This window comes from Arthrobacter flavus (assembly GCF_039526005.1).
GTDB lineage: Bacteria > Actinomycetota > Actinomycetes > Actinomycetales > Micrococcaceae > Arthrobacter_D > Arthrobacter_D flavus.
Genome location: NZ_BAAAIJ010000009.1, coordinates 112201 through 163832, shown reverse-complemented (window position 1 = coordinate 163832; position 51632 = coordinate 112201). Strand labels below are relative to the sequence as shown.

The following is a 51632-nucleotide window of genomic DNA, read 5'->3' as shown; positions in this document are numbered from 1 at the left end:
CCACTATTTTCCCAAGTCAGAGCACTCTTTCCCTGCTTAAACACGCCCCGAACCACACATCCGATGAAAACCCGGGGCTAGGGCAGCGGGAGAGGCTTCCAGCAGGCACGTCATCGAGTTCGGCTGCGCCCTGCACCAAGGCTTCATCGGTCATCGCTGACTCCAAGATTGTTCGGATCTGAGGTCGGGTTGATGCTCTCAGCGGCCAGCTCGGTCGCGATGGCGCTCGCGCGTGCAAGGACGTCGAGCTGGGACTTGCTGTACAGCTCCACAGCGGTCTCGCGAAGCGTCTCCTGCGTAACCCGTGCACCCTTAGGAAAGTGCGCCTTCGGGTCGGTTAGCCATCGGTAGTCGATGAGATGTTGAGCGAGTTGAGGCGCAAGCGCCTCGGCAAGTTGTTGTCGGATCGCCTCGTCAGCGTCGAGAGGCAACGTGTCGAATTCGACGCCAGCATCCTCCGCCTCCGCCTCGATCATTGTCCTAAGATCGGCCATGGCTGACTCGTCGTAGAGCTGCGAAACTACGAGCATGAGGGAACGCTCCGGCTTGGAAAGCCGGTCAGCGAGGTGCTCAAAGCCCGACGGCACATCGGTGGCCGTTGTCCCGGCCAGGATCGCCCGAATCTCGGCTCGGGCACGTTTGAGCCGTTCGATGCTCACGGTCAGGTCAGCGTCGACTGCCAGCAGGGCCGACGCCGGTGCTTCCCCTCCGATATCCATTGACTCGATCTGAGCGAGTGGAATACTGAGGTCCCGGAGACGACAGATCTGCAGCAGCCTCACGAGATGGCGGGCACCGTACTGCTTGTACCCATTGGATGTCCGGTTGGGCTCCTCAAGCAGTCCGGACCGGTGGTAATGGCGGACCGTGTTCACCGTTGTGGCGGCGAGGCCTGCCAGCTCGCGTGTACTCCACGCCATACAGGCTCCATTCGTTTGCCAGCGACCGGTAAAGCCGGCTGCTCTTGTCCTGCCAGTAAAAACGATGTGCCGACCACAGGGTCAAGCGCTCGCCGCGGTGTTGAGGCGCCAACAACTAGTGGACCGCGCTACTTGAGAGAGTCGTCGCACGGTTTGCACCTCTGCGCTTATCTTGTCGAAGAAGAACCAAGACCACGATCACTGCGGCTATTCCGATGAACGGAGCAGTCAGCCCGGCGTAGGGAACATTGGACGAGAACGTCGAGAAGTCCCAGAGGCCGTGCAAGATCATCGCCGGCACCAAGGAACCGCTGAAGCGACGTGCCAGGTAATAGACGGATCCCAGACCAAACTGGATGAAGACCTGGAGGATCGCGATCGAGCCAAGACCGAAGAACACATTCGGGAGGTGCAGCAGAGAAAAGAGCAAAGTCGAGATGAACCAGACACCGGTCTCACCAAACCTACTACGCAGGGCCACGAGGAGCTGACCCCGCGCCACCGAGTCAGACTATGGCGCCTCGGGCAACTATGGCGTTCTCGATCAGATCGCCGCCCTGCAATGGATCCGGGACAACATTGCCAGCTTCGGGGGCGACCCGGACCGTGTGACTATCGCAGGAGAGTCCGCAGGAGGCGAGAGTGTATGCATTCTGGGGGCGAGCCCGCTGGCGGAAGGCCTCGTCGATGGCATCATCGGCGGCAGCGGCGCCTGCCTGGGCACCACTGGGAACACAGAAGACGGCGACCAGTTCGATACTCGTGAGGCGGCGGAGGACGCGGGGCAGCGTATGAGCACGGCACTGGGCAACGCGTCCCTGCAGGACATGCGCGAGATGCCCGTCGAGCGAATCCTGGGCGCATCGGACTCACTTGCCGGTCACTGGCGGCCTTCCGTCGACGGGTACGCAATCGAAAAGGCAACCACGGAGATCTACGCCTCGGGACAGCAGCTAAATGTTCCCATTCTCGTGGGAAGCAACGCAGACGAAGCGTCGCTAGCCCTCGCAGACCCGCCACAGGTTAGCGAGTCCGAATATCTGGCGTCCGTCCAACAGACCCACGGCAACCAATCGAAGCGCTTCCTCGAGATTTACCCGGGCGACACCGAGGAACAGGTTCTCGATTCGTCGCTGAGAGCGCAGACCGACAGTGTCATGACCCGCGCGATGCTCCGCTGGACGCAACTGCAGACAAACACCGGCGAGGAAAACGCATACCTATACTTCTTCTCTCACGTACCTCCGGAGGAGGGACTCGAGAAGTTCGGCGCCTACCACGGCGCCGAAGTCGCCTACGCCTACGATAATCTCGGAGCAGACCACGACATCATCTATCAGAAGGCCGACTATCGGCTCCGCGACCAGATGAGCGGGTACTGGCTCAACTTCGTCCGGACTGGCGACCCTAACGGGTATGGACTACCCGCATGGCCGACGGTTGCGGCAGCCCCCGAGGAAGTCATGAAATTCGGGACGGACGGCAGCGCTGTGTCCCCTCGACCACGGCAGGCCGCCATCGACTTCTGGCTCCAATACAGCGGTCCGATCCGCTGATCGCGCCGTAGGGAGTTATCCGGGACATGGTTGAGGCAGTCGGTTGGCTGGCCGTGCACTCATCTCCGGCGAGGGCGGGCAGGTCGAGGATCGACTCAGGACGGCCTGATCGGCTCGTCGGATACAGGCTCAAGATAGAAGCGCGCCCAGGACACGAGACCTTGAGTATCGGTGCACCAAATCACGGGGCCTGCAATTGTGACAGACGTTCCATCGGCAAGGGTGCCAACCATTTCCCATTCCGACCAAACTTCGTCTCCTTTGGTCGCGCAGCGGAGAACTCGCGCCGTCAGATTCGGGAACCGTGTGAGCATCGCCATCCAATTACGGAGCACGGTTGCGCGACCCACGAAGTTCCGGGAGGGGTGATGAGGGTTTTCGGAAACATAGTCGACGGAAAAGCATGCTGCGATGCTTTCGGCGTCATGGGAGTTGATCGCTTCCGCAAGCTTCGTGAGCGCTTGTGAGTCTGTCATTTTTCCAGCTTTCAATTGGGGTGATTCTCATGCGCTGGCCCCAGTAGGGCCGGGGCGGTGTTGCGCAAGACGTGGGATAGCAGAACTGCAGTGTCAGTCGCCGAGCGGCGCAAGCACTCCGGTTGGGGCTGGAGACATTGGGTCGGTGAAGTTGGGGTCTGCCCGATCCCCATAGAGTCCGAGTCTGGCCCAATGCTCGAACGCACTCTCTTCCAGCGGCAGGGGCTTCGCGTCGACAACCTGAGAGGTGGGCCTATCGGCGTTTCCCAGCAGGAAATCGAGCACCGGTCGATCGACGGCCGCGGTGCCGTAGGGGAAGACTCCGTGCACCCCCTCATTGTCCACAGCAATCAAGCTGGTGTTCGGAAGCGTAGTTCCGAGAGCCTGTCCGCTCTCCCATGCGCTGAGCGGATCCAGCTCACTTTGCAGGACAATCGTCTCAGGAAAGTCCCCGTTAGCTTCGGGCATCTCAACGTCTGTGGGCCAGAAAGCGCACTCCGGCGGGGCATCGAGGCGTTTGAGTTGCGCCGTGAACGGCGCCTGCTCAGCCATCTGAGCGTTGTACTCATCCCAGTGCGCCTGACCCTGCGTCCACTCGCCATCGGCGCAGCGGAGGAAGTCATCGGCGCTCGAATAACTGGCCTGCACGAGTCCTCCAGGCTGCGCCGGGACGGGCGCGTAGATGGGGAACTGCGCGATCGCGGCTTCACTTGCTTCATCCGGAAGGCCAAGGCTGTTGATGACCCGGGCGGCCCGATCGATGTGATCGCCCGGACCGTCTGACTCGCCCTCCACGATGAGCTGCTGAACCACGCCGACAACGAATTCAATGGAGACTGGCTTGGCCTGCAAAGTGGCCGCGCCGGTCGAAGCCCAGACAAGGTGCGCAGCATCAGCCATCTCGGGTGAGCCGGTCGCTGCGAAGTAGCGGTCCCAGATGGCCTCGGGTTCATCTCCCAGGGCGAACGAGGTGTCGTTCCGGGCGAGCCAATTCATCGTCAGCAGTCTGAACTGCCGGTCGATGGCAACGTATTGGCCCTTCCAGCTCTTCTCATACGTGGCGCTCGTCCCATCGATTGCCGAGTCGAGCACCATGCGTTCGATGTTGTCAGGGAAGAGTTTTCCAAACCACGATCCGAGCCAGGTCCCGTAGGAATAGCCGAGGTAGGAGACCTTTTCAAGACCCAGCAGATGCCGCATGAAGTCCATGTCATACGCGACTTGTTCCGTCGTCATCGTGGCGAAGTCGGGGTCATCCGAGCATGTTTCGCCGATGGCGCGCGGTTGTGCTGCCGCACCATCGGCGGGGTCGTATTCGTAGTCACAGCTCAAGGTACTCGACCGCCCGAGCCCACGCTGGTCGAAGCTCAAGAAGTTCGTCGATGAACGAAGCTCCGGTACGCGATGCTGAGTCGTCGAGCTGAACGACAACGAAGGAAATGGGCCACCGGGGTGTAGAAAAAGCGTCTCCGCTTCGGGGTCGGACACGTCGAGGTTCTGCGCGAAGGAGATACGCACGTCCCAGGTGTCTGTTGGGTCTGGATCGAGCCAGTCCTTCGGCACCTTGATGGTTGCGCACTTCACGTTCGCTGCCTCATCACCAGGTAACAGTTCCGCTGGGCCGAAGTCGCACGAATCCCACGTCAGCTCCTGATCCACCAGCGATCCGGCGAGCTCAGCTACGTCGGGCATACCGGGCCCGTCAGGTTTCGTTGAGCTCCAAAAGATAGCGGAACCCGCAAGCGCAGCGACTACCAGAATGGCCACACCCGCCATCACGGTTTTGGCCCCACGGCTCGGGAGCGGCGCGCCGGTTGCCTCATTCGCTTCGTCCGGGATATCCGGTTCATTTGTTGTCGAGGACACGATTGTTCTCCTTAGTCTTTGGCCGCCGCAGTGGCTCCCCTGCTAAGTCGACACCGTGTTGCAGGCACACGGTCAAGTGCTGGCCACCCAGCCTCGACTACTCAGCTACAACCAGCCGCGATCGCGGGCTGTCCTCGCGGCGTCGTGTCTGGTCGTGGTCGCGGTCTTCTGCGTGGCATACGAGAGGTAGTTTCGAACGGTGCCTGGTGCGAGGTGCAATCGTCGAGCGATGTCTTTAACCGAGTACCCCTCGCGGGTCTCCCGAAGAACATCGGCCTCGCGTTCGGTCAGCGGCGAGTCATCGACGACCGCGGCCTCGAGGACATCGTGCGCGATCCAGCGCTGACCATCGTTCACCTTGCGGATGACCTCGGCGATCTCTTCCGGATCGGCACCCTTGCTCATGAAACCCCGCACCCCAAGTTTGAGGGCCCGCCGGAGGACACCCTGTCGCGCGTGCCGGGTAAGCATCAGCACGCGTTGGTCGGCACTTTTCAACATGATCGACGCTACTGCCTCTAGGCCGTCCATCCCAGGCATCTCGAGGTCGATGACAAGGACATCTGGATGCAGCTGCAGCGTCGCGGTCACGGCCTCATCGCCGTTCTTTGCCTGCGCGACGACGTCTATGGTCCCGTCGAGCATGAGGAGGGCAGAAAGCGCCGACCGTAACAAGTGCTCATCATCGGCCAGGATGATCGTGATTGGATCCACGGCGGTCATCTCCTACCCTTCGGACCCGCTGCTTCTGATCTGGGGATCGATCCGAACGGATACGATAAACCTACCCGGTGGACGTTCGACCAGCAGCGCGCCGCCCGCGCCTTCTACCCGGTCCCGCAGGTGTGCAAGCCCTCTCAGGGGAGAGCCGCCTGCATCAGTTGTCCCGTCGTTACTGACCTCCACGGACCTCGACGATGCGGAGATCGTGACAGCGGCCGGACGCGCATGGCGCAGTAGGTTGGTGGTGGCTTCCCGCAGCACCTGGGCCAGCAGGGGATGCGGAGCACTCTCTCCGGTGTCGTCGAATGTCACCTCCACGGCCACGCCCGCCGCCTCGACCAGCCGCTTTGCGTTCTCGATTTCAGCCACCAGATTCAACTCATAGCGCGCATACGTCAGTGCCCTCGTCTCCCCGATGGTCTCGTCGACGAGACGGCGGATCTCGCTGAATTCCATTTCGGCTCGGTCGGGAGCAGTACGAACCAGGCGTCGGCCGAGCGCGGCTTTGAACTTGATGACATGCAGCGAATGGCCTTGGATGTCATGGAGGTCACCGGCAAAGCGCATCCGCTCGCGTGCGACCGCGAGCTCTGCCTCCGTCTCCTGCGCGCGTTCGAGCCGCCGCACTACCTGCCAGGCCTGCTCGCTGAGCAGGATTACCGCGACGATAAAGAGCGAGCCGACAGCCGGGAGCGCGAGGTACTCGGCGGCGAGGGTCCAACTCGCAGGGTGAAAGACGAATGAGCTCGCCCCGATCGCCGCGACCGCAACCGTGAACGCCGTGATCCATAGCCGCCGTCTTCGTGTACGCGCGAGCAGGAGCGCGCCGATCAGCGACATCGGCACGAAACCGAGCGGACTCGAGGTTGTCAGCGCCCCGACGATCCACGACGCTATGGTGAACATGAGCGCGAGGATAGCCATGCGGGGGTACCCATCCAAGCTCCACTTGCGCAGCAAAGCGAGGGTGACCAGAAACCCTAGGGCAACGGACAACCCCTCCGACCAGGATGTCGCAGTGAGCACGATACCGATAACGGTCGGGGGCGCAATAGCGGCGACGGCCGTGACCATCGCCACCCGACGCATTCGCGTGATACTGGGAGCCTCCCCTGTCGGCTGGTCGTCGATAACTAGCTCCGGTTCTCGGCTTCCTGCCGCGTGATCTGCCGGCCGACCGGGCGTTTCGCGATCATCGCCGCGATGCCGATCCCCAGCCCTATGTACTGTAGCGCCCAGTTCCGGAGAAGCATCTCCACGATGCTCGCTGGAAGTGTCATGAAGAGACCAAAGTCGAAGTAATGGAAGCCGACGTAGGCAAGAAAGACGGTTGCGCCTAGGACAATGGTTGCGCTCAGCACCAGATCGAGGATTCTCATGAATCCCACTCTCGCGCCAATGGGGCGCCAGCTGTAGTGACGCAGTGTCACATCATCTGATGATGTGACGTCACTGCACGCGCGCTTGGTGTTGGAGTGTGATGGACACATGACATCGTTTCAAGAGACCACCCCGATTCCCACACCCCTGCCACTCCGGCGACGCCCCTTCAAGGTCATTCGCGAAAACAAGCGTGCCTACCTCATCATCAATCTTGTCACCTACGGCCTAGCCACCATCGGGTTCCTCATCGGGCTGGCATTCCCCTCGCTCAATGCGGACAAGGTTGCGGCGCTGGAGGACGACGGCACCGTCGAGCTTGTGAGCTGGCTGATAAACATCCCACCTCTGTTCGCTCTGGTAATCCTCGGAGTCAATGTTTTCCGGCTCAGCCTGCTGACCATCGTGCTCCCGTCGCTTATTGTTCCGTTCGCGGGTCTCGCATTGTTCGGATATTGGGCATTTCAGATCGGCATCACACTTGTGCCGGCTTCCCCAGAGGGATGGGTTGCCCTCATTCCCCATTCCTTGACCTTCGTCATCGAGCTCCAGGCCTACGTGCTCCTTGCACTTGGCGCATACCGCATGGGCAAGAGTTGGCTGTTCCCACGCAGTGTCGGAGCACCGAATCGTCGCAGGGGCTACGTTCAGGGCCTGAAACAGGTCGGCCTACTGGCACTCCCCGCGCTGGTACTGCTCATTGTTGGAGCTGTGTGGGAGGCGTACTCGCTACGCTACTTCGTGCACCCGCTCATCCAGCTGCTTCTGTAGCTGTCCGCGGCCCACCGTAGCGCGCCCGTCGGGATGAAGTGGTTTCCGTCAGCTGGTCAGGTGATTCGGGAGCCGGTTCCCCGGCGCCCGTCCCCTGATCTCCAGGAGTTCCCGCGCGTGGGCCTCGAGCCGGCGGTCCTCCTCCGACTGGGGAATCCACCCCGGAACTGCCACAGCCGTACCGGTTTCATCCCGGGCCACCATCACAGTCAGGCAGTACGTCGTCAGGTGCATCTCATCCTCGGTGGGCCTACCCGACCTGACGTGGACGGCAATATGCATCCCCTTGTTGCCGGTGTAGACCAGCCGGGCCTCCACCTCGACCACGTCACCGATCAGCAACGGACGGTAGAACCGCACCCCGCCGGAGAACACCGCCACGGTGTCTTGGCCGCAGTACCGCGCCGAGCAGACGTAGGCGGCCTCGTCGATCCAGTCCATCACCGTGCCGCCGTGCACCTTCCCGCCCCAGTTCACATCGGTGGGCGCAGCGAGGAACCGGAGGATGACCTTCTCGGCGGTGCCTTCATCGGTGTAGACCTGCCCGCGCATCGCTTCGACGATCTCCTCGCGGACGGCGATCCTGGCTATGGCCGCTTCACGACGGCTGATCTCCTCGGGCGTTGACGGCTCGTAGGGCGGCACCGGGACCGGCTTGCCGTCCTCCCCTACCGCCACAAAGATCACCAGGCACCGACTGCGCATGGTGGCGCCGCTGCCCTTGACGTCGCCCGAAGACACCACCGTCTGGATGTGCAGCGACGACCGACCGGTGTACACGATGGTCGCCTCGACCTCCACCATGTCGCCCACGTTGACCGGGTCAGTGAAGTGGATGTTGCCGACATACGCGGTCACACAATAGCTCTTCGCCCACCCGACAGCCGCCGCATAGGCGGCCTTGTCTACCCACTCCAGCACCGTCCCGGCGTCGACGGATCCGCTGTGCCCGAGATCTGTGGGTGCGGCAAGGAATCGCAAGGTGACGGAATTGGTCTGAGTCATTGAGCCAGTATCGCGCACTGCCCCGTTGCCGACGGTTATGTGTCGGTCACGAAGGCGAGCCGACGCTCCACCGTTTCGGCGATCTCCGCGAGGCGGTGCGCCCGCGCGGACTCCGCCAGGGTAAACGGCTCGTCCGCCCGCCGGAACAAGAGCGGCCCGTGCCAGGCGGTGGGAATCTTCAGGATAGTCCGGTCCGCCGACGACGACGGCGCCACCTCGCAGGGCTGCATCACCTCCGCAGACAGCAACTCGGCCACCACATGCCGCAGCTCGCCAGGGTCACGGGTCAGCTGGGCAGCGAGGGTCAGCGCCTTCGTCTGCCCATCCGCGAGGGCGAGCGCCGTCGTCGGCCAGATACTGGCTGCCCGCCCACCGCCGTCGTGCAGGACCTCCAGAATGTCCTCCTCCCGAAGACCGCCGGGGGCGGACAGCACAAACTCGTCCAGCGTGCCGGACTCAGCGGGATGCACATGGATGCTGAGGATGTTGATGTCGAGCCGGGCCAGCCGCCGGGTGATCCGCTCCAACGCTCCCGGCTCATCCCGCACCAGGACGCGCGCCCGCCACAGGGCTGCCGCTGTTTCGAGCCGGCGGCGACGCCGGATAGCCGGCGCGTGCAGGAAAGAACGCAGCAGCCGGGCCGCTGCCGGGTCGGCCACAAAGATCACCAGGGCCGTGGCAGTCACCGCCAGCACCAGCACCTTGGCCAGGTACGGCAGGTCGGTGTTGACCACCGCGGCGTGCACCAGCAGCTCGATGGGAAGCATCACCGCCACGTTGGCGAGCGTCACCCGGGTCTTTCCCGGTTCGGGAAGTTGACCACACAAATCGCAGATCAGTTCAGCAGTCGCTGCATGGGTGAGATGTCGCTTCATACCTCCAGCATGCAGGCCCGCTGTTTCGCCCGCGTTGCGACGTCGTGACCGTTTATCGTCAAACGCCACGGGGACGATATTCTGGGGATACCACCCGCGCACCACCGAAGCCCCCGACACCGTCGTCCGGGCGGACCGCGCGACTGGGCCAGCACCCGGAACCCGGGTTAGCCCGACAAGGCGACTGGCCAGACACAGCGCTGGAACACCCAGCGACAGGAAGGGACAGATAGTGCACCGCGACCCATCGGAATGCCTTGACACATGGATGAGCCGCGAGGCTCTTGCGGAGGGAATGATCCCCGTCATCGGGCGGCTGTACCGCGAGAACAACGTGGTGATCAGCATCCACGGCCGCAGCCTGATCAACAAGTCGGCCATGAACATCCTGAAAGCCCACCGGTTTGCCCGCCGAATCAGCAAGGAAGAACTGTTCCTGGAGGAGACCGCACCGCTGCTGCGCACCCTGGTGGACCTGGACCTCGGTGCCGCGGCCATCGATATCGCCCGGCTCACCCAGAAGTTCAAGGCCGACGGCGGCGGGGCATCCCTGGAGGACTTCCTCCGGGTGGAACTGGCCGACGTCGTCGACAAGCGCGGAGCGGACGAACGCACCAGCACCGACGTCGTGCTCTACGGGTTTGGCCGCATCGGCCGCCTGGTCGCCCGGCTCCTGATTGAAAAGGCTGGCGGTGGCCACGGGCTGCGGCTGCGCGCCATCGTGGTCCGCAAGGGCGCCGACAATGACCTGATGAAGCGGGCGAGCCTGCTCCGCCGCGACTCGGTGCACGGCAGTTTCGAGGGCACCATCCGGATTGACGAGGAAGCCAACACGATCACGGCAAACGGTGTCCACATCCAGGTCATCTACTCGAATGATCCCTCCACCGTCGACTACACCGCCTACGGCATCAACGACGCACTGCTGGTCGACAATACCGGACGCTGGCGCGACGAGGAGGGGCTGTCGAAGCACCTGCAGAGCAAGGGCATCGCCCGCGTGCTCCTCACCGCCCCGGGCAAGGGTGCGCTGAAGAACATTGTGCACGGCATCAACCACAACACGATCCTGCCCACGGACCAGATCGTCACCGCTGCGTCCTGCACCACCAACGCCATCACCCCGGTGCTGAAGGCCATCAATGACCGGTTCGGCGTGGTGCATGGGCATGTGGAGACGGTCCACTCGTTCACCAATGACCAGAACCTGATCGACAACTTCCATCAGGGTGACCGGCGTGGCCGCTCGGCTGCGTTGAATATGGTCATCACCGAGACCGGTGCTGCGAAGGCCGTTGCGAAAGCGCTGCCCGAGCTTGAGGGCAAGCTGACGGGCAGCTCCATCCGCGTGCCCACCCCCGACGTGTCGATCGCCATCCTCAACCTCACCCTGGCCGACGGGACCAGCAAGGACGAGGTCAACACCTACCTTCGGGAGACGTCACTGCACTCCGATCTGCGGAAACAGGTGGACTACATTGACTCGCCCGACGTCGTCTCCACCGACTTTGTCGGCTCACGCCGGGCCGGGATTGTCGACGGGCTGGCGACCATCGCGAACGGCACCAACCTGGTGCTGTACGTCTGGTACGACAACGAATTCGGCTACAGCTGCCAGGTGGTTCGGGTGATGGAGGAGATGGCTGGCGTGCACCCGCCGTCGTTCCCGGCCAAGGAACCCGTCGCGGCGACCGTGCGGTCCTCGGCGGGCTGAAACACGCCGCCCACGCGAAGGCGCCCATCAGGGGCACCCACGAAACCGCCGGTTAGGCACAGAGTTGCCGCTTGCAAGCGGCAACTCTGGACCCGACCGGCGGTTCTGTGGGGCTTCAGACCGAGCGCAGGCGAAGCCAGGCCTCGAAGGTCAATCCGTTGACGGCCGAGTCGCTGGCAAGATTCTCGCCGCTGCTGAAGAACTTCCCAAGAGCACCCGGCAGTGGCAGGGTGATCTGGCGGCCGGTTGCTCCTGTGATGTCGCGGTAGATACGGGCCAGTTCGGCCATTTCCAGCACTTGCGGGCCGCCGACGTTGATGATTTCCCGGGGCATCGGCTGATGTGTTGCTGCGTCGGCCAGTGCACCTGCCACATCCTGCACGGCGATCGGTTGAAACACGGCACCTTTCAGGACCGGCAGGAGTCCCACCTTCCCTCCCGCGTCAAACACGCCGACCACAAGATTGTGGAACTGGGTGGCTCGAACCACCACTGACGGAATCGACGAATTCTGGTAGATCTTCTCCTGTCGCGCCTTGGCCCGATAGTAGGAGAACGCCGCCAGGTCGCAGTTGACGATCGAGAGCACCACGGCCCGCCCGACCCCTGCCTCCCGGGCAGCGCCGAGCAGGTTCAGGGCGCCGTCGTCGAGCGCCCGCTGGCCTTTTCCGACCCGGCCATCCAGGACGTCAATCAGGACATCGGCCCCGACCAGTGCATCCGTCAGGCCCTGCCCGGTGGTCACATCGGCTGCGATGTACTCGGCACCGGCGACCCACCGGGACGAGTGGTGGGCGGGAAGGTGGCGGCTGATCGACCGCGTGTGGTGACCTCGTCTCACGCATTCGTCCACCAGCTGGTGTCCCACCAGACCCGTACCTCCGACTACCACTACTCTCGACATGGCCCCTAGGGTACGCCTGCCCGCTCCGACGGACCAGAGAGACCCAGCTCGATCCTGCACCGTAAATCCGCCGGTAAGGACAAGATCCGCCGATTGGAAGCGGCCCTCCTGACCGTAACCGGCGGTTTTGGGGGATGGAATGCCGGCAGGGGCCGGAGCCCGGGGATTGCCGCGCCAGAGGCTCAGCTGGCTAGAGTCAAGGGATGGAACAACGAAATCTTGGAACGACCGCACGCTCCGTTTCGACCGTAGGACTGGGCACCTGGCAGCTCGGCGCCGACTGGGGAGACGTGGACCCCAACGATGCCAGGGCCATCCTCCATGCCGCCGTCGATTCCGGCATCACCTTCTTTGACACGGCCGACGTGTACGGCGATGGCCGCAGCGAACAGACCATCGGCGCTTTCCTGGCGGATAACCCCGGCCTGGACATCACCGTCGCCACCAAGATGGGCCGCAGGGTGGAGCAGCGGCCTGAGAACTACACACTGGCAAACTTCCGCCAGTGGATCGACCGGTCCCGCACCAACCTGGGCGTGGACACTCTTGACCTGGTCCAGCTGCACTGCCCGCCGTCGTCGGTCTATTCTGACGCCGAGGTCTACGACGCCCTCGATACGCTGGTCAGCGAAGGCGCCATCCGCAATTACGGCGTCAGCGTCGAACGCACTGATGAGGCCCTCGCGGCCCTCAAGCACGGCAACATTGCAACCATCCAGATCATCCTCAACGCCTTCCGCCTCAAACCACTGGACGAGGTGCTGCCCGCGGCCAAGGAGGCTGGCGTCGGCATCATCGTGAGGGTTCCGCTCGCCTCAGGCCTGCTCTCCGGCAAGTACTCGAAGGATACGACGTTCGCCGAGAACGACCACCGGAACTACAACATCAGCGGTTCAGCGTTCGACGTCGGAGAGACCTTCTCGGGCGTGGAATTCAATACCGGGTTGACGGCCGTCAAGGAGTTCGAGGGCCTGATTCCGGCGGGCGTGACCACCGCCCAGGCCGCGATCGCCTGGATTATGGCGCAGGACGGCGTCAGCACCGTGATCCCCGGCGCGCGTACCGTCGAGCAGGCACGGGCCAATGCAGCAGCCGCCAACACCGGGGATCTCGGGGCCCGGCTGAACGACGGAGTCCGTGCTATCTACGACCGCCACTTCCGTGCAACGATCCATCCTCGCTGGTAAGGATCCCCACCGGCTCTGTGGTTGAGGACCCAGTCAACCGACGACGCCGCGGCGGCCCGTTAACGACGGCCCCTGTTTAACGACGACGGCCCCCACACTGCGAGGGTGGGGGCCGCCGTCGTTGCTGCAGCACTACGAACTGCGGGTGGTTACCCGCCGAACAGTGCCGACACGCGGGTCATGGTCTGGAAAATCCCGTAGGCCAAGGGCACGGTCACAAGTGCCCAAACGAACGTAGTGCTTGCTGCCTTCATCTCATGCCTCCATAGCGGGTTCTTTGGTGGACGTCCCGGATTCAGGGGCCGTCTTTGGTTCGTGGAACTTCGAGTCGACCGGCTTGATCATCAGGTTCGCGATGAAACCGATAATCAGCAGACCCACCATGGTGAGCAGTGCCGGCTGGTAGGCGGCTGCGGTGAGCTCGCCCGGTGTGCCCTGAGCGTCGAGGAAACCGTTGATGATCAGTGGTCCGGCGATGCCCGCGGCTGACCACGCAGTCAGCAACCGGCCGTGAATGGCACCGACCTGGTACGTGCCGAAGAGATCGCGCAGGTAGGCAGGAACGGTGGCGAAACCGCCGCCGTAGAAGGAAATGATGAAGAAGGCCAGGAAGACGAAGAGGATCGTGGTGCCTGCGCCAGCGAGTGCCAGCGTGGTGTACAGCAGTGCGCCAACACCCAAATAGATCATGTAGATCCGCTTGCGACCAATGATGTCGGAGGTGGAAGACCAGACGAAGCGACCGGCCATGTTTCCAATCGACAACAATCCGACGAACCCACCGGCGACAGCGACGGTGACCGCAGTCGACCCGTCTGCTTCGCGGAAGAAGTCCTGGATCATCGGGGAGGCCTGCTCGAGGATGCCGATACCTGCCGTGACGTTACAGAACAGGACGATCCACACCAGCCAGAACTGCTTGGTCTTGATGGCGTTCTTCGCCGAGACGTTGTCGGTGGTGACGAGAGGCTTGGACTTCAGCGTCGAGGGGTCGAAGCCGGCCGGCTTCCAGTCGGCAGCGGGAACCTTGATGGTGAACGCGCCGAACATCATGTAAACGAGATACACGGCGGCCAGGGTCAGGAAGAGCATGCCCACCGAGTCGCCGCTGGCTACCCAGCCCTCGGCGTCGGAATTTGTGTCATACATGCGCAGCAGCTGGGTGGAGAGGGGGCTGGCGATCAGCGCGCCGCCACCGAAGCCCATGATGGCCATACCGGTGGCCAGTCCTGGCCTGTCCGGGAACCACTTGATCAGGGTGGATACGGGTGAGATGTAGCCGATACCCAAGCCGATTCCGCCGATGAAGCCGTAGCCCAGGTAGACGAGCCACAACTGGTTGGTGAAGATGCCGAGCGAACCGATGAGGAAACCGCTGGTCCAGAACAGGGCGGAGGTGAACATGGCCATTCGGGGGCCGTTCTTGTCTACCCACGTGCCCATCACCGCGGCGGAGAGGCCCAACATCACGATGGCGATCGAGAAGATCACACCGATCTGGGTCAGGCTCGCATCGAAGTGCTCTACCAGCGCGGTCTTGTACACGCTGGTGGCGTATGCCTGACCGATACAGAGATGCACAGCCAGCGCAGCGGGGGGGATCAACCAACGGTTAAACCCCGGCGGGGCGATGGTGTGTTCTCGGGCAAGCCAACTCATCAATGTCTCCTTCTTGCTGGAACGGCGGGGGCTGTCAGGACGGCGGGCGCTGACGCTGCGTGAAATTGTTCAAAATTCAACTTCACTAAGGGTAGACGAAGATCACAACATAGTTTGAACGGGCAACTGTTGCGTTTGGTCGACCGAGTCGACCTAATGACGGGGAGCGAGGGCTGCGTAGTAGCCCGGGATCTGTTCCGGCTCGCCCTTTGCCCGCATGGCAACGGCATTAATGGTCACCGGACCGTCCTCGAGCACGGCCCAGGACTCGTCATCGAACGCCGCCTGACGTTCGGTGGGGCCAAAGTGGCCGGGTTTCGGCAAGCCCCCAATGGCAAGTTCCAGCGGTTTGGGAATCCGGCCGGGCGCGGCACCGAGGCGTGAGATGTAGCTGAGCGCGTCGCCACGATAGTTGGTTTCCACCAGAAACACCCGCCCCCGAGACCCGATCAGGGACTCAAGCGTGGTGGCCAGGGCGGAACGGGCCGCCGGGTCGAGGACGTGAAAAACGCCCCGGACAAAGACGTTCGCGTGGCCGAAGTCGGCTGCCAGGAGTTCACCAGCCCCCGGAACGGTGCAGTCGGCGGTGCGATAGTCAACGTTGCTGAGGTGAGCCGATTCGTTCAGCGCCCGGGAGGTGGCACTCGACGCGACGTCCACTCCTACCGCCAGGGGAAAGTGGGCGGCCAGCAACCGGGTGAATGCACCGTTGCCGCAACCGACATCGATGACCGGCAGATCAGGATCCAGGGTCCGACTGATGCCGGGAAGATAACTGTTAAACTCCTGGCTTCCGCCAGCGTCCCACAACACGTCGCCGTCGGAACCTGTGCTCTGAATCCGGTGCCAATAGTTTTCCCAGGCGACATTGCGATCCCTGGGTACCCCTGAGGAGAGCTTGATGATCGCAGGTAGCAGGAAGTATTTCTTCGGGAATGTCGGCACGCGTCAACACTAAACCCTCAGCGAGGGCAATCCTTTACCGATCAACCCTGCCATCACTGACGCCTCGGCCGGCCGGCCGAAAAAGTAACCCTGCCCGTAGTCGCAGCCCATCCGGGTCAGGAGCCGGGCCTGGTCGGCGGTCTCGATCCCCTCCGCTACCGACAGGAGGCCTGCCGCTTCGATGAGTTGCAGGACGGCTGCAACAAACTTCAGCTGCCTCGGATCGGAGACAATATCTTGGATCAGCGAGCTGTCCATTTTCACGGCCTGGGCGGGGAGTTTCCTGAGGTAGCTGATGGACGAGTAGCCGGTACCAAAATCGTCGATTTCGACGCCGACGCCGAGCTTCCGCAGCCCGAGCAAATTCGCAGAGCTGGCTTCCGGATCAGTCATCAAGGAGGTCTCGGTGATCTCGACGATAAATCGCTCGGCAGGAACAGCATGCTCGGCGAGGGTCCGATCGATGAGATCAGCCAGACCGGGAGCCCGGCTTTCCGCAGCGGACAGGTTGATGCGGACGGCAAAATCCCGATCCTCCAACACCTCGGTCCAGTCTCCCAGTTGAGCAGCGACTGCTTTGATCATCCATTCACCGATATCGACGACCAGTCCACTCTCCTCCGCTATCCCGATGAAATAGTCAGGGTAGAGCAGCCCACGGTCCGGGTGATTCCAGCGCACCAGAGCCTCGGCGCCAATAATCGTGGAAGTCTGGAGTGAGACCAGCGGCTGGTAATGGACCCTGAGCTGGCCGGCAGGGATGGCCTGCCGCAGCTCCTCAAGAATGGTGAAACGCTCGTGCGTCGCTTGCAGCATGGCTGGGTGGAACACCTGGACATTGCTGCGGCCGAGATTCTTCGCCACATACATTGCGGTATCGGCGTCGCGCATCATGTCTTCGCCCGACTGTCCAGCTTCACCGCACCGTACCCCGATACTTGCAAGGATCCGGATGCTGGTTTCGGAGACGATCATCGCCGGCCGCAACGCATAAAGAATACGCTCAGCAATTTCGCAGGCAATCTCGTCGGTGGTTTGCGGCAGCAAGACCGCAAACTCGTCGCCGCCCAGCCGGGCAACGGTATCCGTTTCCCGCACGGTCGACTCAAGGCGGCGGCCTACTTCGATCAGCACCTGGTCGCCGGCTGAGTGGCCAAGGCTATCGTTCACCGCTTTGAACGCGTCAAGATCCAGCAGAATCAATGCGGCGGGTTGCACCTCTGCGGCCCCGGCCAGCGTTTCGTCGTCAATCCGTCGGCGCAGCAGGGTTCGGTTCGGGAGACCCGTGAGACTGTCATACATGGCCATCCGTTCCAACTCAACCTGGGCCGCGTGCAAGCGTGCGGTCCGGTCACGGACCCGTTGCTCCAGCTCCTCGTAAAAAACTTCGAGTTCCTCGGCCAAGAGATTCACGCCGCTGATCACCGCGTCCATTGAGTCTCGGGCGGGTGAAACTTCCATCCTGACTGACAAGTCCCCGGAGGAGAGCCGGACAATTCCCTCCACCAAGGCGTCGAGCCGCTTGTCCACAAACTCTTCCGCCATTTACCCCTCCTTCAGCCAGACGATCGCGGCCGGTTCGGAGGTGAAGAATTTAGTGGGGCACGGGAGCGAGCTCACTCCAAGAATGAAGTTGGCAATGACCTTATCCACCTGGGATGAGCCCAGGAGCGCAATTCGCGAGGCCGAGCACGGCAATCCAAAAACCGTTCGCGCTCCCCGGCTGACGGCCTTCGTGGTGGCCATATCAACGAGCATGGGGAGGCTGACCCCGGAGCATAGTTCGTTCACCTCATCCATTGCCAAGCGGGCATCGGCTTCAGTGATTGAGATTCCTCGCGACCACCGCAGCCTCAGGATGTTATCTGGGCCACGGCTGAGGGTGGCGTCAATTCCCTGCACGCCGTCCGGCGGGATCTCACCCACAGTGCATCATTCGGTAGTCCAGCGCGTGACAAGGCGGATGCGAGAGGAACCATGATTCGACTGAGACCATGGTTACAGCATAGAACCTCCGGGGTGTCGCACCGGAATAGGTCAGTCCCACCAGATCAACCAGCCATCACCCGCGCCAGGGCAGCAAATCGGTCATTGTCCGGCAGATCCTCGAGGAGCACTGATTGGCCGTCGGAGCCGGCGAGGGGAATCCGCCAGTTGGGGTACTCGTCCTTGGTTCCCGGTTGGTTCTGGGTGCGCCGCTCTCCCACCGCATCCGTCAGCGCGACGCCGAGCAGCACCGAGGGAGTGCGCACTATGAACTGGTGCAACGCTTCCACCGTTGATTGCACCGTGTCGGCGTCGGCTTCGGCGGTTGGTCCCGTCACTGCACGGACCAGTGCCAGCACCGCGTCCTGGGCCGTCTGGTCAGCCGCGCGTTCTTCCTCAACCGGACGATTCAGCAACCCGAGCGACTCCCGCAGGTCAACGTGCTCGCCCGCCAGGTACCCGGCTGACGGCGGCAGGTCGTGGGTGGTGACGCTGGTCAGGCACGCCTGGCGGTAGTTTTCGGGGCGGCGGGGGCCGTCGTCGTCGTGCTCGAACCAGAGGATCGAGGTACCCAGGATGCCGCGTTCGGCAAGGTAGTCCTGCACCCCGGGCTCAAACACGCCGAGGTCTTCACCGATGACGACGGCGCCGGCCCGCTGCGCTTCGAGGGCCAGGATGCCGATGAGAGCCTCGTGGTCGTAATAGACGTAGGTGCCGTCGCCGGAGCCGCCGCCAGCCGGGATCCACCACAGGCGAAACAGGCCGAGGATGTGGTCCACGCGGATACCACCGGCGTGTTTGAGGACCGTGCGCAGCATGTCCCGATAGGCGGCGTACCCTGATTCGGCCAGGCGGCCAGGGTGCCACGGCGGCTGGCTCCAGTCCTGGCCCTGCTGGTTGAACATGTCGGGTGGTGCGCCGACGCTAATCCCTTCCGCGAGGACGCTGCGCAGGGACCACGCATCGGACCCGTGGGAGTGCACACCGACGGCCAGATCATGGATGATGCCGATGCTCATCCCGGCGTCGATCGCACCCTGCTGCGTTGCGGCAAGCTGCTCGTCGCAGAGCCATTGCAGCCAGAGGTGGAACCCGATCCGATCCGCCAAGGCTAGGCGCCGGGTGTCGAGGTAGGGCTGGTCATCCCATTCGGGGGCTCCCGCAGGCAGGGTTTCTGCGAGCGCGCACCAGAAGGCGAAGCTCTCCAGTCCCTGACCTTCCTGTGCCCGGAACTCATCAAAGGAACGTTGCCTTTCGCGGCTCAGAGGCACCCGGTGGATGCTCTCCAATGCGCTGAGCTTTGCGGCGTAACTACTGTCGCGGTCCAGAATGTCAGCATCGGTGTTGGCTCGGCGCAGCGTTGCAGCATCGTGTTCGATGGCATCCCGCACCTCGGCGGTCAATGCTGCGTACTCGGGGACGTTCTCCACCCGGAGATAGAGCGGATTGAAGAACCGCCGGGTCGACGGCAGATACGGCGACGGTTCGACCGGAGGTGCGGGCTCGGCGGCATGCAGGGGGTTGATCAGGACAAATCCGGCCCCCCTGCTCGCCGAGAACGCTGCCAGTTGACCCAGGTCAGCGATGTCCCCGATCCCCCACGAGTCTCGTGACCGCACCGAATACAGCTGGGCCATCAGCCCCCAGGTTCGATCGAGCCTTTCCGTGGTGTTCAGCCGTTGTGGTGTCACCACCAGCGTGCACTGGGCAGCGGCGCCGTCGGCCTGCGCCGCGTGCAGGGTATGCCACCCGAGCGGCACATCGCCGGGGAGGGTGAGGTGCAGGCGCTCCAGCGGCACGCCGTCGATCTCTGACCGCTCGACGGCACGGCCGGACAGCTCCAGTTCCCTTCGCTGTCCGTCCTCAAGCACGAGGCTGATCGTCGGCCGGCGCCCCGCTGGGGTAATAACCGGAATGTCCTGGACCACCGTTTCCCTGCCGACGACGACGGGAGGGAGCGTCCGGCGCCATGGAGCGGTCTCGGCGTCGTGGAGTGCCCGGACGACGTCGTCGTTCGTTTCGCAGACAACTCCGAGCGCGCTCAGCACTTTCGTCAGGGTCTGCGGGCTGACGCTCTTTTCCTCGCCGTCCCAGCCCCGGAAGGCCGTGCCCACGCGGTGGGCCTCGGCGAGACGGATCAGGAGGTCTGGCTCGGGGGGTCTGGACGTGCTGGTTGTTTCTGTTGCAGGCATACCCTCAAACCTAGGGGGTTCAGAGGTGGTTCGCTACGCTGAACCGATGAATGAACAGCAGCACACCCGGCTCACAGCGATCGTCACCGGAACCGTGCAGGGTGTCGGATTCCGCTATTACACCCGCAGGCGGGCTCTGGCGCTGGGGCTCCTGGGTATCGTCTCGAACCGGGCAGACGGGTCAGTGCTGATCGTGGCCGAGGGCGCTGCTCGGGCGGTCAGTGAATTGGTTACCTGGCTTGGCTCCCCCGCCGCTCCCGGGCGGGTGAACGACGTCGAGGAGTCCTACGGTGCGCCGACCGGCGAGTTCACTGATTTCTCGACCGATTAGTCCAGGTGACCGGCTAGCACCCTGCGCGTGCGGAAACCCGATCCAGTGCTACCGGACCCAGACGTGCGGGGCTGGTCGCCTGGTGCTCGGCAATGAATTGTTGAGACGCCACTCGTGGATCCATTCCGGCAGGACCAGAGCCGCAGGGGGCTGACCCAGAGCGGCGAAAATGTCCTCGTTGCTGACCGGGCCGTCCTTCGAGACCAGCCGGGTGGCGATGACCGCTTTGGCGTAGATCTCGCCCCCACTGACCATGCGCTGCTCGAAGTAGATGGCACGCTCGTCGAACTCGACAATGCGGGTCTCGATGGTGTATCGCTGCCCCAGGGTCAGGGATTTGCGGAAGCTGATGGTCTCACCATTGGCTACCGGGCTCCACCCCTTACGTCTCATCATTGTCCAGGTGCCGCTGCGGATCATCAGGTCGAACCGGCCCAGGTCCATGAGGGAGAAGTACATGCCGTTGTTGACATGCATCGCGATGTCAATGTCCGTCGGCAGGACACGGAGCGGCAATGAGGACTCCCCCCAGATGCTCAGCTTTGGGCGGCGTCTGGAGATGAACAGGGTCAGCAGGGTCCGGAGCAGAAGGTGCATGCACCTATATTACCGACCAGTAACATCCGGGATGCAAGGATGCGCCGAGTCATTGCCGCCGAATGGTGAGCAACCTGGACATCCGTGAGGGACATGTCCCTCACGGATGTCCAGGTTGACCCACTGTGTCCAGGTTGCTCACCCAGGCGGGCCCGCGAGCCCGGCCTTCCGCCGGCAGAGTATCTAGACTCAGGTGATGACAGCTCCGTATCCGTATGCCCTTCCCTTTGACCGGTACCGTGCGCTGCTGGCCCGGGACCATTCCCGGATGGTTGAGTTGGCGCCCTCGGCCCTGACCTTGCCTGTGCCCGCCTGCCCGGGCTGGACCGGCGAGGACCTGGTTCGCCACACGGCGATGGTGTACCTTCACAAGTCCGAGTCCATCCGGACCGGTGCCAGGCCGACCGGTACCTGGCCGCCACCGGAGCTGGACCAGATGCAGCCCGTCCCCGCACTGCAACACTGCTACGCGCGGCTGATGGACCAGTTCGATGTCCGTGCCCCCACGGAACCGGCTTTCACCTGGGTCAAGGACGACCAGACAGTCGGCTTCTGGATCCGCAGGCTCGCCCACGAAACGTCAATCCACCGCCATGACCTCGAGTCAGCGCTGGGCCATCCCCACCCGATCGACCCCGACCTTGCGGTGGACGGGATCGATGAAATCCTCACCGTCATGCTGGTCCGGAGCAAGCCCGACGACGACGCCAGCGGCGCCACCGTCACCCTGCGGAGCGCTGGACTCGCCTGGACCCTGACCATCGCCCCGGAGGTGGTCACCCTTGAACGCCAGGTCAGCGACCGGGCTGATACCCAGATCAGCGGCCGGCCAGCCGAGTTGCTGCTCTGGCTCTGGGGTCGTGGGCCACTACCGGAGGGAAATCCGCGGAGCCGTGCGGCGGACGAACTTCGACGCCGCCTGGCCTCCGCCACCTAGGGCAGCGTCCCTACAGGTGGGACGTTCAGAAAGGCAACACCCCCGCCGGTCCCGCCGCGACGGCGGACAACGTCAGACCCTGATGTCCTCCGACTGGAAGAGGGCGCTGACCGATTCTCCGGTGTGGATCCGGCGGATCGCTTCGGCGAAGGCGTTGGCCACCGAGATGACCTTCAGCTTCGGATGGGCCTTGTCCTCCCCGATGGGAACGGTGTTGGTGCAGAGCACCTCAATGACGTCGTCGCGCTCGGCGATCCGTTCGACGGCCCCGTTGGAGAAAATGCCGTGGGTGCAGACCACCCGTGCCTTGCGTGCCCCCATTTTTGCGAGATGATCCAGCAGTTCCAGGACAGTGCTGCCGTTGGCGATCTCGTCGTCGAGCACCACGATGTCCTTGTCTCTGACATCGCCGATGATCGAGGTGATCTGTACCCTGTCGTTCTCAAACCGCTCCTTGGCCCCGGCGGCGACCGGTGTGCCCAGCAGACGCGAGAACGCCGTCGCAGCCTTGGCGTTACCCAGGTCAGGGGAGACCACAATGGTGTTGCTCAGGTCCAGATCCTGGAAGTGCGCGGCGAGTTCCCGCAGGGCATGCAGTTGATCCACGGGAACACCGAAGAACGCCTGCACCTGTGGTGCGTGCAGGGTCATGGTGAGGACCCGGGAGGCGCCGGCGGTGGTGAGAAGATCCGCCACCAGTTTCCCGCCGATGGAGATGCGCGGTGCATCCTTCTTGTCGGAACGCGCGTACGAATAGTGGGGCATCACGGCGGTAATACGCCCAGCGGAGGCCCCCCGGGCGGCGTCAATCATCATGAGCAGCTCCATCAGGTTCTCCTGCACTGGCTTGACCAGCGGCTGCACAATAAATACGTCCCGTTCCCTGCAGTTCTCCAGCAACTGCACTTCCAGGCAGTCGTTCGCGAAGCGCTGCAGCCGGGACGGGAGCAGCGGTACACCCAGGTGCCCGCAGATCTCCTCGGCGAATCCCCCACTTGCTTGTCCACTGAAAACGGCGATCTCTTTGATCAACGGCTTACCTTTCCACGGCAGTTGGTGGGGATGATGCTGTGGACACCATTGTCGTACAGATTGAGCCGGGGCGGGTGCCGGTGAAGTAACGTTGGTGCCGGATCGGAGCCCCTACCGAACCGACAACGACGTCTATTCACAGGAGAACACAGTCATGCCGACCTCCGGTCCCCCCACACAACAAAAAACATCGGCGGTGTCGGCTGCGATGCGCCCGATCAACTCAGTGGTTGAACGTTTCCTCCCCAGCGCACTGGTGTTCGCCGTCGTGCTCAGCCTCGTTGTCGCTGTCGCTGCGCTGATGTTCACGGATGCTGGGCCCGTCGACGTCCTCAACGGATGGGGCGACGGCTTGTCAGGGTTGCTCGCCTTCATGACCCAGATGGCCCTCATCCTGCTGCTCGGCCACGCGCTGGCGCACACCGGCCCAGTCCGGAAGCTGTTGGCCCGTCTCGGCGGGATTCCCCGCAGCCCGATGCAGGCCTATGTCTTCGTGTTCGTGGTGGCCGCGACGGCGTCGTTGATCACCTGGGGGCTGGGCCTTGTTGTTGGCGGCCTGCTCGCCAAAGAGGTTGCCGCGCAGGCCCGTGAGCGCGGCATGGCGCTGCATTTCCCCATGCTCGTCGCAGCAGGGTTCTCCGGTTTCGTGGTGTGGCATATGGGCTACTCGGGGTCCGGTCCCCTGACCGCGGCAACCGAGGGTGCTTTCATCGCCGAGCAGCTCGGCACCACCATCCCCATCACCGAAACCACTTTCTCCTGGTGGAACATCACTGCCGCCATTGCCACGATCGTGCTGGTCAGCGCAGCCCTGGCGCTGGTGTCCCCCCGCTCTGGGGACAGGATCTCCGAACTGCAGGTCGACGCCCGGCACACCGATGACGTCGAGATGAACGACGACGTCGTCACCCCCGCCGACCGCATTGACGCCAGCCGTATCCTCACCTCTCTGGTGGGCCTGGCGCTGGTTGCCTACCTGGTGGTCCACTACGTGCAGGGCGGCACCGCCACCCTGGACATCGTCAACTGGACCTTCCTCGCCCTCCTCTTCCTCCTGGTCCGCAGTCCCTTCGAGTTGATCGCGCTGACCAAGAATGCTGCGTCAAACGTCGGCGAGATCCTGCTCCAGTTCCCTCTCTACGCCGGGATCATGGGCATCATGACGACGACGGGGCTCATCAACGTGGTTTCGGACGCCTTCGTGAGCATCGCCAACCCCACCACGTTTGGGTTGTTCGCCCTGCTCTCCGCGGGGTTGGTCAACTTCTTCGTACCATCAGGCGGAGGACAGTTCGCGGTACAGGCGCCGATCATGCTCGACGCTGCCGAACGGCTGGGTGTAGACCCCGCAATAGCGATCATGGCCGTGTCGTACGGCGACCAGTGGACCAACATGATCCAGCCCTTCTGGGCCCTGCCGCTGCTGGCGATCGCTGGCCTGAAGATGCGCGACATCCTCGGCTACACCATGGTCACCCTGATCGTCTCAGGTGCGGTGTTCGCCGGGATCCTGCTGATTGTGGGGGCCAGCTAAGGGATGCCGGGGCGGTCCTGTGCCGCAGGCGGGCCCTGGTCCTTGACCAGGCGGCGTAGCCCACCTTTCGGTGGCACCACCACCGGGGTGGGCCACCGTGGGGGCAGGTTGTCGCCGAGGGTGACCCGGCGGATCTTGCGCCCCGCCAGTGGCAACACCCAGTCGTGGATCCACCGGCGCTGAGCGCGTTCCCACTCCCTGAAGGTCCGGGGAACCGCTGGCTCCCAATCCTTCAGCTTCACCGAGTGCTGGACCTCGAGAAGGTCCAGCACTCGGGCGGCCAGGTACTTGTGGCCAGCCTTCGACATGTGCAGACGATCCGGCCCCCACATGCGCCGATCCTCGTAGGCTTCGAACCCCCAATAGTCCACCAGTTCCGCGCCATACCGGTCCGCGATCTGGCGGACGCCGTCGTTATAGAGCTGGTGGCGCTTGCGCAGCAGCCGGAGCGCGGGGGACACATCGACGTCATACCCGGTGAACAGAAGTAGTCTGGCGCCGGTCGCCGCCAGGGGTGCCACCAGTTCCTCGTAGGCCGCGAGGAGGAGCGGCACCGAGGTCCCGGCGTCGAGAATGTCGTTGCCGCCGGCGTAAAGCGTGATCAGGGTGGGGCGCAGCGCCAGGGCGGGTTGCAGTTGCTCGGCGGTGATGTGGCGCAGCCGCTTGCTGCGCACCGCCAAATTTGCGTACTCCCAGCCGGGCTGATCCTTCGCCAACCGTTCAGCCACCCGGTCGGCCCAGCCGCGGACGCCGTTAGGCAGATGTTTGCTCGGATCCCCCACCCCCTCGGTGAAGGAGTCACCGAGCGCCACGTACCGCGGCGCGCGCTCGGTCATGCCGCGGTGGCGGCGCCACCGCCCCCAGCGTCAGAGACGAAGCAGCGCATGTTCCTCGATGACCTCTTCATAGTGCTGGACCAGCAGCTCGCAGAGCACCGGCCAGGTGCGTCCCTGCACACTCGCGAAGGCGGCCTCGGCGAACGCCTGACGTTTCGCGTCATCGCCCATCAGGTCCACCACGTGGCCACGCAACTGGTCCAGGTCACCCGGGGTGTAGAGCCAGCCGGTGCGGGACGCATCGACGAGGTCCAGGGGCCCGCCCCGGCCGGTGGCAACCACCGGCACACCGGAGGCCATGGCCTCCTGGATGGTCTGACAGAAGGTTTCAAGCTCTCCGGGGTGCACAAAGAGGTCAAGGCTGGCGACAGCTGTGGCCAGTTGTTCCCCACCGAGGAACCCGGTGAAGACGGCCTTCGGGAGAGCTTCCTCCAGGGCGCCCCGCAGGGGGCCATCACCGATGATCACCAGCCGGGTGTTTTCGATATCGGCCAGGACCCGCAGGTCCTCGACCTGCTTCTCGGCGGCGAGGCGGCCCACGTACCCGATCAGGCGTTCCCCTCCGGGGGCCAGCGCCGACCGCAGCTTGTCGTCCCGCTGGCCGGGGTGGAACCGCCGCGTATCGACTCCCCTCCGCCACAGGTGCACCCTCGGGATGCCGTGGCCGCGCAGTTGGTCGACAGCTGAGGTGGACGGCGCGAGGGTGCGGGCGGCGCCTGAATGAATATTCTCGACCCGCTGCCACGCCCAGTTGGCCAGAAATGGGACACCGTAGCGGGCAGCGTAGCCGGGGACATCGGTCTGGTAGACGGCAACCACCGGAATGCCGAGCTGCTCGGCGGCGCGCACCGCACGCCACCCCAGTTCGAAGGGCGAAGCGAGATGGATGATGTCCGGTGCGAAGTCGGCCAAAATATTGCGTACCCGGTTGACACCGCCCAGGGCCACCCGAACGCTCCCGTACCCCGCGAGGGGCACTGCAGGCAGCCGGTGAACGCGGACCGTTCGTCCACGGCTCGGCTCAGCCCCGCCTGCTCCGGAGGGGGCGATCACCAGCACCTCGTCACCTCGCGCCGCGAAATGCTCGATCATTTTCTGGACGGAATGGGTCACCCCGTTCACAGCGGGCAGGAATGTTTCAGCAACAATCACGATCCTCACACCCCCACGGTGGCACCGCCCGATGGGTCAGGGGTGACGGGCGGGTGTCGCCGATCCGAAGGGTCGGTGAACAGCAGGCGACGACGACGGCGGGCCGCGGCGGCCCGGCAGCGAGACGACTCTAGGGCCAGAGCAGTGCCCGCTCCCAGCCGTCGCCGTCGCGGGCGTAGCGCAACCGCAGGTGTCGACGGTCGGGGTCGGCCTGCCAAAACTCAACGGTGTCCGGGACCACCGTGTACACCGTCCAGGTGGCCGACCCGGGAACAGCCGCGTCGTCGTCGAGCCCGTCGAACCGGTCCAGCTGGGCAGCGACCGCGACGTCGAGTTCCTCCCGATCGCGCAGGCGGCTGCTCTGCTCACCGGCGAGCACCAGTGCACGCGCCACCGGGTGGCGCCGGCGGAAGTCGGCGTCGTTCTCCTCGGCTCCGGCGGGGCGGACCTTGCCCCTGACCCGAATCTGACGACCCACCGTGGGCCAGAACAGGGTCAGGGCGGCGGCTGGGGAGCCCTGCAACTGGCGACCCTTGGGACTGTCGCTGCTGCTGGCGAAGGCAAAACCCTGCTCAGTCACGTCTTTCAGGATCACCACTCTGGCGTCGGGGAGGCCGTCCCGATCCACCGTGGCAACGGTGACTGAATGCGGCGCCATCACTGCAGCCTCGACGGCGGCCACAAGCCATTCATGGAAGAGGTCCACCGGCGACTCCGGTGCGGCCGCAGGGTCGAAGGGGGGCAGATCGTCGGGGAAGACCGGCACGCCGTGCACCGTGTCACGTAGTGAGTGGTGATCGTTCATCCCCTCAGCCTAGGCCCCCCAGCCGCGCTAAAGTCGACGAATGACATCCGATAAGGACCATTTCGCTGGCGGCAGGGACTACACCCGGTGGACCACACCGGTGGGGCGGTTCCTGGTCCGCTGGGTGCGGACGCTGGCCAGCTGGATCGGACCGCGGTGGGCCATGCTGCTGATCCTGGCGGTCGGCGTCGGCATTGCGGTGTCCCTCGCCCTCGCATCCGCCGAAGTGTATGAGGCGGTCGCTGAAACGGATGGGATTGCCATCCTGGACCAGCCGGCCCTCGATGCCTCGGTGCAGCTACGTCATCCGGTCCTTGTGGCGCTGGCGAGCGGTTTCACGTTCCTGGGCGGTCCGATCGTGATGCCCGTCCTGACGGCCGCTGCGATAGCTGCCCTGTGCTTCCGTCGCCGGTCCGTGACACCGCTGATCCTTGTGGCGGTGGCGGCTGGCGGCTCCCTGCTGATGACAGTGCTGGGAAAGAACGCGATTGGCCGGTTGCGCCCGCCGCTTGAGTTCGCGGTTCCCCCCTACGAATCGTCGCCGTCGTTCCCCAGCGGGCACACGCTGAACGCCATGGTGATCAGTGGCATCATCGCGTACCTGCTCGTGCTGGGAGCACACCGCAAACGCTCCCGCGCCCTGATCATCGCCGGCGCCCTGGTGTTCACCTTCCTGATGGCTGCCACCCGGGTCTATCTGGGCCACCACTGGGTCACGGACGTGGTGGTTGCTGCCACGCTCGGCCTCGGGTGGCTGGCAGTGGTGATCACCACGCACCGGCTCTGGCTCACAATCTCCGACCGTCGACAGCCGGTCCAGCCGAGCCGCTAGGGGGTGGACGGCGCGGTGGGTCCAAGGGGCCAGCGCAGGAGGGCTGCAATCCGGTGCGGGTCGAGCGCCCCGGGCGGGAACAGCACGACGTCGGCGTCGGTAAGCGAGGCGGCGCGAAGAAGAGCCGAGGGGGCCGAAAGGGTGCCAATCAGACGGACGCCAGAGGTCTCGTTCGTCGATGCCGCAATCCAGGGTTCGGCGGCGAGCGCCAGCAACCGCTGCTCGTCCCACGCGGAACGCTCAATCAGGAGAGTCCCCACCTGAGCTTGCTGCAACGCATGGACCACGGCGCCCAGTCCCGCCACTGACTCGGGATGTTCCCTGCCCTGCTGGTTCTCGAAACGCTCCAGCAGTCGCTGCTGCTCTCCCGCAATGCAGGCAGCCACCCGTGCTGAGACCTCCTGGGCAAACGCCTCGCGGTCAGCCCCCTCCGTCCGGGTATGGCTCTCGATGACGGTCAGGACGGCACGGCTCGCCTCCGACAGCTGCTCTGCCACGAGGTTCCGCGCCCGGATATCGCCGGCGAGGATCAGCAGCTTCGCGTGACTGCCCCGCACCACCCGGTCGACTTCACTAGCAATTTCCGCCGCGTTGGCACGCCAGATGTTCTCGGTCCGGTGCAAGTAGCTGCCCTGCGACGCGCCACCGCCCGGGATCTTCTTGAGGTTTTCGGTGGAGCCTTCCACCTCGATACTTTCGTCGTCGGACCTGTTGACCCGGTGCAGGTGGATGGTTCCGCCGTCCCGGCCTGCCTCCGCCACCACATAGGCAAACTCCTCGGGGCGGTGCCTGACCAGTGGCACCAGATTGGGGACGGGCCCGACGTCGTGCACCTCCTGCATTACCAGCCGGCCCGGGAGGAACTCGTCAAAGGCCACCTCGCCGTCGTTGACCAGCAGGAAACGTGCCACGGGGTCTGGCAGACCCTTTGCCGAGCTGCTGAGCGCGGCGTCGACCGCCTGGACGTCCCGCCGGTCCGCACCGGCCTTCTGGAGGGCCGCGGTGATCGCGTCGGAGCGTGCGTCATCGGCGTGGCGGGAATCCCCGGCCTCGGTACTGGCGTCCATATAGATGGTGCACCAGGGGCCGGGTCGTTGATAGAGGGCGCTGTAGGAGTGATGTCTTGAAGTCATCTCACCCCACCCGATTTCCTCTCGCGAAGGCCACGACGGGGCGCCCCTGACGGTTTTCCTGTGGTGTCCCGCAGCGTCATGGCGGGCCTCCTGGTTCCTCCGGTGATCGACTTTGACCTCGCCGGAAATGTAGGGTTGCATTCGGTTTACCACTCTTCGCCTCTGATGAACAGACCCAGACGATGCGCAGCACCTCCGCAACACCCCGGAAATTCGACGACAGGCACGATGCTGGCCGCCAGCTCGCCCATGCACTCCTGCCTTACGCTTCTTCCCCTGGGCTGCTGGTCCTTGGGCTGCCCCGCGGTGGGGTGCCGGTCGCCGCCGAGATTTCTGCAGCGCTGAGCTGCCCGCTCGACGTCGTCCTGGTCCGCAAGATCGGAGTTCCAGGGTTCGACGAGCTGGCCATGGGTGCCGTCGCTACCGCTGGCGGTAGCCTCAGCACCGTCCGCAACGAAAAGGTCATTGCGGGCCTGACCGGTGACGGCAACGCAGTTTTCGAGGCGGCGTGCACCCCTGAACTGGCTGAACTGGCACGCCGGGAGAAGCTGTACCGGGCGGGATTGCCGCCCCTGGAGCTCGCTGGGCGGACCGTTGTCGTCGTCGACGACGGTGTGGCCACCGGCGCCACCCTCCGTGCCGCCCTCCACGCCGTCCGTCAGCTCCGCCCCGCCCAACTGTGGGTCGCAGCCCCGGTCTTCCTCGGACATTCCCTGGCCGCCATCCGTTCGCAGGCCGATCAGACGTTCTGGCTGCGGGATGCGCCGTCGCTAGGGTCGGTCGGGCAGGCGTATCACCAGTTCGAGCAGGTGCCCAATGACGAGGTGCAACGGCTGCTGCGGCGTCCTCCGGAATAAAAACGGCCCGACGTGCGGTTGACATAACTAGATAGCTGGCAATGGCCAGCACCCTCCCGCACGTCACACAACCTGAAGGACCAGCATGCCCACGGCCAGCATCAACGCCGAACCCTGCCGCACCGACCCCACCCCTGGCGGTGGCAGCCGCATCCGCAGCCTGCACTCCCTGAAGCGGGGCGATCGCATCGAGGCCAGGCTCCAGCGCGAAGTCCTCTACCGCGGGCAAGTCGAAGAAACCGCCCCCGGCCTGGGAACCGTCTGGATGCGCGACGAATCAGTGGATACCCGGTTGGCGCTCAGCCAGGACGACTTCACCTTCTGGACCACCTAACCCGCCACCTTCCTCGGCCGTCCTGCGCCCCTAGCCCAGACTTCTTGTTCGGTAACCGGCGCAGAAACGGCTGAGGGGCCAAGATCCGCCGCTTGCACACTGGGGTTTCTGGTCCTCGAGGCCGTTTCTGCGAATGATCGGCCACAATTGAGGCATGGATTCCTTACTGCCGCGGGAACGAAGCGAACCCGCCCCGGGCGCCGTCCACCTACCCGGCTGGCTCAGCCTCGAGCAGCAACGCGAACTGGTTGTCGCATGCCGCGGGTGGGCTGCAGGGCCTGTCCCGATGCGGGCCGCCAGTATGCCCAACGGGTCGATGATGTCGGTCAAGACGGTGTGCCTGGGCTGGCACTGGCAGCCCTACCGGTACACCAAGACCGCCGACGACGCCGGTGGCGGCCAGGTGGCCGAGTTCCCGGAGTGGTTGGCCCAGTTGGGCCGCGATGCAGTGACCGCCGCCTACGGCGGTACGAATAGCTATGCACCCGACGCCGCGCTGGTGAATTTCTACGATGATGGGGCGGCGATGGGGATGCACCAGGATAAGGACGAGCGGTCCCCTGCCCCAGTGGTTTCCCTGAGCATCGGCGACTCCTGTGTCTTCCGCTTCGGTAACACCGAGACCCGCAACAAGCCCTGGACCGACCTAGCCCTCGAATCGGGTGACCTGTTTGTCTTCGGAGGCCCCTCCCGTTTTGCCTACCACGGTGTGCTGAAAACCCAGCCGGGAACCAGCGATCCGGCCCTTGGCCTCAAGGGCAGGCTGAACATCACGCTCCGCGAAACCGGTCTTACAGCAACCCGCGACTAGTCCCAGGCCTGGTCCTGGGCTACCCGGAGCTAGTCCCGCTCCCCGTCCTGGGTCAGCAGGCCCCTCACATAGGCTGCCTGGCCGACGTGCTGCATGCAGTCTTCGATCACGCTGACCAGCCGGACCTGAAGCGTCACGGGAGGGTTCCAGGAGGTGTCTACGATCCGGCTCAGGTCCGCCTCGCCGAGACCGGTAACAAAGTCCAGCGTGCGGGCGTGCACGGCGTCGTAATAGTCGACCAATAGCTCAGGGCTGGCCGGGCGAACCTTGCTGACCTGTGCCGAGGAATGCCCGTATCCCGTGTCCGATGCGTCGAGGTCCAGGTCAAACCGGACTGCCCAGCCGCCGTCGTTCCATAGCTCCGGGAGGGCTGCGGCGTCGGCAATGTGGTTGTCCTGGACCCGCGCCAGATGCCAGACCAACCAGGCGATTGAGTTTCCTGCCGCTGCGTTTCTCCCCGAACTGTTTCCTTCCGCGTTGCCGGGACTCGAGGGTCTGAACGCCAGTTGATTCGCGTCCAGACCGGTGACCGCCCTGCGCACAGCGTCCGGAATTCTTCCGTAGGCCTCTTCCAGGATTGCCGTTGCACTCATCGTGTTGCCTCCGTCTAGTCGTCGCGTTCACCCGAGTCTATAAACCCGCTTCGCGGTAGAAGCCAGCAATGTGGTCGGCGATCAGGGTTGAGGCATCCGGCCCCGGCGAGCGGGCGTCGCCGGCTGGTTCGGCGTCGTCGTTCCCAGCAGCGATCGCCTGAAAGATGGCCCGATGCTCAGATCGCAGGCGTTCAGCAGTACGGTTCCAGTCCGGCAGGCGGCTGGTCAGCTCCAGCGTGTAGGACTCAATCGACCCGCGAAGCGAGGACATCATCGCGCCGATCAGCACATTCCCGGCCGCTTCGGCGAGCGCCACATGAAACAGGGCGTCGAGGCGGAGGAACTCACCAGCCGCCAAGCCAGGATGGTCCATCTTCTCCAGGAGGTCCGCGGCGACCGCCATCGAGGGTGCGGTGGCCCGCGCCTGCCCCACTGCCCAGGTTTCGAGGAGCAACCGGGTTTGGACGATATCTTCCACTGGAAGATGCGAACTGGCCACGTGGAAGCGGAGAGCTGCGCCGATCGCCACCGCCGGGTTAGCCGTGATGACCGTGCCAGAGCCAGGGCCTGATCCCACCCCTGCCCGCACCACCCCCATCGCTTCAAGGACACGGATGCCCTCCCTGGCGGATGCGCGGGACACGTTCAGTTGCTCAGCAACCGCACGCTCGCCTGGCAGCCGCTGGCCAACGGCCAGCCGACCCGCCGCCAACTCGACTTCAATCCACGACAGCACGAGCTCATGGTTACGCATGCACCAATAGTAGTCAGTGGTCCGACCACAGGGGCAGGGCAGAGGCGCGGAACGCAATCGCCGACGGCTCTCAATGCTTGCGTGGCTGGACCGGGTGACGGTAGAGTCCAGGAAAAGCCCTGTGGTCGGACCACACCGGATTGAAGCGAGGTCAGCATGCCATCCCAGACTCCCCCAGCACTCAAACGACGCATCCCGAAGGTCCGTGACCTGGCGCCCCTGATGCAGTTCAAGAAGCCTGAGCTGGGGGCGGCCGCCCGGTTAAGGCGCGCCAGCACGATCTGGGATCTTCGTGATCAGGCCAAGCGGCGCACTCCCACCGCCCCCTTTGACTACACGGATGGCGCGGCGGAAGCGGAGATTACCTTGCAAAGGGCAAGGGGGGCGTTCCTCGACCTGGAATTCCGGCCCGGCATCCTCCGCAACGTGGAAACGGTTGACCCGTCGGTGTCCGTGTTGGGTCAGTCGTCCGCCCAACCCTTCGGCATCGCCCCCACCGGTTTCACCCGGATGATGCAGTCTGAAGGCGAGTACGCCGGTTCGCGGGCCGCCGAAGCCGCCGGCATCCCCTACACGCTATCCACCATGGGCACCGCCTCCATCGAGGATGTGGCTGCGGCAGCCCCGCAGGGACGGAACTGGTTCCAGCTCTACCTGTGGACCGACCGGGACCGGTCAATGGAGTTGATTAGCCGCGCTGCCAAGGCGGGCAATGACACCCTGATGGTCACCGTCGATACGGCGGTAGCCGGGTCGCGGCTGCGTGACGTGCGGAATGGCCTCACCATCCCGCCGGCGCTTACCGCGAAGACGGTGCTGGACGCGTCCTACCGCCCGGCCTGGTGGTTCAATTTCCTCACCCATGAGCCGTTGGCTTTCGCCTCGTTGTCACGCTATTCGGGAACCGTGGCCGACCTCATCAATTCCATGTTCGATCCAACCCTCACCTACGAGGACCTTGACTGGCTCCGCGAGGTCTGGAAGGGCAATCTGGTGGTGAAGGGCATTCAGACGGTCGACGACGCCAAGAAGGCCGTGGACCACGGAGTGGACGGGATTGTGCTGTCCAATCACGGCGGGCGCCAACTGGACCGGGCACCCATCCCGCTGCATCTGCTCCCGGACGTCGCGGCCGCGTTGAAGGGCAAGACGAACATCATGCTCGATACCGGCATCATGAGCGGCGGTGACATTGTGGCGGCGCTGGCCCTCGGCGCCGACTTCACCCTGATTGGGCGGGCCTACCTGTATGGGCTGATGGCTGGCGGACGGGCGGGCGTGGACCGCACCATCGAGATCCTCAGCAAGGAGACCGCGCGGACCATGCAACTGCTCGGCGTAAACCGGGTGGAGGACCTCAATCCCGACCACGTGCGGCTGCTGTAGCATCTCATGCTGCACACGGGTGGCTAGTCGCGCAGGCGTCTGCGGCGCGCTTCAGCCTGCTGGTTCTTGCCATCTTCGACTAGCGCGTCATCTCCCCTGGCGTTGCCTGACATCTCTGTAGCTGCCCCCTTGACCTCCGCCGAGATGATCTCCAGAGCATCAAGGGGGCCACCCTTCTTATCCTCTGCGGGGAGCTCCGGGGTCAAGGTGATCGTGTCGTCGTGCGCCTTCGATCCACGACTGGCATGGTCAACACACAATCGCGCTACTTCCCGCGCGTGGGCGTGCATCACCGAGTGCGCTGCACCTTCAACTTCGAACGCGCTCGACGACGGCAGCCGGGCCGAAAGGGTCGCAATCCATTCCGGCGGGCACACGGCGTCATATTGTCCGCGGATCAGGAGCGTGTCTGCCTGGATTTGTGCTGCGGTGTCCTCGATCCGATAGGTCAACATGTTGGGTAGCACCCTGAAGAACCAGTTGAACCCGCAGGTCAGGTAGGCCGTCACGGCGAGCACCTTCACCCGAAACGGTTCGCGCCAGCTGGATCTGGCGAACCGCCAGGCCTGAGCGGAGAGGTTCCGGTGTTCTGCGTCCACCACTGGGCTGATAAGGACGATGGTGGACAAGTGTGGGCGCCGCGCAGTGAGATCAGCAACCACCTGTGTTCCCATGGAGTGTCCAACGATGATCGGGTCCGGCGCGTCGAGGGAGTCGATGACATCACCGAGCAGGTCGGCATATTCACTCATCGACAGACCACTGCGATTGTGCGGGACACCCCCGAAACCTGGAAGGTCCAGCGCATACACCGGCCCATACTGCTCCAGATGCGGAGCAAGCTGTTCGAAGTAATGGGACGAGACACCAATCCCGCAGACGAGCACGAACGGCCGCCGCTGCCGCGCTCCGACGGAACTCACGCGGGTCCAGAGTTTCCCGCTGTACACGCGGTCGACGCGAATTCTTTCGTCTTTATTTCTGGCCACGCTCAATTATCGACGATAAAACGTTCAAGTGACCGATTTGGGGCTAGGATCAATCTTGAAACCCTCTTTTGTGGGTGACATTGACTACTGGGACCAAGCGAATGGAGCACCAGCGGATGAATTATCCGTTGCAGTACCGGCGTGCCCGTGCGCTGGTCTACGCGGTACTCCTGTTCTGGTTGTGGGCGTGGCTCGGCAGCAGCTTTTTCATCGCTGGTCTCTTCGGATCCCCCGTTCACGCGCTACTGGCAATGTATGCCCTCACCATCGCGGTCCTGGTCTCAATTCCCGCATTACTGCTCGCCGTCGCCCGCATGCTTCTCACACGAACGCGCCCGCAGGCAGGCACTAGGGTCAGCCCCGTGGTGACGGATCTGAGGACGCGGCGTTCCCCGGAATCGGCTCCTATTGACGAGACTGACTGGTGGTTCTCGGACAAAGCGTCCTGAATTTGGCAAAACCTGCGGGAATCCTTCGGGTATTTCGGAAAGACTTTGCCAAATTAGGGCGGTCCGCGCAGTAGTAACAAACCATACTTTTGAGGTGACCTCTAGAGGTTCGGCGCTTATGGGTGCCGGACCTGTTTTGTGTGCAGGACCTCCCGGGATCTGCCGCAAAGCGGTCAAGTCTCTCGCCCCGGTTGAGTTAGGAACACACATATGCGCGTCTTCAGGCGATCCGCCGCGGCACTGACCGGACTGATCCTCTTGGCATCCACCTTGCCGACCTTGACCGCAGAGTCCGCCACGGCGGCCCCCCTCGAACCAGCTGAGACGTCGATCGTTGAGCCCGCCACGCAGGCACCGGTCGATCCGGCGGAAACCCAGGTGGTCGAACCGGCCACACAGGAACCGACTGCGCCAGAGGCGACCGTGCCCGGGTCGCCAGCGTCCGAGGCCCCCGCGATCGAGGAGCCGCTCGAAACGACGTCGGCTGCCCCCGCCGAAACGGCACCTGTCGAACCAGCCGACATACTGTCCGTTGACCCGAACAGCAAGGACATTTTCGAGCAGACCGGTGGCGCTCCCCGTTCGATTCACACCTACGAACCTGGCTACGATTTCGAGACTAACGGGCAGCCGCTCGGACTGCAGCGGGAAGGCGCCGCCACAGCGGAGCCTCAGGACGTTCCGGCGACCGTTGCCCCGGCGCAGCGTCAGGGCACCATCAGGGTCAAACTGGTCACGGTGAAGCTGGCCGACAGTTCAAGTACAGTCTCGATGCCCAACGCCATCAATTCAGTGAATGTCTCGAACAACTACTGGAAATCGATGTCCAACAACCGGCTCTCCATGGCGGTCACCTCCCAGGTGGCAGGGCACAAAACCAAAGCACGCTCCACCTGGTCCTACAACGACATCATGAATCAGGTCACCAACGAACTCCGCTGGACGTACAGCCCGTACACCGCGCTTGTGGTGTTCATCCCTACCCAGCTTCAAGGTGGCATCCTCGGATACGGCTGGAGCAGCAATGGCACCAGCGGCCGAATTCTCATGCCGCAGCACAGCAACTTCACCACCAACGTGGTGACCCACGAATTCGGGCATGTGCTGGGACTCATGCACGCCGACGCGCTGCAGTGCCCCAGGGGCCAGAGCGACATCCCCTCCTTCGCAGGCACCGGCTGCTACATCCGCGAGTACGCCGACACCATGGACCTGATGGGCTCCGCCCAGTGGTTCCAGACCCCCGCGATCAGCTCCAGTTTCTGGGATTACGGAAAGTTTGGTCGGGGAGACGAGATCCGCAACGTTGGGGTTGCCAATGGCAAGAAGACCTACACTCTCAAACCGTGGGCAGGCACAGCGTCAAACCGTGCAGTCAAGTTCACCGACCCAAAGAGTCGTGAAGTCTATTATCTTGAGTTGCGCGCACCTGTGGGCTACGACAGGGCATTGGCGGTCAACGGCAACTTCGGAGTGAAGATAGTGCAGCTAGGCGGTGCCGCACCGAATGCGTCACTGGTACTGATGCCGTCCACCAAGCCCTTCGCCGGCTACTACGCCACGAACCACGCCTGGAAGGCCGGCCGGACCTTTACCACCCACGCGGGGACGAAAGTCACCATCAATTCACTGTCCACCAGCGCCGCGTCGGTCACGATTGATGCCGGCGGCCCCTTCAAGGACATCAGCAGCTCAGGGTTCCGCACGGAGATCGAATGGTTGCACGCCAAGGGACTGTCCACCGGCTGGTCCGATGGCACCTATCGCCCGTCCGCAAGTATGAACCGCGACGCGATGGCCGCGTTCATCTACCGACACGCTGGCAGCCCACCCTTCAAGGCGCCCGCACGGAGCCCCTTCAAGGACGTTTCAACCAAAAGCAAGTACTACAAGGAAATTGCTTGGATGGAGGCTATGGGCCTTGCCACCGGGTGGGGTGACGGCACCTACCGTCCGCTGCAATCCATCAGCCGCGACGCAATGGCGGCGTTCATGTTCAGATACACCGCCGACGCCTGCAATCTCGGTGGCGCCGCAGGGTTCACCGCACCGTCGACGGCCCCCTTCAGAGATGTCCCGCGGGGCACTGAGTTCTATCGTGAGATCGCCTGGATGAAACAGACTCGCGTTTCCACCGGCTGGAGCGACAGGACTTTCCGCCCGCTGGAAAACATCACCCGCGAAGCGATGGCCGCCTTCGTTTACCGGGTCGACGGCGTACAGCGCAAGCTCGGCGGCTGCCGGCTCTGACAGATCCGCCTTGAAGTTCAGGTTTCCCGAGGGAGGCAGGTCTCTGGCCTCCCTCGGGGAGTAGGTTTGGGTGATGGAACCCGCGAAATTGGCAGACCCACAACTACCCGAGCTCATCGCAATGATCGAACGTGAGATTGCCGAGCTCCAGTTTCCCAGTTTCACCTTTGACGATGCACTGTCCCTGGGCCTGCGTCTGGTGAAGCTGGGCACCGACCGCGGCCTTCCGATCGCCATCGACATCAGCCGTACCGATCAGGTGTTGTTCCATGTGGCACTGCCTGGCGCTACCCCCGACAACGAACTGTGGGCCAGGGCGAAGGCGCGTACCGCCGCCCGGTATCAGGAGCCCTCATACCTGGTTGGCCTGCGTGCACTGAGTAGCGGGGCCCGCATGGAAGACAACCCGCTCTTCGACACCACGGTCTTCGCGGCCCACGGCGGGTCGTTTCCCCTCTATGTGCGGGGTGTGGGACCCGTGGCCACAGTGACCGTATCGGGACTCCCCCAACGTGATGACCACGACCTGGTGGTCGAAGCCCTCCGAGGACACCTCCAGCACTGAATACGGCTGGGTAGCTGTCCGTCCAGTAAGGTAAATAAGTGGACCTCTCCCTCGACAGTCCGGCAAGCCGTCTCTCCGCTTGCCCGATGACTCTGCAGCCCGCGCCGCAGTCGGCCCCGAGGTCCACCTATGACGTTGTAGCGGGAGTCTCCCGCTACCCGGTGATCGGCAGTGTTGCTGGCACCACTGAGGAAGATCAGATTTCGGCCAGTAACGGCCACCTGGCGGCGACCCGCTGCTCGCACATATCAAGTGAAAAAGAGTCAATACTGTGAATACCAACAAGACCACCCTGAACGCTCCGCCAGCATTGGCGAAGGGCAGCATGCGCATTGTCGCCCTCGGAGGGCTCGGCGAAATTGGCCGCAATATGACCGTGTTCGAGTTCAACGGCAAACTTTTGATCGTCGACTGCGGCGTGCTTTTCCCCGAGGAAGTGCATCCCGGCGTCAACCTGATCCTCCCCGACTTTTCGGCCATCCGGGACCGACTCCAAGACATTGTCGGCGTCGTGCTGACCCACGGCCACGAGGACCACATCGGTGGTATCCCCTACCTCCTGAAGGAACGGGCCGACATCCCCCTGATCGGTTCTCGCCTGACCCTGGCCTTCATCAAGGCCAAGCTCAAGGAACACCGCATTACCCCGAAGACCATCCAGGTTGAGGAAGGCGCCCGGAAACCGATGGGTCCTTTTGACCTCGAATTCCTCGCCGTCAACCACTCCATCCCCGACAGCCTGGCGGTAGCCATCCGCACCAGCGCCGGAATGGTGCTGCACACGGGCGACTTCAAGATGGACCAGTTCCCCCTCGACCGTCGTATCACCGACCTCGTGGGTTTCGCGCGGCTGGGCACCGAGGGCGTCGACTTGTTCCTCACTGACTCCACCAACGCCGACGTTCCCGGCTTCACCACCTCGGAGAAAGACCTGCTTCCGGCCATCGATACGGTCTTCCGTACCGCCCCGCGCCGGATCATCGTTTCCAGTTTCGCCAGCCACATCCACCGGATCCAGCAGGTCATCGACACCGCGCACCGGCATCACCGCAAGGTGGCCTTCGTGGGCCGCTCGATGGTCCGCAACATGACCATTGCCCGCGAGCTGGGCTACCTCACCATCCCCCGCGGCATCCTCGTGGACTTCAAGAAACTGCAGCAGGCAGACGACCACAAGGTGGTCCTCATCTGCACCGGCTCTCAGGGCGAGCCCCTGGCCGCGCTGTCCCGCATGGCAGGTGGCGACCACGCCATCCGCATTGGCCAAGGCGACACGGTTCTGCTGGCCAGTTCGCTGATCCCGGGCAACGAGAACGCTATCTACGGTGTCATCAACTCCCTCACCAAGCTGGGTGCCAACGTGGTCCACAAGGGCAACGCGAAGGTGCACGTCTCCGGTCACGCAAGTGCCGGCGAGCTGGCCTACTGCTACAACATCGTCAAGCCCCGTAACGTCATGCCGGTGCACGGAGAATGGCGTCACCTCAAGGCCAATGAGGCCATCGCCGTCGCCACCGGCGTGGACCCCAAGAATGTAATTCTCGCTGAGGACGGCACCACCATTGATCTGATCGACGGCAAGGCAACCATCTCGGGCAAGATCCCTGCCGGGCTGGTCTTCGTCGACGGCGACAGCGTGGGCCACACCACCGAGGACACCCTTGAGGAACGGCGCCGTCTCGCCGAGGAAGGCGCAGTCACCGTGCTCGCCATCATTGATGCGAAGACCGGTGAAATGGCCGAACCACTCGAATTCTTTACGAAGGGCTTCGAGTGCAGCCAGGACGACCTCGACAAGGCGTCCGAGGCAATCGAGAAGTCGCTGTCCAACCCGGGTGGGCGCCGCGGTGGCGGCAACAACGATCCTGAAGAGGTCATCGAGCGGGCAACTGCGTCCTGGATGCGCCGGTTCTACAACCGGACCCCAGTGGTGACCGCGATCGTCGTCGACGCCTAACTACCTGAGGAATGCCCGCCGCCCCGAACCCTCTGTGGTGGGGATGGCGGGCATTCTTGCTTTCAGGGGAACCTATTGCCACACGGTCCGGAAGTCAGACACAAATTGTCGGAGCGGTGTCGCTGGTTGTCCCGAAATTTTGCGCACGGCGCGGTTGGGTAACGCCGAAAGGTTGAGCCGCACAACTTTGTGAATCATCTTCTGCACGGCGATATAGTCTTCGGACGCTCCGTCAGTGACCAACCGGGACAGGTAGTCATCCTCGCTTGGGCGATCGTATTGGATGGGCCGACCGAGCACTTCAGTCATCACCTGTGCCACCTGCCAGTACGTCATACTTCGCTCGCCGGAAAGGGTGTAGGCCTTTCGGAGGTGCCCCGGCTCCGAGAGGACTGCTGCTGCGACGCGTCCGACGTCGCGCGCGTCGATGAACGCGATGCGCGCGCGTCCTGCAGGAACGAAAATCTCACCTCGAGTGCGAATAGGTTCGGCGTAGGTTGTCGAAAGATTCTGCATAAAGAAGTTCGGTCGGAGAAAGGTGTACGGCGCCCTGATCTGTCGCAGGTATTCCTCGACCGCATGGTGTGGCGTCTTACGATTCATCTGGACACCCTGGAGAGACAGGAAAGCTATCTGTCGGATGCCTGTGCGTTGAGCCGCGTCAATTACCGGAAACAACATGGACCGAACATCGGCTATCGCTGGCGGGCGCATCAGAAAAAGACGGTCCACTCCTTCGAACGCTTCCTCCAGCTCAGCCGGAGCCGCACCGAACGTGAACGCACGGACCTGGGCCGCCTCCGGCACCTCCGCCCGGGCGGCGCGATCGTGCACTCCTGCGATGACCTGCTCCCCACGGCCCAATAGGTGTCTGACGACCGCCGAGCCCACGGTGCCAGTGGCACCGGTTACCAAAATTGCTGTCATGGGGCCCCTGACACTTTGGAGAGAGAGGTGGCAACGTTGACCAGTTCATCGTCGGAAAGATCCCCGAACCAGGGCGTGGCACCGACAACCAGTGCTGTTTCAAACGCGTCGACCTGTTTCCTGGCGGGATCGGTCAGGCACAACACTCTTGCGCGGCCGTCGTGTTCCGCGGGTTTTTGTTGCACCAGGCCCGCCGCGCGTAGGTGTTCGACTGTCTGAGTGATCGCACCGCGGGTGACCTGCAGGGTGTCTGCGAGGCGTCCCGGAGTGAACGGCTCGCTGCCGTGGGCCAACAGAAAAAGGATGTCCACTTGGGTCCGCGTGAGTGTGACGTCCCCGAAAGGCGTGGACCTCGGTGAAGCCAGTACCCGGGAAAGCCGGACTACCTCGGTGAGGATTGTCCTGATCTGCTGTGATCGTTCGCTAGCGGGCGACGTGCTCATGCGCTGACAAACGGCATTTCCCCGACATAGGAGCGGTCCACCACCTGAGTAACAATGAAGTCCGCGAGATCGTCCCGGCTAATTTGCGTCGAGGCATCGACGCCGACCCAGCCCACCCGGTAGGACCCGATGCCTGGTTTTTCTGTCAGCCTCGGCCCCCGCACCACCGTCCACTCCAATCCAGAGGCCTTCAACACGTCGAAATGCCCTTCTGCATCCGCGAGGACCTGGCCAGACAGCCTTTTCAACAGGAATCGAATGATCCGGTCCGGCAGACGCGGCTGGTCCAGTGGCGCTGCCAGTCCCCCGCCCGACAGTGTGACGATCCGGCTCACCTCGTGCTGCTTCATGGCCGCCACGATGGTTCGGGTGCCGTCCGTCTGGAGTGACGCCGGGGAACCCTTCACCTGACCGAACAAGCTAAGGACCACATCCGATCCCGCCACCGTTTCGTCGACGGACTGCGGATCCATCACATCACCGCGAATGACAGTCAGCATCGGCGACGACATCTGAACCTTGCCGGGGTCACGCACCAGGGCTCGTACTGTGTACCCGGCGGCGAGTGCACGGCTGAGCACTCGCCGTCCAGTCTTTCCCGTTCCGCCAAATAAAGCGATTGTCACCATGAATATACTTTAGCTGCTAAACCTTTTCTCGGCTATGGCTTGGGGCTACCGTGGGCGCTCTAGGGTTCTCCTCCTTCATCGATCGGGAACGATATTGCTGGTCGGCAATATCCAGCGGTGCCTCCACTATCAAGACGACACCCAACTCGGAGGAGGTGCCGGGGCTGCGTTACGAAGTTGCAGTAGCCGCCCCGTCATCGTTGGATCCGGTTCGACCACAATCAATCAGGCAGTTGATGTCCGGGATCCGGCTCGTTCCCCGCCAGGGCGATTATCCGCTCCGCGGCACGCACCATCGCAATGTCAATGAACGTGCCGTCCTGAAGCACGAAGGCTCCGGTGCCGTCGACGGCGGCCGCCTGCACGCGATCCACGATGCCTTGTGCCCGGGCCACCTCCGAGGCACCCGGGGTGAAGACGCGGCGGATGACGTCGAGCTGCCGCGGATGCACCGCGGTGCGCCCGGAAAAGCCGAGGGTGCGGCCTGCGCGGCAACTGGCTTCCAGCCCGTCGACGTCGACGACATCGGCATAGACCGCCATCAGAGGCGAGGGCAGACCAGCTGCGGCTGCCGCGTTGACGACGCGACTGCGTGACCAGGCAAGCCCCGCTTCACCGGCGGGGCCAGCGGGAACTCCCAACGCGGCACGCAGGTCCGCCTCACCGGTTGCAATAGAGGAGACTCCTGAGCAGGCGATCTCGAACGCCCGCTCTATGGACAGCGCAGTCTCAAGAAGTGCATGCACCTGGCGCCCTGGCATTGCTGCGCGGAGGGCAGCAATGTCCTCAGCCGCCTGCGTCTTCGGTAACCGCACCCCGAACGCCGGCGGGAGCGCGGAGACCGCATCAAGGTCGGCTTCATGCGCAGAGGATCCGACGGCATTCACTCGTACCTGCACGGCTGGGGCATGATCTCCGCAGGCCTCCCAGAGCGCCGCGAAATCTGTCAGGGCCGCACGGGCCTCCGCCTTGCGCGATGCGGTGACGGCGTCTTCGAGGTCGACGATGACCGCATCCGCTCCGGCGCGCAGCGCCTTCTCGAACCGTTCGGGCCTGTCAGCCGGCGCATAGAGCGCGACAATGATTGGCCGGCTCATCGGATGCTGCCGTCCTCGCGCAGGGCCGCGAGTTCGCCGGCTGTGTAACCCAGCTCGGTCAACACATCCTCCGTATCCGCTCCATGAGCCCGCCCGGTGAATGCGATCGTCGCTTCATCGCGCGACATCCTAAACAGCGGTCCCTGCATGGCCATGTCGCCGAGGTCGGCATCCTTGATGCGGTGGATCGTTCCGAGCGCGTTGAACTGCGGATCGGCAACAATCTCGGAGGGTTCGTAGATAGGAGCCACCGCGGCCTCGGCGGCCTCGAACGCGCCGATGACCTCGTCTCGTGAGTGTCGGGCGATCCACGAGCCGACGGCGTCGTCGAGAAGGTCGGCGTGCTCGGCACGGGTCGCGCCGGTGGCGAACCACGCCTCGTCGGCCAGTTCGGGCCGGCCGACGAGAGCCACAACACGCTCCGCGATGGACTGCGCGCTCGTCGACACAGCAACCCAGGAGCCGTCCTTGGTGCGATACGCGTTGCGCGGGGCGTTGTTGACCGAGCGGTTGCCCGTGCGCGGTTGTGCAGTTCCCAGTTGATCCCAACGCGTGATCTGCGGGCCAAGCATCGCAAGGATCGGTTCGATGATTGCGACGTCGACCTCCTGGCCTTTCCCGTCGCGATCACGGGCGTGCAGAGCGACCATGACCGCATAAGCGGTAGCGAGGGACGCGACCCCATCCGCGAGCCCAAACGGCGGAAGCGTCGGTGGCCCGTCCGGTTCCCCGGTGGACGACGCGAACCCACTCATCGCCTCGGCGAGGGTCCCGAACCCTGGCCGGCTCTTGTACGGACCAATCTGCCCGAACCCGGTGACACGGGCCAGGACCAGCCCCGGATTATCCGCAGACAGCGTGGCGTAGTCCAGCCCCCAGCGCTCAAGCGTGCCGGGGCGGAAGTTTTCGATCACGACGTCCGCGGTCTGGGCGAGACGCAGAAATGCATCGCGCCCGCCGTCCGTATGCAAATCGATCGCCACAGTGCGCTTGTTGCGGCCGAGGGTCTTCCACCACAGGTTCTGCCCATCCTTACTCGGTCCATGACCGCGTGCCGGATCAGGCCGGTTCGGATGCTCGACCTTGATGACGTCGGCACCCATATCGCCCAGGTGCATCGCTGCCATCGGACCGGCAAAAAGTGTGGAGGCATCCACGACCCGCAAGCCGTTCAGGGGACTCATCGGGTTTTCTCCTGCCCTGTGACCTGGCCGTCGGACATCTGATCAGTGCAGATACGGAACCCGATGGAGTCGGACGCATCCTGACCAAGCCCGGCCAGAAGAAGTTTCGCACTGAACTCCGGATGTTGGACACCGCCGTCGAAGTACCAGTCCGAGCCCTCGCTGCGGTGGGCGCTCCCACCCTTGAGCATGACGAAGCGGGTACGGCCATCGGAGTGCTCAGACTCGGTCCAGTTCCACACTGCAGGAGTCCGGCGGAGAAAGCCCGCCCGTGTCGCAGCCAGCTGCCACTCGTCCTCGGAGGGGAGACGCCCACCCACCCAGGCCGCGTATTCGCGGGCCCGGGACAACGTCACGTTGGTGACGGGGCGTTCGGGGTCCCGAGCGTCAGTGTGCTCGCCGATCGCATCAAGGAAGCTGGCATATTCAGCTTCACTCACCTCAGCCACAGCAACCTGGACCGGATGCGCGACGACGACGGAGCGTTCCAGCGTGCGAGGGTCATGGAGCCGCGGGGGGAGAGGCTTCCACTCGTCGACGTAGGGTGCCCCGTTGTACATTCCCGTCTCACGCATCCGGAACCGAACGGTCAGCGTGTGCTCGCCAGCCGGAACCGTGACAGAGGGCACGGATACCGGTGTAACCGGACCATTCCAGCGAGGTGCGCTCATGCGACGTGCGGTGCGGTGCCGGAAGGACCCATCACACTCCCCGGTTTCGCCCTTGAGAGCAGAGCGGACAGCGTCGATTTCTGCGGGGACCCCGGCCTCGGCACCGACCTGCACCGCAGCGGCTATTCCCTTCGCGGGCACGGTGATCATTTCGGCTGTGTCACCGGGGTGCAGCGCCACCCATCCGCGGCCCGCCACATAATACTCGGCGTCCGCATCCGACGTGTTCGCCAGGAGCAGCAGCGTGACACCATCGAGCTCAAAGGCCGACCCGACGACCGAGCCGTCGACAACCGTCAGCGGCGTCCACTCACCGTCGATGAGCCAACGATGCAACCCTCGCTGGACAGGGAGCATGCGGCGCAACGTCGAGGCATCGCGGTCATTCCAGCCGACCCACGTCCCAAAAACGACCTCCCAGACCATGATTCCGACACCGTTGAGCCAGGCCGATCGGAGCTCCTCGGCGTGGTCCCGGTGCCACCGACGGATATGGTGCTGCATGTGGCGGCGCTCATACCATCGCGCGCGAAGGACACCCGGATATTCTGAGTCGCCGAACCACTGCGCCCAGGACAACGTATGGTCGGCGATTCGCTCGGTCGCGAGCTTCGACTCACCCTCAAGGCCGATGCCGGGGCGCGCTGCATCCAGCGCCGCGACAAGCTCTGGGTCCGCCTTCTTCAGCGTGTCAAGGAAGACGCCGTCCGCCCCCAGGCGGCGCACCGCCGCTGCGAGCTCGTCCGCGTCGGCCCCTGCTCGGCGCGTTCCCGTGTCCCACGGGTTGTAGTCCAGGAACACGGCGACCCCCGCGGCGCGCAGGACCGCTGCCGCTTCGGCAAGACCCAGCACATCGTAGAAATCCCATTGGTTGCGGTCATCGATGCCGATCACGGGATACGCGTGCCACAAGACCAGGCCATCAAGGCCGCCGAACCGCTCACGGCCGTCGGCCAGGAAACGCTCGGGCGTGAACCTCTGCGACTCGAAGTCGAAGAACAATTCGTCCCACAGCCAGACCTGCGCCACTGTGAAGCACCGGCTCGCCCAAGCTGAAGCGTCGTCGTCGTACCGGGTAGGCTCGCCGTGTCGCTCCCGCGCTCCGTCCCGCCACGCAGTGAGCTGAGCTCTCCACTGAGCAAGATCCTCCGGATCGGCCGGGGCCGCGAAGATCTTCGCGTCGTCGAGCGCAATCGCTGCATCTCCGCTCAACAGGTCCGTATCCAGCGGCACCCGACTGGGCAGATCCAGTTCGCGGGGATGCAATGGGTCGAATCCGCCGCTCATGCGTTGGTCCTTTCGATGAAGGCTAACACTTCGCTCGCCGTCGGCACCGCGTCCTGAGCTCCGGATCGGGTCACGGCAAGCGCTGCGGCAGCCGCTCCGGCACGAGCTGCTTGCAGGAGCAGGGGGATGTCCACGGTCGCCGGTGAACGGCCGGATGCGTCGAGGGTCGCGGCGAACACTCCGCAGAAGGTGTCGCCGGCACCGGTCGTGTCGATGGGGTCAGCGGCGAATGCGGGCACGTCCGCGCGTTCGTCCCCGCAGACAACGAGCGAGCCGTGTCGGCCGAGCGTCACAACGAGTGCGCGCACTCGCGTCGCGAGTGCCGTGACGGCGGTGTCAAGGTCACCTACTCCGGCGGCGTCGAGGGCCTCGTGCTCGTTCACGATGAGCACGTCAACGGAAGGCAGCAATGCAGCACCGTCGATGACGAACGGTGCAGAGGGTGCTGCATTCAGAAGGTGCCAGGCCTGCTTGTGACGGGCGGCTGAGGCATCCAGCACGAGCGAGGTCGGGACTTCCAGCTGCGTCAACACAACGTTTGCGGCGTTCACAAGGTCGCGTTGCGCCGAGGTGAGAGAAGTAGGCACAGCATTTGCGCCGGGCACGACGACGATCGTGTTCTCAGCTGCGGCGTCGACTGAAATTAGTGCCGTACCACTCGGCCCGTCGACCTGCGACAGGCCGGAGACGTCAATATCGTCCGTGACGAGGGCCTCTCGGAGCATCTCTCCGTCCGGGTCGGCGCCGACGGCGCCGACAAAAGCGACGGATGCGCCGCCCGCGCGGCGGGCGGCTACAGCCTGGTTGGCGCCCTTACCGCCGCCGGTTCGCACCAGCGTTGAGGCGAGGACGGTCTCCCCCGGCCGGGGGATCCGGTTCACGCGCGCGACGATGTCCTGGTTGATGCTGCCGACGATGACGACGCTCATGGTGTTCCTTTCGACAGCTGGTATGTGCGTTCAGCGAGCTGACGAATGGATCGCTCCGACTCACCGGGGAGAGAGGTAGCGATACGGTCCTTGAGCGGCTCGGTCCAGGCCTCACCGATCGCGTCGGCCCCGATCAGCCCGCCGACGACTGAACCGACGGTCGCGCCGACCGAGTCGGTGTCCCATCCTCCTGCGACGGCGAGCGCAATGGCGGCACCGAAGTCGTCGCCGTAGGCCTGGATGGCACACGCCGTGAGCGCGGCGTTGTTGAGGGTGTGCACCCAGTGCATCCCTGTGAACTCCGCATGGAGTGTATCGAGGGCCGCTTCGACGGTCAGCGACCCGTCGGCGAGGGCGCGGCCGGTCTCACGGCCGACCTGCACAGCGGCGGCGAGGCGCGATGCTGTTGGCACAACCGTATCGGCGGCATCCAGCACGTGATTGGCTGAGGCTTCGGTGAGGGAGGCGGAGCACAGCGCTGCGGCCCACATCTCACCGTAGATACCGTTGCGGGAATGGCTGAGCCGAGCATCGGTCCATGCCGATGCAGCTGCGGCGCGCACATCTCCGGGGTGCGCCCAGCCATGCACATCGGCCCGGATGAGAGCACCAATCCATTCGCGAAACGGATTGTGATGCCGTGCGGTGTCCGGCACGGTCCGAGCATCGAGGAGGTTCCGGTAGGCTGCGCGTTCCGCGGTGAAGACCCTGCCGGCGGGCAGTGCCGCCAGCCATGCCCCCGCAATGTGCTCGGTTGTCAGGTTCTGCCCGTGAGCCTCCACCAGATCAAGCATCAGAATGGGGAAGTTCAGGTCGTCGTCTTCGGGCATTCCGTCGATGTTCTCAACGAGTGAGGTCGGAGCGGAGCGACGGTTCCATGGCCAGCGCTCCGCGCTATTTCCTGGGAGCCCGACGGCGGTGAAATAGGTCTGGATCGGCCAGTTTCCGGTTGCTCGGGCGATCTCCTCAATGCCCTCGCGGGGGATTTTCTCCACCGGCTTACCCAGCAGGCATCCCGCCGAACGGCCGAGCCACGCTCCGTGCACCCGCCCGAACGCCACTGATGCGCTCGGGACCGGGACCTCGGGCGGGAGTAGCGCGATGATATCGACCCACTCATCCGGTTCTTGGGCGCTCGGTGTCTGCAGGGTCTGCAGCTCATCGAGTACCGTCCGGGCAAGCGCGCGCACCTCTGGTGGAGGGGCTTCGGCGCTCGCCCCGGATGGTGCAAGTCGAGTCGACCCTCCGGCCTTCGCCCATCGCTCCTCGATCGGAGCGATGTCGTTCTCCGCGACACCCTGTTCGCGAAGAGCGACGAGCTCAGCCGCGATCAGGTCCTCTGGCTGGGCCCAGGTCAGCCTCACGCCGCGTTGTCCGGGCCGAGCAGGGATTCCAGCGCCGCAACCCGCTGTGCGGCGCGGTCGGCATCCGCCCGCGCGACATCGCGCACCACTTCCGTCATCGACGCAACCACTCCGTTGAGATCGAGACGGCTGGCGGTCGTGACATCAGTGACCCAGTCGGCAGGCACGGCGTCAATGCCGTGGAGGCCACCGCAGATGGCGCCTGCCATGGTCGCAATCGAGTCGGAGTCACGGCCGTAGTTGACGGCGTCGAGCACCGCCGCACGAAGGTCCCCGTCGCGGGCGAGAACGAAGCCGAGAGCGACGGGCAGCTCTTCGATTGACTTGGTTCGTGAGGGTAGACGTGCATCCATCGCCGGGGCACGGTAGTGGTCGCCCACCGTGTCGAAGGGCGCAACAGCGGTACGCACAATCCGAGCAAGGTCGCGCGGATCATCCGATCCTCCATCCGCGATAAAGGCGTCCACCGCCTCAAACACGGCGCGGATCGCTGCGGCAGTTCCATCGTGTGCAACAGACAGCACAGCGTCCCTCACCCCGGCGACGGTCGCACCGGGGGCCGCGGATGCTGCCACAGCTGCTGCGAACACACCTGCGGCCTCACGCCCATAGGACGACTGGTGCGCTCCGGCGATATCGATGGCCTCCGCGTATGCGCTGCGCGGGTCGCCAATGTGGACCAGTCCGACCGGAGCCATATACATGGTGGCGCCACAGTTGACGATGTTGCCAACACCCGCTTCACGCGGGTCGGCGTGGCCGTAGTGCAGCTTCGCAACGATCCATTTCTCGGCGAGAAAAACGCGCTGCAGGATGAGTGCCTGATCCTCGAGCTCGGGAACCCAGCGACGCTCACCGATCATCAGAGGTACCAGATCGCCTGCGACGTCGTAGGCGTCGAGGTGACGGCGCCGTTTGGCGTACACCTCGACGAGTGCGTGGGTCATGAGGGTGTCGTCAGTAATGTGCCCATCACCCTTGTGATACGGCGCGATCGGTCGGGCGGTCCTCCAATCGGCGAGGAAGGGCCCAACGATGCCCTCGACCCGGCCGCCGTGGCGCTCCTCGATCTGTTCGGGGGTCCAGCCCTCCGTTGCACCGCCCAGCGCGTCTCCCACGGCAGCTCCCGCAAGTACCCCGGCCACTCGATCCTGTAACACGTTCATTCTCTCTCCTTGATTGCCTCTGATAGCGACGACGTGGCGGGGGTGAACCGGCGGCCCACCCCCGCGCATCATCACTCGGCGATGTCAGTCCAGCCGTCGGTCAGCTGGGTGGCCAGCTCCTCGCGGGTGATCTGATCGGCCAGGTACTGCTGGAAGGCGGGCGTGGCGATGGTGTCCTTCCACTCCGTGTACTTTTCCACCTTGAGGAACGGGGGTCCCTCAAGGCCGTCTCCGGAGGCCAGCACCTGGGTCCATGCGGGGTTGTCCGCTGCCATCGTCTCAACCTCGGCCCGAGCGGAGTCGGACGATGGGATGAGCGCATCGGCGTAGGCGATCTGAGCCAGGTTCTCGCCGCTTGTGAAGTAGTTAAGGAACTCGGCCGACTCTTCTACATACTCAGAATCAATATTCACTGAGTAGGTCTGCGGATTCGCGGCCTGGATGGCACCGGCTGAACCCTCAAGGGGAGGCAGCGCGACCCAGTTGAAACCCTCCGGTGCGTCATTGGCGATATTCGTGGCCTGGAACGAGCCCTGCACGGTCATCGCCACCTTGCCGCCGTAGAACGATGCCAGCACTTCCGATCCGGACTGGGTTAGCGACGTGGGCTCGACTGACTCGTCGGTGTAGGTCATGTCATGGATGAGCTCCGGCACCGCGAGCTCGGAGTCACCGACCTCGATTGATGCGTCGGTGCCTTCACCCTCAAAGTAGCCGCCGTCGAAGCCGAGCGAGAGACTCATCATTGTCGCCGTCGGCGATGCAAGACCCCAGCCAAGGCCATAGTTACCGTCCGTGGTCGTCGCTTGGGCGATTTCCCTCAGTTCCTCCCACGTCATGGTGTCGCCGCTGGGCATCTCTACACCCGCGGCCTCGAGAAGATCGGCATTGGCGAAGACCATGTATGACTGCAGCGTCGACGGGTACGCGATAATCTCGCCGTCCTGCGTAACGGAGTCCCAGATGCCCTCTGAGATGTCGGCCTTCAGGTCGTCGTCGATGTAGTCGGTCAGATCGGCAAGATAGCCGTCGGACGCGAAGGAGACAATGGAGCTCGCCTCGTAGTGAATGATGTCTGGCGCCGTTCCGCCGGTGAACTGGGTGATGAGCTTGTCGAACGTCCCGTCCCAACCGGCTTGGACGATCTCGACCTGGACATCTTCGTTCTCCCCATTCCACTCGTCGACGATCGACTTCACGGCGTCCTGAGTCGCCGGCTGGTCGGACAGCGACTGGAACTGGAGGGTGACTGCGCCACCTTCATCGCTGTCCGACCCATTGCTTGCACTGCCCTGCTGGCAACCGCTCAGGGCGAGGGCTGCTACGCCCACGAATGCGACGGCGCCTATGCCTCGGATTTTCTTCATGCTGCTCGCCTTTCTTGTTGTGATGCGTCTGGTGATTCTCTAATGGGCAGGGTCAGCCTTTGACTGCACCGGCGAGCATTCCGCCGGTCAGCTTCTTCTGCAGGATGGTGAAAATGATGAGCGACGGAATGGTCGCGAGGATCGCCCCGGCGGCCAGTGGGCCGAGCTGCGTCTGGCCTTCAGCTCCCAGGAACGAACGCAGGGCGATTGGGAGGGTATAGAGCTCCGGGCTCTGCAACAGGACGAGCGCCAGGAAAAACTCATTCCAGGCCGAG

Annotated in this window: 51 protein-coding genes and 1 pseudogene (1 of these 52 running past the window's edge); 16 read left to right on the top strand and 36 right to left on the bottom strand. The window is 63.9% G+C overall.

Annotated features, from left to right (window positions below; translation table 11 throughout):
• Positions 1 to 143: 143 nt before the first annotated feature.
• Both ABD059_RS04700 and ABD059_RS04695 read right to left on the bottom strand, forming a co-directional pair.
• A complete protein-coding gene (locus ABD059_RS04700; RefSeq protein ID WP_343878144.1) occupies positions 144 to 920 on the bottom strand; it encodes a helix-turn-helix domain-containing protein in 777 nt (258 codons plus the stop codon).
• Between the two features lie 115 nt (positions 921 to 1035).
• Positions 1036 to 1422 carry a CPBP family intramembrane glutamic endopeptidase gene (locus ABD059_RS04695; RefSeq protein WP_343878143.1) on the bottom strand — a complete coding sequence of 129 codons (387 nt, stop codon included), beginning with the start codon at positions 1420 to 1422 and terminating at the stop codon, positions 1036 to 1038.
• A 19-nt stretch (positions 1423 to 1441) separates the two neighbouring features.
• On the opposite strand from ABD059_RS04695, the pseudogene ABD059_RS04690 reads away from it, so the two are divergent.
• Positions 1442 to 2476 (top strand): annotated as a pseudogene (locus tag ABD059_RS04690) (carboxylesterase family protein); the annotation flags it as partial.
• A 95-nt stretch (positions 2477 to 2571) separates the two neighbouring features.
• Here the strand turns inward: ABD059_RS04690 and ABD059_RS04685 are convergent.
• The 5 genes from ABD059_RS04685 to ABD059_RS04665 all read right to left on the bottom strand — a co-directional run bounded on the left by ABD059_RS04685 (position 2572) and on the right by ABD059_RS04665 (position 6920).
• On the bottom strand, positions 2572 to 2952 hold the full coding sequence (locus ABD059_RS04685; RefSeq protein WP_343878142.1) for a nuclear transport factor 2 family protein: 381 nt from the start codon (positions 2950 to 2952) through the stop codon (positions 2572 to 2574).
• 93 nt (positions 2953 to 3045) lie between these two features.
• Positions 3046 to 4818 (bottom strand): alpha/beta fold hydrolase, encoded by a 1773-nt coding sequence (locus tag ABD059_RS04680; RefSeq protein ID WP_343878140.1) that lies wholly within the window; start codon positions 4816 to 4818, stop codon positions 3046 to 3048.
• A 105-nt stretch (positions 4819 to 4923) separates the two neighbouring features.
• Positions 4924 to 5541, bottom strand: a complete 618-nt coding sequence (locus tag ABD059_RS04675) for a response regulator transcription factor (protein WP_343878139.1) — start codon at positions 5539 to 5541, stop codon at positions 4924 to 4926.
• Between the two features lie 3 nt (positions 5542 to 5544).
• Positions 5545 to 6465 carry a sensor histidine kinase gene (locus ABD059_RS04670; RefSeq protein ID WP_343878137.1) on the bottom strand — a complete coding sequence of 307 codons (921 nt, stop codon included), beginning with the start codon at positions 6463 to 6465 and terminating at the stop codon, positions 5545 to 5547.
• A 209-nt stretch (positions 6466 to 6674) separates the two neighbouring features.
• Complete coding sequence (locus ABD059_RS04665; RefSeq protein WP_343878136.1) at positions 6675 to 6920, bottom strand: hypothetical protein; 246 nt, start codon at positions 6918 to 6920, stop codon at positions 6675 to 6677.
• Positions 6921 to 7029: 109 nt separating this feature from the next.
• Between ABD059_RS04665 and ABD059_RS04660 the strand changes: the two genes are divergently transcribed.
• Positions 7030 to 7692, top strand: a complete 663-nt coding sequence (locus ABD059_RS04660) for a stage II sporulation protein M (RefSeq protein ID WP_343878135.1) — start codon at positions 7030 to 7032, stop codon at positions 7690 to 7692.
• Positions 7693 to 7740: 48 nt separating this feature from the next.
• On the opposite strand, the gene ABD059_RS04655 is transcribed toward ABD059_RS04660, so the two are convergent.
• Together ABD059_RS04655 and ABD059_RS04650 are read right to left on the bottom strand one after the other, a co-directional pair.
• Positions 7741 to 8697 carry an acyl-CoA thioesterase gene (locus ABD059_RS04655; RefSeq protein WP_343878134.1) on the bottom strand — a complete coding sequence of 319 codons (957 nt, stop codon included), beginning with the start codon at positions 8695 to 8697 and terminating at the stop codon, positions 7741 to 7743.
• Positions 8698 to 8732: 35 nt separating this feature from the next.
• The gene (locus ABD059_RS04650; RefSeq protein ID WP_343878133.1) at positions 8733 to 9572 is read right to left on the bottom strand and encodes an ACT domain-containing protein; all 840 of its coding nucleotides are present in this window, start codon (positions 9570 to 9572) and stop codon (positions 8733 to 8735) included.
• 232 nt (positions 9573 to 9804) lie between these two features.
• Between ABD059_RS04650 and ABD059_RS04645 the strand changes: the two genes are divergently transcribed.
• Positions 9805 to 11286 carry a glyceraldehyde-3-phosphate dehydrogenase gene (locus ABD059_RS04645; protein WP_343878132.1) on the top strand — a complete coding sequence of 494 codons (1482 nt, stop codon included), beginning with the start codon at positions 9805 to 9807 and terminating at the stop codon, positions 11284 to 11286.
• A 115-nt stretch (positions 11287 to 11401) separates the two neighbouring features.
• Here ABD059_RS04645 and ABD059_RS04640 read toward each other — a convergent pair whose 3' ends face one another.
• A complete protein-coding gene (locus ABD059_RS04640; RefSeq protein WP_343878130.1) occupies positions 11402 to 12190 on the bottom strand; it encodes an SDR family oxidoreductase in 789 nt (262 codons plus the stop codon).
• Positions 12191 to 12393: 203 nt separating this feature from the next.
• On the opposite strand from ABD059_RS04640, the gene ABD059_RS04635 reads away from it, so the two are divergent.
• Positions 12394 to 13377: an aldo/keto reductase gene (locus tag ABD059_RS04635; RefSeq protein ID WP_343878128.1), complete on the top strand. Its 984-nt coding sequence runs from the start codon at positions 12394 to 12396 to the stop codon at positions 13375 to 13377.
• A 149-nt stretch (positions 13378 to 13526) separates the two neighbouring features.
• On the opposite strand, the gene ABD059_RS17705 is transcribed toward ABD059_RS04635, so the two are convergent.
• From ABD059_RS17705 to malQ, 6 genes are all read right to left on the bottom strand, one after another.
• Positions 13527 to 13631 (bottom strand): MFS transporter small subunit, encoded by a 105-nt coding sequence (locus ABD059_RS17705; protein ID WP_417281923.1) that lies wholly within the window; start codon positions 13629 to 13631, stop codon positions 13527 to 13529.
• A gap of 1 nt (position 13632) precedes the next feature.
• Positions 13633 to 15036: an OFA family MFS transporter gene (locus ABD059_RS04630; protein WP_343878127.1), complete on the bottom strand. Its 1404-nt coding sequence runs from the start codon at positions 15034 to 15036 to the stop codon at positions 13633 to 13635.
• Between the two features lie 153 nt (positions 15037 to 15189).
• Entirely contained in the window at positions 15190 to 15981 is a 792-nt protein-coding gene (locus ABD059_RS04625; protein WP_343878126.1) for a class I SAM-dependent methyltransferase, read from the bottom strand.
• A gap of 9 nt (positions 15982 to 15990) precedes the next feature.
• On the bottom strand, positions 15991 to 17526 hold the full coding sequence (locus ABD059_RS04620; RefSeq protein WP_343878124.1) for a putative bifunctional diguanylate cyclase/phosphodiesterase: 1536 nt from the start codon (positions 17524 to 17526) through the stop codon (positions 15991 to 15993).
• Positions 17527 to 17907 carry a DUF7793 family protein gene (locus ABD059_RS04615; protein ID WP_377959535.1) on the bottom strand — a complete coding sequence of 127 codons (381 nt, stop codon included), beginning with the start codon at positions 17905 to 17907 and terminating at the stop codon, positions 17527 to 17529. It lies immediately after the preceding gene.
• Positions 17908 to 18032: 125 nt separating this feature from the next.
• Complete coding sequence (gene malQ, locus ABD059_RS04610) at positions 18033 to 20159, bottom strand: 4-alpha-glucanotransferase (protein ID WP_343878123.1); 2127 nt, start codon at positions 20157 to 20159, stop codon at positions 18033 to 18035.
• A 46-nt stretch (positions 20160 to 20205) separates the two neighbouring features.
• On the opposite strand from malQ, the gene ABD059_RS04605 reads away from it, so the two are divergent.
• On the top strand, positions 20206 to 20490 hold the full coding sequence (locus tag ABD059_RS04605) for an acylphosphatase (RefSeq protein ID WP_343878122.1): 285 nt from the start codon (positions 20206 to 20208) through the stop codon (positions 20488 to 20490).
• Positions 20491 to 20538: 48 nt separating this feature from the next.
• Here ABD059_RS04605 and ABD059_RS04600 read toward each other — a convergent pair whose 3' ends face one another.
• On the bottom strand, positions 20539 to 21087 hold the full coding sequence (locus ABD059_RS04600; protein WP_343878121.1) for an acyl-CoA thioesterase: 549 nt from the start codon (positions 21085 to 21087) through the stop codon (positions 20539 to 20541).
• A 196-nt stretch (positions 21088 to 21283) separates the two neighbouring features.
• On the opposite strand from ABD059_RS04600, the gene ABD059_RS04595 reads away from it, so the two are divergent.
• A complete protein-coding gene (locus ABD059_RS04595; protein WP_343878120.1) occupies positions 21284 to 22024 on the top strand; it encodes a maleylpyruvate isomerase family mycothiol-dependent enzyme in 741 nt (246 codons plus the stop codon).
• 72 nt (positions 22025 to 22096) lie between these two features.
• Here the strand turns inward: ABD059_RS04595 and ABD059_RS04590 are convergent, their stop codons facing one another.
• The gene (locus ABD059_RS04590; protein WP_343878154.1) at positions 22097 to 23053 is read right to left on the bottom strand and encodes a ribose-phosphate diphosphokinase; all 957 of its coding nucleotides are present in this window, start codon (positions 23051 to 23053) and stop codon (positions 22097 to 22099) included.
• Positions 23054 to 23210: 157 nt separating this feature from the next.
• Here ABD059_RS04590 and ABD059_RS04585 point away from each other — a divergent pair, with 157 nt between their 5' ends.
• Positions 23211 to 24590 (top strand): short-chain fatty acid transporter, encoded by a 1380-nt coding sequence (locus tag ABD059_RS04585; protein ID WP_343878118.1) that lies wholly within the window; start codon positions 23211 to 23213, stop codon positions 24588 to 24590.
• Here ABD059_RS04585 and ABD059_RS04580 read toward each other — a convergent pair.
• From ABD059_RS04580 to ABD059_RS04570, 3 genes are all read right to left on the bottom strand, one after another.
• Positions 24587 to 25426, bottom strand: coding sequence for an SGNH/GDSL hydrolase family protein (locus tag ABD059_RS04580; RefSeq protein WP_343878117.1), 840 nt, complete (start codon positions 25424 to 25426; stop codon positions 24587 to 24589). The genes ABD059_RS04585 and ABD059_RS04580 overlap by 4 nt on opposite strands.
• 30 nt (positions 25427 to 25456) lie before the next feature.
• Positions 25457 to 26587, bottom strand: a complete 1131-nt coding sequence (locus tag ABD059_RS04575) for a glycosyltransferase family 4 protein (RefSeq protein WP_343878115.1) — start codon at positions 26585 to 26587, stop codon at positions 25457 to 25459.
• Between the two features lie 121 nt (positions 26588 to 26708).
• Positions 26709 to 27383 (bottom strand): pyridoxine/pyridoxamine 5'-phosphate oxidase, encoded by a 675-nt coding sequence (locus ABD059_RS04570; protein WP_343878113.1) that lies wholly within the window; start codon positions 27381 to 27383, stop codon positions 26709 to 26711.
• Positions 27384 to 27423: 40 nt separating this feature from the next.
• On the opposite strand from ABD059_RS04570, the gene ABD059_RS04565 reads away from it, so the two are divergent.
• Positions 27424 to 28215 (top strand): phosphatase PAP2 family protein, encoded by a 792-nt coding sequence (locus ABD059_RS04565; protein ID WP_343878111.1) that lies wholly within the window; start codon positions 27424 to 27426, stop codon positions 28213 to 28215.
• Here ABD059_RS04565 and ABD059_RS04560 read toward each other — a convergent pair.
• Positions 28212 to 29348 (bottom strand): baeRF2 domain-containing protein, encoded by a 1137-nt coding sequence (locus ABD059_RS04560; protein ID WP_343878109.1) that lies wholly within the window; start codon positions 29346 to 29348, stop codon positions 28212 to 28214. The genes ABD059_RS04565 and ABD059_RS04560 overlap by 4 nt on opposite strands.
• Before the next feature lie 182 nt (positions 29349 to 29530).
• On the opposite strand from ABD059_RS04560, the gene ABD059_RS04555 reads away from it, so the two are divergent.
• From ABD059_RS04555 to ABD059_RS04545, 3 genes are all read left to right on the top strand, one after another.
• Entirely contained in the window at positions 29531 to 30205 is a 675-nt protein-coding gene (locus tag ABD059_RS04555; RefSeq protein WP_343878107.1) for a phosphoribosyltransferase, read from the top strand.
• 85 nt (positions 30206 to 30290) lie between these two features.
• Entirely contained in the window at positions 30291 to 30539 is a 249-nt protein-coding gene (locus ABD059_RS04550; protein ID WP_343878105.1) for a hypothetical protein, read from the top strand.
• A 154-nt stretch (positions 30540 to 30693) separates the two neighbouring features.
• Entirely contained in the window at positions 30694 to 31350 is a 657-nt protein-coding gene (locus tag ABD059_RS04545) for an alpha-ketoglutarate-dependent dioxygenase AlkB family protein (RefSeq protein ID WP_343878103.1), read from the top strand.
• A 29-nt stretch (positions 31351 to 31379) separates the two neighbouring features.
• On the opposite strand, the gene ABD059_RS04540 is transcribed toward ABD059_RS04545, so the two are convergent.
• Positions 31380 to 31943 (bottom strand): mycothiol transferase, encoded by a 564-nt coding sequence (locus tag ABD059_RS04540; protein WP_343878101.1) that lies wholly within the window; start codon positions 31941 to 31943, stop codon positions 31380 to 31382.
• A gap of 37 nt (positions 31944 to 31980) precedes the next feature.
• Positions 31981 to 32697, bottom strand: coding sequence for a FadR/GntR family transcriptional regulator (locus ABD059_RS04535; RefSeq protein ID WP_343878099.1), 717 nt, complete (start codon positions 32695 to 32697; stop codon positions 31981 to 31983).
• Between the two features lie 156 nt (positions 32698 to 32853).
• On the opposite strand from ABD059_RS04535, the gene ABD059_RS04530 reads away from it, so the two are divergent.
• Positions 32854 to 34083: an alpha-hydroxy acid oxidase gene (locus tag ABD059_RS04530; protein ID WP_343878098.1), complete on the top strand. Its 1230-nt coding sequence runs from the start codon at positions 32854 to 32856 to the stop codon at positions 34081 to 34083.
• Positions 34084 to 34106: 23 nt separating this feature from the next.
• Here ABD059_RS04530 and ABD059_RS04525 read toward each other — a convergent pair whose 3' ends face one another.
• The gene (locus ABD059_RS04525; RefSeq protein WP_343878097.1) at positions 34107 to 35006 is read right to left on the bottom strand and encodes an alpha/beta fold hydrolase; all 900 of its coding nucleotides are present in this window, start codon (positions 35004 to 35006) and stop codon (positions 34107 to 34109) included.
• 140 nt (positions 35007 to 35146) lie between these two features.
• On the opposite strand from ABD059_RS04525, the gene ABD059_RS04520 reads away from it, so the two are divergent.
• The 4 genes from ABD059_RS04520 to ABD059_RS04505 all read left to right on the top strand — a co-directional run bounded on the left by ABD059_RS04520 (position 35147) and on the right by ABD059_RS04505 (position 40293).
• Entirely contained in the window at positions 35147 to 35521 is a 375-nt protein-coding gene (locus ABD059_RS04520) for a hypothetical protein (RefSeq protein WP_343878095.1), read from the top strand.
• Positions 35522 to 35731: 210 nt separating this feature from the next.
• Positions 35732 to 37771: an S-layer homology domain-containing protein gene (locus ABD059_RS04515; protein ID WP_343878093.1), complete on the top strand. Its 2040-nt coding sequence runs from the start codon at positions 35732 to 35734 to the stop codon at positions 37769 to 37771.
• A 73-nt stretch (positions 37772 to 37844) separates the two neighbouring features.
• The gene (locus tag ABD059_RS04510; RefSeq protein ID WP_343878092.1) at positions 37845 to 38336 is read left to right on the top strand and encodes a heme-degrading domain-containing protein; all 492 of its coding nucleotides are present in this window, start codon (positions 37845 to 37847) and stop codon (positions 38334 to 38336) included.
• A gap of 325 nt (positions 38337 to 38661) precedes the next feature.
• Positions 38662 to 40293 carry a ribonuclease J gene (locus ABD059_RS04505; RefSeq protein WP_343878153.1) on the top strand — a complete coding sequence of 544 codons (1632 nt, stop codon included), beginning with the start codon at positions 38662 to 38664 and terminating at the stop codon, positions 40291 to 40293.
• 72 nt (positions 40294 to 40365) lie between these two features.
• On the opposite strand, the gene ABD059_RS04500 is transcribed toward ABD059_RS04505, so the two are convergent.
• The 11 genes from ABD059_RS04500 to ABD059_RS04450 form a co-directional block, all read right to left on the bottom strand.
• Complete coding sequence (locus ABD059_RS04500) at positions 40366 to 41220, bottom strand: SDR family oxidoreductase (protein ID WP_343878090.1); 855 nt, start codon at positions 41218 to 41220, stop codon at positions 40366 to 40368.
• A complete protein-coding gene (locus ABD059_RS04495) occupies positions 41217 to 41663 on the bottom strand; it encodes a MarR family winged helix-turn-helix transcriptional regulator (protein ID WP_343878088.1) in 447 nt (148 codons plus the stop codon). Before ABD059_RS04495 ends, ABD059_RS04500 begins: the two co-directional genes overlap by 4 nt.
• On the bottom strand, positions 41660 to 42292 hold the full coding sequence (locus ABD059_RS04490; RefSeq protein ID WP_343878086.1) for an NAD(P)-dependent oxidoreductase: 633 nt from the start codon (positions 42290 to 42292) through the stop codon (positions 41660 to 41662). The genes ABD059_RS04495 and ABD059_RS04490 overlap by 4 nt, the downstream gene beginning before the upstream one ends.
• A 221-nt stretch (positions 42293 to 42513) precedes the next feature.
• Positions 42514 to 43389 carry an HpcH/HpaI aldolase/citrate lyase family protein gene (locus tag ABD059_RS04485; protein ID WP_343878084.1) on the bottom strand — a complete coding sequence of 292 codons (876 nt, stop codon included), beginning with the start codon at positions 43387 to 43389 and terminating at the stop codon, positions 42514 to 42516.
• Complete coding sequence (locus ABD059_RS04480; protein ID WP_343878083.1) at positions 43386 to 44573, bottom strand: CaiB/BaiF CoA transferase family protein; 1188 nt, start codon at positions 44571 to 44573, stop codon at positions 43386 to 43388. The genes ABD059_RS04485 and ABD059_RS04480 overlap by 4 nt, the downstream gene beginning before the upstream one ends.
• On the bottom strand, positions 44570 to 46531 hold the full coding sequence (locus ABD059_RS04475; RefSeq protein ID WP_343878082.1) for an SUMF1/EgtB/PvdO family nonheme iron enzyme: 1962 nt from the start codon (positions 46529 to 46531) through the stop codon (positions 44570 to 44572). The genes ABD059_RS04480 and ABD059_RS04475 overlap by 4 nt, the downstream gene beginning before the upstream one ends.
• A complete protein-coding gene (locus tag ABD059_RS04470; RefSeq protein ID WP_343878081.1) occupies positions 46528 to 47460 on the bottom strand; it encodes a ribokinase in 933 nt (310 codons plus the stop codon). The genes ABD059_RS04475 and ABD059_RS04470 overlap by 4 nt, the downstream gene beginning before the upstream one ends.
• Positions 47457 to 48824, bottom strand: a complete 1368-nt coding sequence (locus ABD059_RS04465) for an ADP-ribosylglycohydrolase family protein (RefSeq protein WP_343878080.1) — start codon at positions 48822 to 48824, stop codon at positions 47457 to 47459. Before ABD059_RS04465 ends, ABD059_RS04470 begins: the two co-directional genes overlap by 4 nt.
• Positions 48821 to 49990 (bottom strand): ADP-ribosylglycohydrolase family protein, encoded by a 1170-nt coding sequence (locus ABD059_RS04460; RefSeq protein WP_343878078.1) that lies wholly within the window; start codon positions 49988 to 49990, stop codon positions 48821 to 48823. Before ABD059_RS04460 ends, ABD059_RS04465 begins: the two co-directional genes overlap by 4 nt.
• 71 nt (positions 49991 to 50061) lie before the next feature.
• Complete coding sequence (locus tag ABD059_RS04455) at positions 50062 to 51357, bottom strand: ABC transporter substrate-binding protein (RefSeq protein ID WP_343878076.1); 1296 nt, start codon at positions 51355 to 51357, stop codon at positions 50062 to 50064.
• 52 nt (positions 51358 to 51409) lie between these two features.
• On the bottom strand, positions 51410 to 51632 hold the 3' end of the coding sequence (locus ABD059_RS04450; protein ID WP_343878074.1) for a carbohydrate ABC transporter permease. The gene runs 617 nt beyond the window's last position; only the last 223 of its 840 coding nucleotides appear in the window; its start codon lies beyond the right edge, outside the window; its stop codon occupies positions 51410 to 51412.

Coding starts and splice junctions, on each gene's coding strand:
- ABD059_RS04700 (WP_343878144.1), bottom strand. CDS start 920: ATGGCGTGGAGTACACGCGAGCTGGCAGGCCTCGCCGCCACAACGGTG.
- ABD059_RS04685 (WP_343878142.1), bottom strand. CDS start 2,952: ATGACAGACTCACAAGCGCTCACGAAGCTTGCGGAAGCGATCAACTCC.
- ABD059_RS04675 (WP_343878139.1), bottom strand. CDS start 5,541: ATGACCGCCGTGGATCCAATCACGATCATCCTGGCCGATGATGAGCAC.
- ABD059_RS04670 (WP_343878137.1), bottom strand. CDS start 6,465: ATGGCTATCCTCGCGCTCATGTTCACCATAGCGTCGTGGATCGTCGGG.
- ABD059_RS04665 (WP_343878136.1), bottom strand. CDS start 6,920: ATGAGAATCCTCGATCTGGTGCTGAGCGCAACCATTGTCCTAGGCGCA.
- ABD059_RS04660 (WP_343878135.1), top strand. CDS start 7,030: ATGACATCGTTTCAAGAGACCACCCCGATTCCCACACCCCTGCCACTC.
- ABD059_RS04655 (WP_343878134.1), bottom strand. CDS start 8,697: ATGACTCAGACCAATTCCGTCACCTTGCGATTCCTTGCCGCACCCACA.
- ABD059_RS04650 (WP_343878133.1), bottom strand. CDS start 9,572: ATGAAGCGACATCTCACCCATGCAGCGACTGCTGAACTGATCTGCGAT.
- ABD059_RS04640 (WP_343878130.1), bottom strand. CDS start 12,190: ATGTCGAGAGTAGTGGTAGTCGGAGGTACGGGTCTGGTGGGACACCAG.
- ABD059_RS04635 (WP_343878128.1), top strand. CDS start 12,394: ATGGAACAACGAAATCTTGGAACGACCGCACGCTCCGTTTCGACCGTA.
- ABD059_RS17705 (WP_417281923.1), bottom strand. CDS start 13,631: ATGAAGGCAGCAAGCACTACGTTCGTTTGGGCACTTGTGACCGTGCCC.
- ABD059_RS04630 (WP_343878127.1), bottom strand. CDS start 15,036: ATGAGTTGGCTTGCCCGAGAACACACCATCGCCCCGCCGGGGTTTAAC.
- ABD059_RS04620 (WP_343878124.1), bottom strand. CDS start 17,526: ATGGCGGAAGAGTTTGTGGACAAGCGGCTCGACGCCTTGGTGGAGGGA.
- malQ (WP_343878123.1), bottom strand. CDS start 20,159: ATGCCTGCAACAGAAACAACCAGCACGTCCAGACCCCCCGAGCCAGAC.
- ABD059_RS04605 (WP_343878122.1), top strand. CDS start 20,206: ATGAATGAACAGCAGCACACCCGGCTCACAGCGATCGTCACCGGAACC.
- ABD059_RS04600 (WP_343878121.1), bottom strand. CDS start 21,087: ATGCACCTTCTGCTCCGGACCCTGCTGACCCTGTTCATCTCCAGACGC.
- ABD059_RS04595 (WP_343878120.1), top strand. CDS start 21,284: ATGACAGCTCCGTATCCGTATGCCCTTCCCTTTGACCGGTACCGTGCG.
- ABD059_RS04585 (WP_343878118.1), top strand. CDS start 23,211: ATGCCGACCTCCGGTCCCCCCACACAACAAAAAACATCGGCGGTGTCG.
- ABD059_RS04580 (WP_343878117.1), bottom strand. CDS start 25,426: ATGACCGAGCGCGCGCCGCGGTACGTGGCGCTCGGTGACTCCTTCACC.
- ABD059_RS04570 (WP_343878113.1), bottom strand. CDS start 27,383: ATGAACGATCACCACTCACTACGTGACACGGTGCACGGCGTGCCGGTC.
- ABD059_RS04565 (WP_343878111.1), top strand. CDS start 27,424: ATGACATCCGATAAGGACCATTTCGCTGGCGGCAGGGACTACACCCGG.
- ABD059_RS04560 (WP_343878109.1), bottom strand. CDS start 29,348: ATGACTTCAAGACATCACTCCTACAGCGCCCTCTATCAACGACCCGGC.
- ABD059_RS04555 (WP_343878107.1), top strand. CDS start 29,531: ATGCGCAGCACCTCCGCAACACCCCGGAAATTCGACGACAGGCACGAT.
- ABD059_RS04550 (WP_343878105.1), top strand. CDS start 30,291: ATGCCCACGGCCAGCATCAACGCCGAACCCTGCCGCACCGACCCCACC.
- ABD059_RS04545 (WP_343878103.1), top strand. CDS start 30,694: ATGGATTCCTTACTGCCGCGGGAACGAAGCGAACCCGCCCCGGGCGCC.
- ABD059_RS04540 (WP_343878101.1), bottom strand. CDS start 31,943: ATGAGTGCAACGGCAATCCTGGAAGAGGCCTACGGAAGAATTCCGGAC.
- ABD059_RS04535 (WP_343878099.1), bottom strand. CDS start 32,697: ATGCGTAACCATGAGCTCGTGCTGTCGTGGATTGAAGTCGAGTTGGCG.
- ABD059_RS04530 (WP_343878098.1), top strand. CDS start 32,854: ATGCCATCCCAGACTCCCCCAGCACTCAAACGACGCATCCCGAAGGTC.
- ABD059_RS04515 (WP_343878093.1), top strand. CDS start 35,732: ATGCGCGTCTTCAGGCGATCCGCCGCGGCACTGACCGGACTGATCCTC.
- ABD059_RS04510 (WP_343878092.1), top strand. CDS start 37,845: ATGGAACCCGCGAAATTGGCAGACCCACAACTACCCGAGCTCATCGCA.
- ABD059_RS04505 (WP_343878153.1), top strand. CDS start 38,662: ATGCGCATTGTCGCCCTCGGAGGGCTCGGCGAAATTGGCCGCAATATG.
- ABD059_RS04500 (WP_343878090.1), bottom strand. CDS start 41,220: ATGACAGCAATTTTGGTAACCGGTGCCACTGGCACCGTGGGCTCGGCG.
- ABD059_RS04495 (WP_343878088.1), bottom strand. CDS start 41,663: ATGAGCACGTCGCCCGCTAGCGAACGATCACAGCAGATCAGGACAATC.
- ABD059_RS04490 (WP_343878086.1), bottom strand. CDS start 42,292: ATGGTGACAATCGCTTTATTTGGCGGAACGGGAAAGACTGGACGGCGA.
- ABD059_RS04485 (WP_343878084.1), bottom strand. CDS start 43,389: ATGAGCCGGCCAATCATTGTCGCGCTCTATGCGCCGGCTGACAGGCCC.
- ABD059_RS04480 (WP_343878083.1), bottom strand. CDS start 44,573: ATGAGTCCCCTGAACGGCTTGCGGGTCGTGGATGCCTCCACACTTTTT.
- ABD059_RS04475 (WP_343878082.1), bottom strand. CDS start 46,531: ATGAGCGGCGGATTCGACCCATTGCATCCCCGCGAACTGGATCTGCCC.
- ABD059_RS04470 (WP_343878081.1), bottom strand. CDS start 47,460: ATGAGCGTCGTCATCGTCGGCAGCATCAACCAGGACATCGTCGCGCGC.
- ABD059_RS04460 (WP_343878078.1), bottom strand. CDS start 49,990: ATGAACGTGTTACAGGATCGAGTGGCCGGGGTACTTGCGGGAGCTGCC.
- ABD059_RS04455 (WP_343878076.1), bottom strand. CDS start 51,357: ATGAAGAAAATCCGAGGCATAGGCGCCGTCGCATTCGTGGGCGTAGCA.